General features: G+C 71.4%; 49 protein-coding genes and 1 tRNA gene (2 of these 50 only partly in view). 23 read left to right on the top strand and 27 right to left on the bottom strand.

Features of this window, described 5'->3' with window-relative positions; genetic code table 11:
- Window positions 1–1,424: the 3' portion of an amidase family protein gene (locus tag AC2H4J_RS17435; protein ID WP_487466150.1), read on the top strand. It extends 22 nt beyond the left edge of the window; the window shows 1,424 of its 1,446 coding nt (coding positions 23–1,446); its start codon lies off the left edge, out of view; it ends in the stop codon at window positions 1,422–1,424.
- A 196-nt stretch (window positions 1,425–1,620) separates the two neighbouring features.
- On the opposite strand, the gene AC2H4J_RS17430 is transcribed toward AC2H4J_RS17435, so the two are convergent.
- A complete protein-coding gene (locus AC2H4J_RS17430) occupies window positions 1,621–2,466 on the bottom strand; it encodes a PaaX family transcriptional regulator (RefSeq protein WP_487466149.1) in 846 nt (281 codons plus the stop codon).
- 173 nt (window positions 2,467–2,639) lie between these two features.
- Between AC2H4J_RS17430 and AC2H4J_RS17425 the strand changes: the two genes are divergently transcribed.
- From AC2H4J_RS17425 to AC2H4J_RS17405, 5 genes are all read left to right on the top strand, one after another.
- Complete coding sequence (locus AC2H4J_RS17425; protein WP_487466148.1) at window positions 2,640–3,869, top strand: ABC transporter substrate-binding protein; 1,230 nt, start codon at window positions 2,640–2,642, stop codon at window positions 3,867–3,869.
- A gap of 78 nt (window positions 3,870–3,947) precedes the next feature.
- Window positions 3,948–4,835, top strand: a complete 888-nt coding sequence (locus tag AC2H4J_RS17420; RefSeq protein WP_487466147.1) for a branched-chain amino acid ABC transporter permease — start codon at window positions 3,948–3,950, stop codon at window positions 4,833–4,835.
- Window positions 4,832–5,866 (top strand): branched-chain amino acid ABC transporter permease, encoded by a 1,035-nt coding sequence (locus AC2H4J_RS17415; protein WP_487466146.1) that lies wholly within the window; start codon window positions 4,832–4,834, stop codon window positions 5,864–5,866. Before AC2H4J_RS17420 ends, AC2H4J_RS17415 begins: the two co-directional genes overlap by 4 nt.
- Window positions 5,863–6,651, top strand: coding sequence for an ABC transporter ATP-binding protein (locus tag AC2H4J_RS17410; protein ID WP_487466145.1), 789 nt, complete (start codon window positions 5,863–5,865; stop codon window positions 6,649–6,651). The genes AC2H4J_RS17415 and AC2H4J_RS17410 overlap by 4 nt, the downstream gene beginning before the upstream one ends.
- The gene (locus AC2H4J_RS17405) at window positions 6,652–7,353 is read left to right on the top strand and encodes an ABC transporter ATP-binding protein (protein ID WP_487466144.1); all 702 of its coding nucleotides are present in this window, start codon (window positions 6,652–6,654) and stop codon (window positions 7,351–7,353) included.
- A gap of 3 nt (window positions 7,354–7,356) precedes the next feature.
- Here the strand turns inward: AC2H4J_RS17405 and AC2H4J_RS17400 are convergent, their stop codons facing one another.
- Window positions 7,357–7,992: a GNAT family N-acetyltransferase gene (locus AC2H4J_RS17400; RefSeq protein WP_487466143.1), complete on the bottom strand. Its 636-nt coding sequence runs from the start codon at window positions 7,990–7,992 to the stop codon at window positions 7,357–7,359.
- A 184-nt stretch (window positions 7,993–8,176) separates the two neighbouring features.
- Here AC2H4J_RS17400 and boxC point away from each other — a divergent pair, with 184 nt between their 5' ends.
- From boxC to AC2H4J_RS17370, 6 genes are all read left to right on the top strand, one after another.
- Window positions 8,177–9,904: a 2,3-epoxybenzoyl-CoA dihydrolase gene (boxC, locus tag AC2H4J_RS17395; protein WP_487466142.1), complete on the top strand. Its 1,728-nt coding sequence runs from the start codon at window positions 8,177–8,179 to the stop codon at window positions 9,902–9,904.
- 2 nt (window positions 9,905–9,906) lie between these two features.
- Window positions 9,907–11,388: a benzoyl-CoA 2,3-epoxidase subunit BoxB gene (gene boxB, locus AC2H4J_RS17390; protein WP_487466141.1), complete on the top strand. Its 1,482-nt coding sequence runs from the start codon at window positions 9,907–9,909 to the stop codon at window positions 11,386–11,388.
- A 71-nt stretch (window positions 11,389–11,459) separates the two neighbouring features.
- Window positions 11,460–13,154: a benzoate-CoA ligase family protein gene (locus AC2H4J_RS17385; protein WP_487466140.1), complete on the top strand. Its 1,695-nt coding sequence runs from the start codon at window positions 11,460–11,462 to the stop codon at window positions 13,152–13,154.
- Complete coding sequence (locus tag AC2H4J_RS17380) at window positions 13,151–14,215, top strand: NAD(P)/FAD-dependent oxidoreductase (RefSeq protein WP_487466139.1); 1,065 nt, start codon at window positions 13,151–13,153, stop codon at window positions 14,213–14,215. The genes AC2H4J_RS17385 and AC2H4J_RS17380 overlap by 4 nt, the downstream gene beginning before the upstream one ends.
- 22 nt (window positions 14,216–14,237) lie before the next feature.
- Window positions 14,238–14,567 carry a ferredoxin gene (gene fdxA / locus AC2H4J_RS17375; RefSeq protein ID WP_487466138.1) on the top strand — a complete coding sequence of 110 codons (330 nt, stop codon included), beginning with the start codon at window positions 14,238–14,240 and terminating at the stop codon, window positions 14,565–14,567.
- Complete coding sequence (locus AC2H4J_RS17370) at window positions 14,567–15,085, top strand: gamma carbonic anhydrase family protein (RefSeq protein WP_487466137.1); 519 nt, start codon at window positions 14,567–14,569, stop codon at window positions 15,083–15,085. Before fdxA ends, AC2H4J_RS17370 begins: the two co-directional genes overlap by 1 nt.
- 10 nt (window positions 15,086–15,095) lie before the next feature.
- Here AC2H4J_RS17370 and AC2H4J_RS17365 read toward each other — a convergent pair whose 3' ends face one another.
- The 8 genes from AC2H4J_RS17365 to AC2H4J_RS17330 form a co-directional block, all read right to left on the bottom strand.
- Entirely contained in the window at window positions 15,096–15,821 is a 726-nt protein-coding gene (locus AC2H4J_RS17365; RefSeq protein WP_487466136.1) for an SDR family NAD(P)-dependent oxidoreductase, read from the bottom strand.
- Window positions 15,822–16,012: 191 nt separating this feature from the next.
- The gene (locus tag AC2H4J_RS17360; RefSeq protein ID WP_487466135.1) at window positions 16,013–16,648 is read right to left on the bottom strand and encodes an N-acetyltransferase family protein; all 636 of its coding nucleotides are present in this window, start codon (window positions 16,646–16,648) and stop codon (window positions 16,013–16,015) included.
- A gap of 94 nt (window positions 16,649–16,742) precedes the next feature.
- Window positions 16,743–17,492 (bottom strand): ABC transporter ATP-binding protein, encoded by a 750-nt coding sequence (locus tag AC2H4J_RS17355; protein ID WP_487466134.1) that lies wholly within the window; start codon window positions 17,490–17,492, stop codon window positions 16,743–16,745.
- Window positions 17,489–18,412: an ABC transporter ATP-binding protein gene (locus AC2H4J_RS17350; protein WP_487466133.1), complete on the bottom strand. Its 924-nt coding sequence runs from the start codon at window positions 18,410–18,412 to the stop codon at window positions 17,489–17,491. The genes AC2H4J_RS17355 and AC2H4J_RS17350 overlap by 4 nt, the downstream gene beginning before the upstream one ends.
- Before the next feature lie 5 nt (window positions 18,413–18,417).
- The gene (locus tag AC2H4J_RS17345; protein WP_487466132.1) at window positions 18,418–20,655 is read right to left on the bottom strand and encodes a branched-chain amino acid ABC transporter permease; all 2,238 of its coding nucleotides are present in this window, start codon (window positions 20,653–20,655) and stop codon (window positions 18,418–18,420) included.
- Window positions 20,652–21,602: a branched-chain amino acid ABC transporter permease gene (locus AC2H4J_RS17340; RefSeq protein ID WP_487466131.1), complete on the bottom strand. Its 951-nt coding sequence runs from the start codon at window positions 21,600–21,602 to the stop codon at window positions 20,652–20,654. The genes AC2H4J_RS17345 and AC2H4J_RS17340 overlap by 4 nt, the downstream gene beginning before the upstream one ends.
- 163 nt (window positions 21,603–21,765) lie before the next feature.
- Window positions 21,766–22,965 carry a branched-chain amino acid ABC transporter substrate-binding protein gene (locus tag AC2H4J_RS17335; protein ID WP_487466130.1) on the bottom strand — a complete coding sequence of 400 codons (1,200 nt, stop codon included), beginning with the start codon at window positions 22,963–22,965 and terminating at the stop codon, window positions 21,766–21,768.
- A gap of 224 nt (window positions 22,966–23,189) precedes the next feature.
- Complete coding sequence (locus AC2H4J_RS17330; protein ID WP_487466129.1) at window positions 23,190–23,795, bottom strand: ANTAR domain-containing response regulator; 606 nt, start codon at window positions 23,793–23,795, stop codon at window positions 23,190–23,192.
- 76 nt (window positions 23,796–23,871) lie between these two features.
- Between AC2H4J_RS17330 and AC2H4J_RS17325 the strand changes: the two genes are divergently transcribed.
- Window positions 23,872–23,945, top strand: a tRNA-Leu gene (locus AC2H4J_RS17325).
- 122 nt (window positions 23,946–24,067) lie between these two features.
- On the opposite strand, the gene AC2H4J_RS17320 is transcribed toward AC2H4J_RS17325, so the two are convergent.
- The gene (locus AC2H4J_RS17320; RefSeq protein ID WP_487466128.1) at window positions 24,068–24,280 is read right to left on the bottom strand and encodes a hypothetical protein; all 213 of its coding nucleotides are present in this window, start codon (window positions 24,278–24,280) and stop codon (window positions 24,068–24,070) included.
- 612 nt (window positions 24,281–24,892) lie between these two features.
- Here AC2H4J_RS17320 and AC2H4J_RS17315 point away from each other — a divergent pair.
- Both AC2H4J_RS17315 and AC2H4J_RS17310 read left to right on the top strand, forming a co-directional pair.
- A complete protein-coding gene (locus AC2H4J_RS17315; protein WP_487466127.1) occupies window positions 24,893–26,491 on the top strand; it encodes an aminotransferase class V-fold PLP-dependent enzyme in 1,599 nt (532 codons plus the stop codon).
- A 40-nt stretch (window positions 26,492–26,531) separates the two neighbouring features.
- Complete coding sequence (locus AC2H4J_RS17310; RefSeq protein ID WP_487466126.1) at window positions 26,532–26,999, top strand: nucleoside deaminase; 468 nt, start codon at window positions 26,532–26,534, stop codon at window positions 26,997–26,999.
- 84 nt (window positions 27,000–27,083) lie between these two features.
- On the opposite strand, the gene AC2H4J_RS17305 is transcribed toward AC2H4J_RS17310, so the two are convergent.
- Together AC2H4J_RS17305 and AC2H4J_RS17300 are read right to left on the bottom strand one after the other, a co-directional pair.
- Complete coding sequence (locus AC2H4J_RS17305; protein WP_487466125.1) at window positions 27,084–27,986, bottom strand: polysaccharide deacetylase family protein; 903 nt, start codon at window positions 27,984–27,986, stop codon at window positions 27,084–27,086.
- On the bottom strand, window positions 27,983–29,491 hold the full coding sequence (locus AC2H4J_RS17300) for a purine-cytosine permease family protein (RefSeq protein ID WP_487466124.1): 1,509 nt from the start codon (window positions 29,489–29,491) through the stop codon (window positions 27,983–27,985). Before AC2H4J_RS17300 ends, AC2H4J_RS17305 begins: the two co-directional genes overlap by 4 nt.
- A 113-nt stretch (window positions 29,492–29,604) precedes the next feature.
- Between AC2H4J_RS17300 and AC2H4J_RS17295 the strand changes: the two genes are divergently transcribed.
- Window positions 29,605–31,107, top strand: a complete 1,503-nt coding sequence (locus AC2H4J_RS17295) for a PucR family transcriptional regulator (RefSeq protein WP_487466123.1) — start codon at window positions 29,605–29,607, stop codon at window positions 31,105–31,107.
- A 20-nt stretch (window positions 31,108–31,127) separates the two neighbouring features.
- On the opposite strand, the gene AC2H4J_RS17290 is transcribed toward AC2H4J_RS17295, so the two are convergent.
- Window positions 31,128–31,934, bottom strand: coding sequence for an IclR family transcriptional regulator (locus AC2H4J_RS17290; protein WP_487466122.1), 807 nt, complete (start codon window positions 31,932–31,934; stop codon window positions 31,128–31,130).
- A 75-nt stretch (window positions 31,935–32,009) separates the two neighbouring features.
- Window positions 32,010–33,239, bottom strand: a complete 1,230-nt coding sequence (locus tag AC2H4J_RS17285; RefSeq protein ID WP_487466121.1) for a M24 family metallopeptidase — start codon at window positions 33,237–33,239, stop codon at window positions 32,010–32,012.
- Between the two features lie 302 nt (window positions 33,240–33,541).
- Here AC2H4J_RS17285 and glyA point away from each other — a divergent pair, with 302 nt between their 5' ends.
- The 6 genes from glyA to AC2H4J_RS17255 are packed head-to-tail and all read left to right on the top strand — an operon-like array spanning window position 33,542 to window position 41,241.
- Window positions 33,542–34,828, top strand: a complete 1,287-nt coding sequence (glyA, locus tag AC2H4J_RS17280) for a serine hydroxymethyltransferase (protein WP_487466120.1) — start codon at window positions 33,542–33,544, stop codon at window positions 34,826–34,828.
- Entirely contained in the window at window positions 34,825–36,057 is a 1,233-nt protein-coding gene (locus AC2H4J_RS17275; protein WP_487466119.1) for a sarcosine oxidase subunit beta family protein, read from the top strand. Before glyA ends, AC2H4J_RS17275 begins: the two co-directional genes overlap by 4 nt.
- Before the next feature lie 25 nt (window positions 36,058–36,082).
- Window positions 36,083–36,388, top strand: a complete 306-nt coding sequence (locus AC2H4J_RS17270; protein WP_487466118.1) for a sarcosine oxidase subunit delta — start codon at window positions 36,083–36,085, stop codon at window positions 36,386–36,388.
- Window positions 36,385–39,258 carry a sarcosine oxidase subunit alpha family protein gene (locus AC2H4J_RS17265; protein WP_487466117.1) on the top strand — a complete coding sequence of 958 codons (2,874 nt, stop codon included), beginning with the start codon at window positions 36,385–36,387 and terminating at the stop codon, window positions 39,256–39,258. Before AC2H4J_RS17270 ends, AC2H4J_RS17265 begins: the two co-directional genes overlap by 4 nt.
- A complete protein-coding gene (locus AC2H4J_RS17260; protein ID WP_487466116.1) occupies window positions 39,251–39,865 on the top strand; it encodes a sarcosine oxidase subunit gamma in 615 nt (204 codons plus the stop codon). Before AC2H4J_RS17265 ends, AC2H4J_RS17260 begins: the two co-directional genes overlap by 8 nt.
- On the top strand, window positions 39,865–41,241 hold the full coding sequence (locus AC2H4J_RS17255) for an L-serine ammonia-lyase (RefSeq protein ID WP_487466115.1): 1,377 nt from the start codon (window positions 39,865–39,867) through the stop codon (window positions 41,239–41,241). The genes AC2H4J_RS17260 and AC2H4J_RS17255 overlap by 1 nt, the downstream gene beginning before the upstream one ends.
- 9 nt (window positions 41,242–41,250) lie before the next feature.
- Here the strand turns inward: AC2H4J_RS17255 and AC2H4J_RS17250 are convergent, their stop codons facing one another.
- The 12 genes from AC2H4J_RS17250 to AC2H4J_RS17195 all read right to left on the bottom strand — a co-directional run bounded on the left by AC2H4J_RS17250 (window position 41,251) and on the right by AC2H4J_RS17195 (window position 57,206).
- A complete protein-coding gene (locus AC2H4J_RS17250) occupies window positions 41,251–42,126 on the bottom strand; it encodes an acyl-CoA thioesterase (RefSeq protein ID WP_487466114.1) in 876 nt (291 codons plus the stop codon).
- Window positions 42,123–43,541, bottom strand: a complete 1,419-nt coding sequence (gene pyk / locus AC2H4J_RS17245; RefSeq protein ID WP_487466113.1) for a pyruvate kinase — start codon at window positions 43,539–43,541, stop codon at window positions 42,123–42,125. Before pyk ends, AC2H4J_RS17250 begins: the two co-directional genes overlap by 4 nt.
- A gap of 86 nt (window positions 43,542–43,627) precedes the next feature.
- Entirely contained in the window at window positions 43,628–45,130 is a 1,503-nt protein-coding gene (locus AC2H4J_RS17240; RefSeq protein ID WP_487466112.1) for a glutamate synthase subunit beta, read from the bottom strand.
- A 53-nt stretch (window positions 45,131–45,183) separates the two neighbouring features.
- Window positions 45,184–49,815: a glutamate synthase large subunit gene (gene gltB / locus AC2H4J_RS17235; RefSeq protein ID WP_487466111.1), complete on the bottom strand. Its 4,632-nt coding sequence runs from the start codon at window positions 49,813–49,815 to the stop codon at window positions 45,184–45,186.
- A 409-nt stretch (window positions 49,816–50,224) separates the two neighbouring features.
- The gene (gene lgt, locus AC2H4J_RS17230) at window positions 50,225–51,124 is read right to left on the bottom strand and encodes a prolipoprotein diacylglyceryl transferase (RefSeq protein ID WP_487466110.1); all 900 of its coding nucleotides are present in this window, start codon (window positions 51,122–51,124) and stop codon (window positions 50,225–50,227) included.
- Window positions 51,121–51,909 carry a tryptophan synthase subunit alpha gene (trpA, locus tag AC2H4J_RS17225; RefSeq protein WP_487466109.1) on the bottom strand — a complete coding sequence of 263 codons (789 nt, stop codon included), beginning with the start codon at window positions 51,907–51,909 and terminating at the stop codon, window positions 51,121–51,123. The genes lgt and trpA overlap by 4 nt, the downstream gene beginning before the upstream one ends.
- A complete protein-coding gene (gene trpB, locus AC2H4J_RS17220) occupies window positions 51,906–53,255 on the bottom strand; it encodes a tryptophan synthase subunit beta (protein ID WP_487466108.1) in 1,350 nt (449 codons plus the stop codon). The genes trpA and trpB overlap by 4 nt, the downstream gene beginning before the upstream one ends.
- An 85-nt stretch (window positions 53,256–53,340) precedes the next feature.
- Entirely contained in the window at window positions 53,341–54,150 is an 810-nt protein-coding gene (trpC, locus tag AC2H4J_RS17215; protein WP_487466107.1) for an indole-3-glycerol phosphate synthase TrpC, read from the bottom strand.
- Window positions 54,151–54,281: 131 nt separating this feature from the next.
- Window positions 54,282–54,893: a Trp biosynthesis-associated membrane protein gene (locus AC2H4J_RS17210; protein ID WP_487466106.1), complete on the bottom strand. Its 612-nt coding sequence runs from the start codon at window positions 54,891–54,893 to the stop codon at window positions 54,282–54,284.
- On the bottom strand, window positions 54,886–55,245 hold the full coding sequence (gene hisI, locus AC2H4J_RS17205; protein WP_487466105.1) for a phosphoribosyl-AMP cyclohydrolase: 360 nt from the start codon (window positions 55,243–55,245) through the stop codon (window positions 54,886–54,888). The genes AC2H4J_RS17210 and hisI overlap by 8 nt, the downstream gene beginning before the upstream one ends.
- A 49-nt stretch (window positions 55,246–55,294) precedes the next feature.
- A complete protein-coding gene (gene fabG / locus AC2H4J_RS17200; protein ID WP_487466104.1) occupies window positions 55,295–56,035 on the bottom strand; it encodes a 3-oxoacyl-ACP reductase FabG in 741 nt (246 codons plus the stop codon).
- Window positions 56,036–56,057: 22 nt separating this feature from the next.
- Entirely contained in the window at window positions 56,058–57,206 is a 1,149-nt protein-coding gene (locus tag AC2H4J_RS17195; RefSeq protein ID WP_487466103.1) for an acyl-CoA dehydrogenase family protein, read from the bottom strand.
- Window positions 57,207–57,272: 66 nt separating this feature from the next.
- Here AC2H4J_RS17195 and AC2H4J_RS17190 point away from each other — a divergent pair, with 66 nt between their 5' ends.
- Window positions 57,273–57,671: the 5' portion of an acetate--CoA ligase gene (locus AC2H4J_RS17190; RefSeq protein ID WP_487466102.1), read on the top strand. 1,299 nt of this gene lie beyond the right edge of the window; the window shows 399 of its 1,698 coding nt (coding positions 1–399); the start codon lies at window positions 57,273–57,275; the stop codon falls past the right edge of the window.

The raw sequence follows: 57,671 nt of genomic DNA, 5'->3' as shown, positions 1-57,671 counted from the left end.
GCACCGGGTCCGACGAGTTGTGGCGCTGGTCCGCCACACAGCTGGCTCATGGAATCAGCACCGGCCAGGTATCGGCGCGCGAGGTGGTGCAGAGCTGCCTGGACCGCATCGACGGGGTCAATCCCGCGCTCAACGCCCTCATCGAGGTGCGCCCGGAGGAAGCCCTCGAGGCGGCCGCGGAAGCCGACCGGCAGACCGCCTCCGGTGCCGAGCCGGGCCCGCTGCACGGCGTCCCGGTGGCCATCAAGGTCAACTCCGATCAGGTGGGCTACGCGACGACCAACGGCGTCGTCGCCTTCAAGGACAACATCGCGACCACCGACAGCCCCCACGTGGCGAACCTGCGCCGGTCCGGCGCCATCCTGCTGGGGCGCAGCAATACGCCGGCGTTCTCCTACCGCTGGTTCGCCGACAACGATCTGCACGGACGAACGCTGAGCCCCTGGAACACGGCGCGCACACCCGGCGGGTCCAGCGGCGGGGCGAGCTCGGCGGTCGCGGCCGGCATGGTGCCGATCGCCCACGGGAACGACATCGGTGGATCCGTGCGGTACCCCGCCTACGCCTGCGGCCTCGTCGGACTTCGCCCGACCGTCGGCCGGGTGGCCGGGACCTACGGCCCCCAGGACCTCGATCCGGCGCTGTCGGTGCAGTCCATGCTCGTCCAGGGGCCGCTCGCCCGCTCGGTCGCCGACACCCGACTGGCCCTCCGCGGCATGACCGGCGCCGATCCTCGCGACCCGTTCCACGTGCCCGGGTCGCCCGGGGTGTCGGCTGCCGACCGTCCGCGCCGGGTCGCGCTGGTCCGTGACCACGGTGTCGCCACTCCGACGGCGGCCGTCAACGAGGCGCTGGACCAGTCGGCTGGCTGGCTGACTGACGCCGGCTACGTCGTCGAGGAGGTCGAGCTGCCCCTGCTGGCCGAGGCGTATCGGCTCTGGTACCTGCTGTGCATGGAGGAGTTCCGCCAGATCATGCCGCTGGTCGACGAGATCGGTGACAGCGGCATGAAGCAGGCGGCAGCCAACTACTACGCGGTTTCCGCGGAATGGTGGGGTGAGCAGCCCAGCCTCACCGACTACATGAACGGATACGCCCGTCGCGGCTCGTTGATCCGCATGCTCGGCGAGTTCATGGAGCGGTACTCCACGGTGCTTCTACCCGTGTCCGCAGAGCAGGCGTTCGAGCAGGATGCGGACATCGCCAGCGTCGACAGCATGCGGCGGGTGATGGCGGCCCAGGCGTCGATGATGGCCATCCCCGTCCTCGGGTTCCCGGCCCTGTCCGTGCCGACCGGGGTGACCGACGGCCTACCGGCCGGGGTGCAGCTGCTCGGTCGCCGCTTCGGCGAGGACGGCATCCTCGACGCTGCCGAGGTGATCGAGGCCCGCGCGGGCACCATCACCCCCATCGACCCTCGCTGACCGCCCCGGGGGTCACCGCCCTGCCGCGGTGACCCCCGGCCGCCCGGGGCGCCCTCCCGCCCGGTGTGCGACCACGGGCGCAGCAGCGGGCATCGACGGGCGCACGGTAGAAGGGACGCACCACGGGGACGGTGGCAGAGCACGTGTTTCTGGTGCGCGCCCCAGCCACGGAACGTCTCGGCGTGACCGCCCGCGCTCAGTCCTCTCGGGTGAGGTCGGCCCAGGCCTGCTGGGCACGCGGCGCCCAGCTCGCGTGCCGCTCGCGGAAGACCTCGGCCGCCCGGTTGCCCGTCCAGCGGGGTGGTAGCAGCTCGCGGGGCAGGCCCGGGTCCAGCAGCGGGAATCGCCGCCACTCCTGGACCAATCGCACCTGCGCGATCAGCGCCTGCCGATCGGTGCGAGGTCGTCGACGACTGACCAGATCGAGGAAGGCCTCGTAACGAGCCTCGACCTCGTCGAGCTCCCAGGCCGCCCGCGCGAGTGAGCGCTCGTCACCGATCTGCCCTCCGTCGGCCACGAAGGACCAGCTGCCCCCGAGCAGGTCCAGGTCCTCGACGACCTTCCTGGCCTGGAGCTCGCGGTCCGCCCGCGGTGTCACCCAGAATCCGGGCGCGGGCGAGCCCAGACCGGCCCAGCCGAGGCGGGTGCGCAGCCGCTGGCGCAGCGCCCGGTTGTTCTCCGGGACGGAGACGGTGAGCAGCAGCCAGCGACCGTCCCAGGGCTTCTCCTCGGCGGCGAAGGAGTAGATCCGCGCGGTGCCTTCGCGCAGCAGCTCCGTGCCGGCCGCTGTCAGCGACCACCGCGTCTCCCTGCCGACCCGGCTCGGCTCGATCCAGCCGGAGTCCGCCGTCCGCATGATCGCCTGACGGGCGGCCTTCTCGGCCACGTCCAGGTCGGCGAGCAGCTCGAGGAGCGTGGCGGTCCAGACAGGACGACCGCTGGGCAGCACGAACTCGCCCAGGACTGTCAACAGCAGGCTGCGGGCGCTGGCCGCACCCAACTCCTGCCGGCGCGTGACGAACGGCCCCTCGACGGCTTCCACGCCGCACATCGTGACATCCCGCCACAAGCCCACATGCGCAGCGTGAAGCCGGGTCCACCCCCGGCGGAGCCAGGTCACAGTCGTGCAACAGATCCTGTGGCGCTTGACACATGTCGTGGAGTTCTACAAGCTCCTCCGGCAAGAGACGGGCTGATGTAGCACGTCCTGAGTCGATGGAGACTGTCTTGTCGCTGCTGGAACCGTTCCGCCGCCGTCTGCCGCTCACGCTCACCGCCGGGGCGCTGGCGGTATCGCTGGCCGCCTGCGGAGGAGGCAGCCTCGGGGAGACGAGCTCCGCCGACGGTGGGGGCAAGAGCGGCGGCACGTTCCACGTCGGACTGGTCGTTCCCCAGGCGGGGGTCTACACGCCGCTCGGCAAGGACATGCAGAACGGCTGGAACCTCTGGCTCGACGAGCACGAAGGCAAGATGGGCCACTACACCGTCGACACCGTCACCGCCGACGAGGGCGAAGGGCCGGACACCGGCGTGCCGGCCGTCCAGCGCCTGCTCACCGAGGGCACGGTCGACGCACTCGTGGGGATCGTCAACTCCGCGACCGCCCTCGGCGTGGCGAAGCAGGTCACCGAGGCGGAGACGCCGCTGCTGATCGCCAACGCCGGCGCCGGACCCATCACGAAGGACGCCGGCAGCCCGTACGTGTGGCGGACGTCGTTCACGAACGCCCAGATCGCCGCGGCTATGGGTGAGCACCTCGCGAAGGAGGGTGTCGGCCCGGTCTACGTCATGGCACCGGACTACGCGGCCGGACAAGAGGTCGTGGCCGGCTTCACCAAGGCGTTCCAGGCCGGCGGTGGACAGCTCGCCGGGCAGACCCTGACGCCGTTCGGCACGACGCAGGACTTCCAGCCCTTCCTCTCGGGCGCGCAGGCATCGGGCGCGAAGGCCGTCTTCGCGTTCTACGCCGGCGGCGAGGCCGTCAGCTTCGTCAAGCAGTACTCCGACTTCGGCCTCAAGGACACGCTTCCGCTCTACGGGTCGGGCTTCCTGACCGAAGGCGGAGTACTCGCCGCGCAGGGGGCTGCCGCGGTGGGTGTCCAGACGTCGCTGCACTACTCGACCGAGATCGACAACAAGGCGAACAAGGACTTCGTGGCGGCCTACCAGAAGGCCTACAAGGCACTGCCTACCGTGTACGCCGTGCAGGCGTACGACGCCGCGAACGTGCTCAACCGCGCGCTGCAGAAGGCCGGGGACGTGAGCGGCAAGGCGCTCACCGACGCTCTCGGCGGCCTCGGCGAGGTCGACGACAGCCCGCGCGGGCCGTGGAAGTTCAACGGCCAGACGCCCGAGCAGACGATCTACCTGCGCAAGGTGACCGACAAGAGCGGAACCCTGGTCAACAGCGTCGTCACCGACCTCGGCGTCCACGCCCAGCCCTAGTCCTGTAGCAGTCGCGACCGCGGCCGGGGCGTTCCGCCCCGGCCGCGGTTCCCGGCTTCTCCGGAGAGGAGATCCTCGATGGCCCCCTGGTTCGACACGAACCTGGTCAGCATCCTCAACGGGTTCGCCATCGGCTCGTTGCTGTTCATCCTCGCCGTCGGGCTGTCCATTGTCTTCGGGATGATGGACGTGCTGAACCTGGCCCACGGCGCATTCTTCCTGGCGGGCTCCTACCTGGCGGTCACCTTCGTCGCCGGTGCGTCCTGGGCCAGCTTTCTGACGGCGCTGGGCGTCGCCGCCCTCGTCGGCCTGCTGGCCGGCGGCGCGCTGTCGGGCATGACCGAGCCGCTGGCCCGACGGCCGATCCTCGACCAGGCGTTGCTCACCCTCGGCATCTCGCTCATCGTGGCCGAGGGGCTGTCGATCCTGTACGGCAACGACGTGCGGTCGGTGTCGCCGCCGCCCGGGCTGACCGGCAGCGTCTCCGTCGTCGGCAACGCCTATCCGGTCTACCGGCTCCTGCTCATCGCCGTCGGGCTGCTGCTCGCCCTGGCCGTCTGGCTGGTGGTCGAGAAGACGTCGGTGGGCGCGCTCGTGCGGGCCAGCGTCGCCGACCGCGACATGGTCTCGGCCCTCGGCATCGACAACCGCAAGGTCAAGTTCGCCGTCCTGGGCATCGGCTCGATGCTGGCCACCGTCGCCGGGGTGCTCGGCGCACCGGTCTACGGGGCCCGGCCCGGCCTGGACAAGACCATCCTCATCCTCGCGCTGGTCGTCGTCGTCATCGGCGGCCTCGGCTCCGTACGCGGGGCCCTGATCGGTGCGCTGCTGATCGGCCAGGTCGAATCGCTCGGCCGGGCGCTGGTTCCCGAGATCGCCTCCTTCATCCTGTTCGGCACGCTGGCCGTCGTCCTCGTCGTCCGCCCGCGCGGGCTCTTCGGCTCCCGGAAGGCGGCGCACCCGTGACCGTTCCCGTCCACGCCCCCGATTCCCGCTCGGCCGCCGGCGCGCAGGTCGACGGTCCGCGGCCGGCCGGCCGCGGGTCCACCAGGCCGCTGCGGGTAGTGCCCGTCGTGGTGGTGCTGGCGGCCTTGGCCGCGGTGCCCCTGTTCGTCGCGCCGGTCGGCACCAGCACGCTGTCGCGGATCCTGATCTTCGCGCTGTTCGCCGTGAGCCTCGACCTGCTGGTCGGCATCACCGGGCTGCCCTCCCTCGGGCACGCCGCCTACTTCGGGGTCGGCGCCTACGCGGCCGGTCTGGTCGCCAGCCACTGGACCGCGGAGGGCGTGGTACCGGTGCTCGTCGCGGCCGCCGTGGGCGCGATCGCCGCGGGCGCCACCGGTTGGCTGGCGGTGCGCAGCGGCGGGGTGTACTTCCTGATGCTCACCCTCGCCATCGGCGAGTTGGTGCACCAGCTGGCGCAGTCGCTGTCCTCGGTGACCGGCGGATCCAACGGCCTCTACGGGATTCCCACCGTGCGGGTCGCCGGTGCGGCACTGACGCTTCCGGGCTACGTCTACTGGTTCGTCCTGGCCGTCGCCGCGCTGGGCTATCTCGGTGTGCACCTCATCGCCTCCTCCCCGTTCGGCGGGGTGCTGCGCGGCATCCGGGACAACGAGCCGCGCATGCGGTCGCTGGGCTACTCCCCCTTCCGCTACAAGTTCGGCGCGTTCGTGCTGGCCGGCGGCTTCGCCGGTCTGGCGGGCGGGCTGTTCGCCGCGCAGGTGCGCCTGGTGACGCCGAGCGAGGCGGGCTTCACCACCAGCGCGCTGGTCCTGCTCGCCGTGATCCTCGGCGGGGCCGGCTCGCTGTGGGGCCCGGTGCTGGGCGCGGCCGTCGTCGTGCTGGTGCGTGACGCGCTCGGGCCCGACCTGGACGGCCACGGCCCGCTGCTGCTCGGCATCGTCTTCGTCCTGGCCGTGTACCTGCTGCCGCGCGGCTTCGCCGGTCTCCCTGAGCTGGTCCGCCGCCGCCCGTCCCCGGAAGGAACCCGATGAGCGCCCTGCTGTCCCTGCGCGGTGTCAGCCGGCAGTTCGGGGCGCTGAAGGCGGTCGACGACGTCACCCTCGACGTCCCGGCCGGCGCACGGCACGCCCTGATCGGTCCGAACGGCGCAGGCAAGAGCACGCTGTTCAAGCTGATCACCGGCTCCATGCCCGTCTCCAGCGGGACCGTCGCCCTCGGCGGCTCGGACGTCACGCGCCTGCGGGAACACCAACGTGCCCGCCGCGGGATCAGTCAGACACTCCAGCACTCCAGTCTGTTCCTGAGCCAGACCGTGCAGCAGAACGTGCTCCTGGCCGCGCAGCGCCGGTTTCCGGCGGGGCACTCACTCGTGCCGCGACGACAGCGGGCCGCCCACGAGCGCGCCCGCGCCCTGCTCGCCGACGTCGGTCTCGACTCCCGGGCGGACACCGCGGTCGCCGCGCTGTCGCACGGAGAGCGCCGACAGCTCGAGGTGGCCGTCGCTCTCGCATGCGAGCCCGATCTGCTGCTACTCGACGAGCCGGCGGCGGGCATGTCCCCCGCCGAGAGTGCCCGCTTGGTCGGCCTGCTCCGCTCGCTGCCCGAGACCGTCACCGTGGTCATCGTGGAGCACGACCTCGACGTCGTGTTCGCGCTGGCATCGTCGGTGACGGTGCTGCATCTCGGTCGCGTGCTGCTGACCGGCACCCCCGACGAGGTCCGGGCGAGCGCCGCGGTTCAGGAGGCCTACCTGGGCACCGGCCGCGGCGATCTGTTCCTCGACGCACCCGACCCGGCCGACATGGAGGTGAGCTGAGTGCTCGAGGTCCGAGGACTGGAGTCCGGCTACAAGCGCAGCACCGTTCTGCAGGGCGTCGACCTCGACCTGGAGGCGGGCCGCGTGCTCGGGCTGCTCGGCCGCAACGGCGTCGGCAAGTCGACGTTGATCAACACACTCATGGGTCTCGTCGCGCCCTCCGCGGGATCCATCCGGGTGGATGGCGGGGACCTGGCCGGCCGCCGTCCCGACGTCGTCGCGCGCGCAGGCGTGGCGCTGGTGCCACAGGGTCGCCGGGTGTGGGCGCCGCTCACCGTCACCGAGCACCTCGACCTGGCCGCCCGCCGAGGCCGCGGCCGCGGCCCGTGGGACATCCCGCGGGTCCTCGACCTGCTCCCCCGGCTGGGCGAGCGACGCCGGCACGAGGCGGGCCAGCTCTCGGGCGGCGAGCAGCAGATGCTCGCCATCGCCCGGGCACTGCTGACCAATCCTCGCCTGGTGCTCATGGACGAGCCCTCGGACGGCCTCGCGCCGGCCATCGTCGACATGATCGGCGAGGTGATCGTCCGGATGAAGGCCGAAGGCGTGACCCTCGTGGTGGTCGAGCAGGACCTGCACCTCGCGTTCGCCGTGTCCGACGACATCGCGGTCATGGACAAGGGACGGGTGGTCCACCGTTCCCCGACCCAGGAGTTCCGCCGCGACAGCTCCGTGGCGCACGCCCTGCTCGGCGTCGCCTGACGCTCAGAACCGGTGCTGCTCCGCGTCGACGTAGCCGCCGCTCTCCTCGTGGCCGGGGCCCAGATCTGCACCGGGCGGCGTCTCGGTCCTCGGCCTGGCCGCCGCGCGGTCGCGCTCGGCGTCGTACCGGGCTCGCCGGCCGTCGTCCGGCGCGTCGGGCCGGGCTGCTCCAGGCCGGCCGTCCTGATGCTGGCCGATGTCCCGTGACCGGTCGCCGACCTGCTTGCGCAACCGCCCGTCGTCGGTCCCGGCGAAACCATGGGACAGGAACCAGCGGGTGACGGCGTCCCGGTCGGGATGCGTGTCACGGACCACATTGACGACGTAGTTCAACCCCCGGGCCGCCGCCTCGTCCTCGAGATGGGCCAGCGCGAAACTGCCCGCGCCGGTGCCACGGGCCGGCTCCTCCACGGCCAGCAGGATCTCCGCGTCGCCCCAGACGTCGTCGAGCCAGCCGTAGCCGACCACCCGATCGCCGTCCTGGACCCGCCACCAGTCACTGGGCAGCCCCGCGCCCGTCTGCCGCGGGAGACCAGGGAAGACGTCCGCGCCGACCGTGGCGAACACCCGCGCACGGTCGTCGTCCCATCGGGGATCGTCGTCCTTCACCCAGCGGAGTTTCGTCTGCACGTGCTGCATGCCGGCTCCTGTCGTCGCGTCGCGCTCAGCCCGCCACTGCCCCGCACCCTAACGGCTCCGCACGTCGGCCACCGCTCGACCGAGATCTACACTTGCGATACAACTTGCGCATTACGGTGTAGCACGTCAGAATAGCTACGGCCGGCCTCGGACCCCCCGCGCCGGCAATCCCCGAGGAGAACTGATGACCACCCTCGAACAGCGTGCGACCGGAGCGGCGGAGGAGCAGGCGGCCACGCCGCAGACCGCCCCCGTCGAGGTCTCGTTCGACACCTCGCCCGAGCAGTACAAGCACTGGACACTGTCGGTCGACGGCGAGGTGGCGACCCTGACCCTGGACGTGGCGGAGGACGGCGGCATCGTCCCCGGCTACGAGCTGAAGATGAACAGCTACGACCTGGGCGTCGACATCGAGCTCCACGACGCGGTCCAGCGGATCCGCTTCGAGCACCCCGAGGCCAAGGCCGTCGTGGTGACCAGCGGCAAGGACCGCATGTTCTGCGCCGGGGCCAACATCAAGATGCTCGCGGGCTCCGCGCACAGCTGGAAGGTGAACTTCTGCAAGTTCACCAACGAGACCCGCAACGGCATCGAGGACGCGACCGACAACTCCGGCCTGCCGTTCATCGCGGCGGTCAACGGCACCGCGGCCGGCGGCGGCTACGAGCTCGCGCTCGCCTGTGACCAGATCGTGCTGATCGACGACAACTCCTCCGCGGTATCGCTCCCCGAGGTGCCCCTGCTGGGCGTGCTGCCCGGCACCGGTGGCCTGACCCGCGTCGTCGACAAGCGGGGCGTGCGCCGCGACCTCGCCGACATCTTCTCCACCACCGCAGAGGGCATCCGCGGCGATCGCGCGGTGCAGTGGCGGCTCGTGGACGCCGTCGCGAAGGCCAGCGACTTCGCCGACGAGATCGCCCGCCGCGCAGGCGAGGCCGCCGCGACGTCGAGCCGACCGGGCCCCGGCGCGGAAGGGGTCGCCCTGAACCCGCTGAACCGCGCCGTCGACGGCGACACCACCAGCTACGAGCACGTGCGCGTGGTGCTCGACCGGCAGTCCAGCACCGCGACCATCACCGTGCTCGGCCCCACGGCGGTGCCGGCGAGCGTCGAGGAGCTGCACCAGCAGGGCGACCGGGCCTGGTTCCTGGCGATGACGCGCCAGCTCGACGACGTCATCCTCCGGCTGCGCACCAACGAGCTGATGATCGGCACCTGGCTGCTGCGCACCGAGGGCGACGTGGAGACGGCGGCCGCCTACGACGAGTTCCTGCTGGCCCACCGGGACGAGTGGCTGGTGAACGAGACGATCGGCTTCTACAAGCGCACCGTGAAGCGCCTGGACACCACCAGTCGCAGCCTGTTCGCGCTGATCGAGCCGGGCAGCTGCTTCGTCGGTGCACTGGCCGAGATCGCCTTCGCGGCCGACCGCTCGTTCATGCTCGAGGGGCAGTTCGAGGAGGATGACGACCCCAAGCCGGCGGCTGTCATCCGGCTCGACGAGTTCAACCTGGGGCTGCTGCCGATGGGCAACGACCTCAGCCGGCTCCAGGTTCGCTTCCTCGGCAGCGACGAGGAACTGGCCGCGGCGCAGGCCGCGGTCGGCCGGGACCTGAGCGCAGCCGACGCGCTGCAGCTCGGGCTGGTCACCAGCACCCCCGACGACATCGACTGGGAGGACGAGGTCCGCCTCGTCGTCGAGGAGCGCAAGAGCTTCTCCCCCGACGCGCTGACCGGCATGGAGGCCAACCTCCGCTTCGCCGGGCAGGAGACGCCCGAGACGAAGGTCTTCGGCCGGCTCACCGCATGGCAGAACTGGATCTTCCAGCGGCCCAACGCCGCTGGCCCCGAAGGAGCACTGCGCCGCTACGGCACCGGGCAGCGGGCCGACTACGACAGGAAGCGGGTCTGACCATGACCACCACCGAAAGCACCCCGGAGACCGGCACCGTCACCGGCGAGGCCCCGAAGCCCACCGGCCCGCTGTCGAAGATCGACTACAGCGAGAAGATCCCGAACAACGTCAATCTGGCCAGCGACCGGAAGCTGCAGCGGGCCCTGGAGGGCTGGCAGCCGAAGTTCCTCGACTGGTGGAAGAACCTCGGCCCGTCGATCCCGACGCACGACGTCTACCTGCGCACCGCCATCGCGGTCGGCCGCGACGGCTGGGCGCACTTCGACCGGGTGCCCATGGAGGAGTACCGCTGGGGCATCTTCCTCGCCGAGCGCGACCCCGACCGCAAGGTCAACTTCGGCGACAAGTTGGGCGAGCCGGCGTGGCAGGAGGTCCCGGGTGAGCACCGGTCGGACCTGCGCCGGCTGATCGTCGTGCAGGGCGACACCGAGCCCGCCTCGGTCGAGCAGCAGCGCCACCTCGGCATGACCGCGCCGTCGCTCTACGACATGCGCAACCTGTTCCAGGTCAACGTCGAGGAGGGCCGCCACCTCTGGGCGATGGTCTACCTGCTGCAGGCCTACTTCGGGAAGGACGGCCGCGAGGAGGCGGAGCAGCTGCTCAAGCGCAACTCCGGTGACTTCGACTCCCCGCGCATCCTCGGCGCGTTCAACGAGGAGACCACCGACTGGCTGTCGTTCTTCATGTTCACCTACTTCACCGACCGGGACGGCAAGTACCAGCTCGGCACGCTGAAGGAGAGCGGCTTCGACCCGCTGGCGCGCACCTGCGAGTTCATGCTCAAGGAAGAGGCGCACCACATGTTCGTCGGGACGACGGGCGTGCAGCGCACCGTCCAGCGGACCGCGGAACTGATGAAGGAGCACGGCACCGACGACATCTGGAAGTACGGCGGCATCCCGCTGTCGGTGATCCAGAAGTACCTGAACTTCCAGTTCTCCGTGTCGATGGACCTGTTCGGGTCCGAGACGTCGTCGAACGTGGCGAGCTACTACACCGCCGGCCTGAAGGGCCGCTGGATGGAGACCCGCCGCAAGGACGACCACCAGCTGCACGACCTGACGATGGACGTGCCGATCATCGAGAACGGTGCCATGAGCACCAAGACCGTCCCGATGCTCACCGCCCTGAACCTGGACCTGCGCAACGAGTACGTCGCCGACTGCGCCAACGGTGTCAATCGCTGGAACCAGGAACTGGAGGACGCGGGGCTGGAGGAGCGGCTGTTCCTCCCGCACCAGGGCTTCAACCGCAAGGTGGGCTCCTTCGCCGGTCACCACGTCACGCCCACCGGCGAGATCGTCGAAGACGCCACCTGGGAGCGCACCGTCGGCGACTACCTGCCGACCCGCGACGACCGGGCGCAGGTCGCCGAACTGATGGTGCCCCACTACGAGGCGGGTGACTTCGCCGGCTGGATCTCCCCGCCGTCGGTCGGCATCAACTCACTGCCGGTCGAGTACGACTACGTCCGCTTCTGACCTACCTGGAGTCGTCGGGTGGCGCTTCTCGTCACCCGACGACTCCATGTCCGAGCGAAGGGGCCAGCAGCGTGGCCATCATCGACACCGCTTCCGCGGGGTCCACAGCCCTACCGGCGCACCCCGGGCCGGACATCTTCAACGCCGCCGAGTGGCTGGTCACCCGGCACGCGCACGCGACTCCGGACCGCCGGGCGATCACGGCGATCGATCTCGACGGCAGCGTGCGCACCTTCAGCTACGGGGAGCTGGAGCAGGAGGTACGTCGCTTCGCCGCCGCACTGGTGGCCTCGGGCGTCCGACCCGAGGAACGCCTGCTCCTCTGCATGGGTGACACCCCGGAGCTGTTGACGGCATTCCTCGCCGGGCTGTGGATCGGGGCCGTGCCCGTGCCGGTGAGCACCATGCTCAAGCCCAAGGACATCGCCGACCTGGCGCGGGACAGCCGTGCGCGCCTCGTCGCGCTCAGTTCGGAGTTCGCCGAGTTGGCCCCGGCGCTCAGCGGGCGGCTCGGCCTGACCGACGTCGTCGTCTTCAGCGGGGCAGCCCCCCTCGCTGCGCTGCCCGACGTGCCGGGCGTACGGGTCCGGGACTGGGATGCGTTCGTCACCGCCGGCTCGGACCGACTCGACGAGGTGGCCGACTCCTACCCCACGGTGGCCGACTCCCCCGCGTTCTGGCTCTACACCTCGGGCACGACCGGGACGCCCAAGGGTGCGATGCACCGGCACGGCTCCCTGCGGGACACCGCCGAGACCTACGCCCAGGACGTGCTGGCCATCGGGCCGGACGACATCACGTTCTCGGTGGCGAAGTTCTTCTTCGCCTACGGGCTCGGCAACACGCTGACCTTCCCCTTCTCGGTCGGCGCCAGCACGATCCTGGACCGCTCCCGGCCGAGTCCGGCGTCGACCCTGCGCGTGCTCCGGGAGCACCGGCCCACACTGTTCTTCGGCGGGCCCACCTACTACTCGGCGCTGCTCACGGCGGGGCTGCCGCACGACGCCTTCGCGTCCGTCCGCGAGTGCGTCTCGGCCGGCGAGGCCTTTCCCGCGGCACTGTTCGAGCGCTTCACGACGACGTTCGACGTCGAGATGCTCGACGGCATCGGCTCCACCGAGATGCTGCACATCTTCATCAGCGGTCGCCCGGGCCGGACCCGCGCCGGCGCGACCGGGGAACTCGTCGCCGGATACGACGCGAAGGTGCTCGACGACGACGGCAACCCGGTGCCCGATGGCACACCCGGGAACCTCTTCGTCAAGGGGAGCTCGGCGGCCACGGGCTACTGGTCGCGGATGGCCACGACCCGTGCCGTCTTCCAGGGCGAGTGGGTACGCACGGGCGACACCTATGTCCGGGGCACGGACGGCTTCTTCGCCTCGATGGGCCGCACCGACGACATCATCAAGGCCGGCGGCATCTGGGTCTCCCCCACGGAGGTCGAGGAGCGCCTGCGCCAGCACCCGGCGGTCAACCAGGTGGTGGTCGTCTCGCTGCCCGACGCCGACGGTCTGGACAAGCCGGTCGCCTGCGTCGTGCTGGCCGGGGGCGGCGCGGCCTCGCCCGAGGATCTCGTCCTGTTCTGCCGGGAGGGGCTCGCCGCGTTCAAGCGCCCTCGACACGTCCTGGTGTTCGACGAGCTACCGCAGACTGCCACCGGCAAGCTACAGCGCTTCCGGGTCCGGGAGCTCGCCATCGAACGGTTGCACGGCCACACCCGCGCGGACAAGGTCGGCGCGAACCCCGCTGGAGGACAGGCATGACCGTCACCGAAACCGTGCTGCCCGAGGCGCCGGCCGGCCACCGGACGGTCGAGGTCGACCTGCTGGTGGTCGGCGGCGGTCCGGCGGGCCTCTATGCCGCCTACTACGCCGGGTTCCGCGGGCTGCGGACGGCGATCGTGGACAGCCTCCCCGAACCCGGCGGCCAGGTGACGGCGCTCTACCCGGAGAAGATGGTCTACGACGTGGCCGGCTTCCCCGGGATCAAGGGCCGGGACCTGGTCGCGGGGCTGGTCGAGCAGGCCGCCCGCTTCGAGCCGACCTACCTGCTCGGGGAGCGGGCCGAGCACCTCACCAACGAGGCGGGTCATCGACCACGGGCCGGCGAGCGGCTCGTCGTCACGACCGACCAGGGCACGCGGGTCACCACCGGTGCCGTCGTCATCACCGGCGGGATCGGCACCTTCACCCCGCGACCGCTGCCCGGCGGCGCGGAGTGGGAGGGACGCGGTCTCACGTACGTGGTCAAGGAGCTCGCGGCCCATGCCGGCCAGGACGTGGTCATCGTGGGCGGCGGCGACAGCGCCGTCGACTGGGCGCTCGCGCTCGACGGCCTGGCATCCTCGGTCACGCTGGTGCACCGGCGCAAGCACTTCCGCGCACACGCGGCCAGCGTCGCGGACATGGAGAAGAGCGCCACCGTCGTGGTCACCGACGCGCAGGTCGACTCCCTCGAGGGAGACGACCGGCTGCACACGGTGCACGTCAAGCACAAGGACGGCACGGTGACGCCGTACAAGGCGCAGTCGGTCATCGCCGCGCTGGGGTTCACGGCCGACATCGGGCCGCTCGAGACCTGGGGAATCGAGATCGTCGACCGCAAGATCATGGTCGACACCGCCATGCGGACGTCGGTCCCGGGCGTCTACTCGGCCGGCGACATCACCGAGTACCCGGGCAAGGTGCGGTTGATCGCCGTAGGTTTCGGGGAGTCGGCGACCGCGGTGAACAATGCAGCGACCTACCTCGATCCCGACCAGCCGCTGTTCCCAGGCCACAGCAGCGACGACCCCGCCGGCATCGGCGCGGCCGCCGTCCACTGAGCCCGACTCGAGGAGACGACCCGTGCCCTACGTCATCGGTGCCGAGTGCATCGACACGACCGACATGTCCTGCGTCGAGGAGTGTCCCGTCGACTGCATCTACGAGGGCGACCGCAAGCTGTACATCAACCCCAAGGAATGCATCGACTGCGGTGCCTGCGAGCCCGTCTGCCCCGTGGAGGCCATCGCCCAGGACCGGCGGGTCAGCGAGGCCAACGAGCCGCACATCGCCGACAACCGGCGGTTCTTCATCGAACCGCTGCCCGGCCGGGACTCGGCCCTGGGCAGTCCGGGCGGCGCCTCCAAGGTCGGGCGCATCGGCGTGGACACCGAACTGGTGGCCGACGCCTGATGGCGGTGTGGGCGCTCGACGGGATCGCCCCGGAGATCCACCCCGCAGCCTGGGTGCACCCTGAGGCCACGGTGATCGGCCGTGTCCGGATCGGCCCGGAGGCCAGCATCTGGCCGCAGGCCGTGCTGCGTGGCGACTACGGGGAGATCCGCATCGGGTCCCGCACGTCGATCCAGGACGGCACCGTGCTCCACACCACGGAGGAGTGGCCGACGGTCATCGGCGACGACTGCGTGGTCGGGCACCTCGCGCATCTGGAGGGCTGCACGATCGGTAACCGCTGCCTCATCGGTTCGAACTCCGTCGTGCTCAACCGGGCCGTCGTCGGTGACGGGTCCCTGATCGGCGCCGGCGCGCTCGTCGCGGAGGACACCATCGTCCCGCCGGACCACCGCGCGCTCGGCGTCCCTGCGCGGCTGCGGCCAGGGGCGGGCATCGCCGAGCACATGGACTACGCGGTGCGGGTGTACGTCGAGAACGCGGCCCGCTACCGCACGGGACTCGTCCGCGTCGGCTGACTCTTCCGGCTCAGCGCAGGCCGCCGGTGGCCTCCACCACCGTGCCGGTCATCCAGCGCGACCCCCGGGAGAGCAGGAAGGTGATCACCGAGGCCACGTCGTCGGGGTCACCCAGTCCGCCCAGGGCAGGAGCTTTGGACATCGCCTCGATGGCAGCCTCGGACGTCGTCTCCCGCAACTGCGGGGTATCGGTGGCGCCCGGGCGGACGGCGTTCACCCGGATCCCCTTGCGGCCGAGTTCCTTGGCCGCGACCCGGACCGCCGCCTCGGCGGCCGCCTTGGCCATGACGTAGGACAGCTGACGAGCAGGGGCCAGCTCCGCGGCCGCGGACGAGACGACCACGACGGCACTCCCCTCGGGCAGCCGTCGGCCGGCCTCCTGCAGCGTGAGCGCCACCGATCGGGCGTTGAGGGCCCAGGAGTCGTCGAGCTCCGCCACCGTCAGATCGTCCAGGCGGGTGTAGGTCCACGCGCCGACGCAGTTCACCACGCCGATGAGCTCGTCCCCCGCCGCGTCGAAGGCCGCGACGACGTCCTCGGGTCGCCGCACGTCGCAACGGACGGTGCGCGCCCTGCCGCCGATGTCGGCGCACAACCAGTCGGCGCGCTCGGCGCCGGTGTGGTGCGTGAAGACCACCGACGTCCCACGCGCGGCGAGCCGGCGGACGACGGCGCGCCCGATGCCGCTGCTGCCACCGAAGACCAACACCGTGCCTTGTCGCATCACATGGGACATGCTACTGGACCTCGCGATCCCGCGGGCATACCAGTAGCAGATCGTCGCATGGCCGCCCTGTCGCTCCCGGTGTGGGCGACCGCCCGGAACCGCGGAGCCGGCTCGGGGCGTGCGCGGTTGCCCCGGGGCCGGACGGCGCGCCGACGCGTCCACCTGCGGTGCCCGTGGGCCAGGTCATGTACGTGTGCCGATCAGGCGTCGGCGGCGGACCTGAGCGTCGGCAGGACGCGGGGACGGCGCATCGTCCCGTCCCGGCGGGGGGCCGGCACCGGAACGCCACCCCGGTGCCACGCGGCCAGCGTCCGCGTGAGCGAATGCACCGGGACGATGCGCCGCGTCGTCAGGGGCGCGAATCCCATGCGCGCGAAGAACCGCTGCCGCTCGGCCTCGTGCCCGCCGACGGCGACGACGACGTGGTCGGCGCCCGTCTCCCGCGCGAACCCCGCCGCGGCCTCGAGGAGCAGCACACCCGTGCCGCAGCGCCGGTGCTCGCGGTGGACGACGAACGTGTGCACGGTGACCTGCGGGTTGCCCAGCACGACAGAAAGCGGGTCCAACCCCAGGACGGCGAGACCGACGGCCACCTCGGGCGAGTCGCCGGGGCCCGGCGCGGTCGATCCGGGGAGGACCGCGAGCACCACGCGGTGCACGTCGTCCTCGAGGAGACGCCGGAAGCCGGAGGCGGCACGCAGCCGGGTGGAGCCGCTGAGGACGTCTTCAGCGTGCGCGTCGGCCCGGTGCTGGCGCACGAGGGACAGCACCGCGGCCAGGTCGCCCGGCCGTGCCGTGCGCGTGACGACGCGAGAACGAGAACCGGTTCCTGACACGGGACCCTCCCCCTGGCGGTGGGGTCGAGAGTGCACCCGTGAGCAGCCCCGATCACGGTGGCGCGCCGGAGCCGCACGCACAGTTACCGCAGCGTCAGCTCGCGAGCTCCTCACCGAGGTAGGCGGCGCGGATGCGGTCGTCGGCGAGCAGTTCGCGGCCAGTGCCGGAGAGCACGACCTCGCCGGTCTCCAGGACGTATCCGCGGTCGGCCAGCTGGAGCGCCTGACGCGCGTTCTGCTCCACCAGCAGGATCGACACGCCGTCGGCGTTGATGCCGCGGACGATCTCGAAGATCTGCTCGACGATCAGCGGCGCCAGCCCCATCGAGGGCTCGTCGAGCAGCAGCATGCGCGGCTTGCCCATCAGGGCCCGCGCGATCGCCAGCATCTGCTGCTCGCCGCCCGACAGAGTCCCGCCCTGCTGCCCGTACCGCTCCTTGAGCCGCGGGAACAGATCGAGGACGTGCGCCAGCAGATCCTGGTCCGGCGTCCGGAAGCGGAACGCGCCCATCACCAGGTTCTCCTCGACCGTCATCCGCGGGAAGACGTGCCGTCCCTCCGGGACGTGGCAGATGCCGAGCTCGATGAGGTGATGCGGCGGGATGCCGTCGATCCGCTGACCGTCGTAGGTGATGGAGCCCGCCGCAGGGCGGAGCATGCCGGAGACGGTCTTCTGGGTGGTCGTCTTCCCTGCGCCGTTGGCGCCCAGCAGGGCGACGATCTCCCGCTCGCGCACGGTGAAGGAGATGCCCTTGATCGCGGTGATGGCTCCGTAGCGCACCTGGAGGTCGACGACGTCCAGCAGCGTGCCGCCCAGCGCGCGACCAGCGGTGTGCTCGCTCATTCCTGCTCCCCCTCCGCGATGCCCAGCGGATTGCCGCTGAGGTCGATGCGGTGCAGCTCGGGCTGGTCGTGCGTCTCCAGCTCCTGCTCGGCCTCTTCCTCGGAGGTGCCGAGGTAGGCCGCGACGACGGCCGGGTCGCGCTGGATCTGCTCCGGCGTCCCCTCGGCGATCCGCTGACCGAAGTTCAGGACGACGATCCGGTCGGCCACCGACATCACCAGCTTCATGTCGTGCTCGATGAGCAGGACGCTGACGCCGTCGGCGTTGACCTGGCGGATCAGCGCGGCCAGCTCACGCTTCTCCACCGGGTTGGTGCCCGCAGCCGGCTCGTCGAGCAGGATCACGCCCGGGCCGGTACCCAGGGCACGGGCGATCTCCAGCCGGCGCTGCTCGCCGTAGGGCAGCGACCCGGCCAGCTCGTTCGCCCGGTGCGCCAGGCCCACGCGGTGCAGGAGCGCGTAGGCGGTCTCGGTGGACTCGCGCTCCTCCCTGCGCTGCCACGGCAGACCGAGCATCGCCGAGACGGGGCCCGACCTCTGCCGGGTCTCGATGCCCACCTTGACGTTCTCCAGCGCGGTGAGGGCGGGGAAGAGCCGGATGTTCTGGAACGTCCGGGCCACGCCGAGGTGGTTCACCACGTGGGTCTTCTTGCCGAGCACGCTGACCTGCTCGTCGCCGCTGCGGGCGGACACCAGGATCTCGCCCTCCTGCGGCGTGTAGACGCCGGTCAGCGAGTTGAACAGCGACGTCTTCCCCGCCCCGTTGGGGCCGATGACGGCGAGGATCTCGCCGCGCCGCATCTGCAGGGAGACGCAGTTGAGGCTCGTCACGCCGCCGAAGCGCAGCGTGATGTCGCGGACGTCGAACACCAGGTCGCCGGCGTCCGCCGCCGGACGGACCGCGGTCGCGGACTCGCTCATCCCGCTCACACCCCTTCGCCGGCCGGAATTGCCTGGAGGCCCGGCTCGACGCTCGTATCGTGCCCGGCGATCCCGGACAGCTCGGCCTTGCGCCGGCGCGCCGGGATCAGCCCCTGCGGACGGAAGATCATCATGATGACCAGCACGGCGCCGATCCACATGACGCGGTCCTCGCTCGGCACCTGGTCGCGGAGGAAGTCGGGCAGCCAGGTCAGCGCCGCGGCGCCCGCGATCGCGCCGGTCAGCGAGCCCATCCCGCCGAACACCACGTAGGCCACGATCAGGATCGAGTTGTTGAGGATGAAGTTCTGCGGGTTGAAGTAGCCGATGTCGCTGGCGAAGAACACACCCGCGAGCCCCGACGTCGACGCCCCGATGGCGAACGCGAGCAGCTTGACCCGCGTGGTGTTCACGCCGGTGGCCTGTGCCGCCACCTCGTCCTCGCGGACCGCAGCCCACGCGCGCCCGAGCCGGGAGTCCTCCAGCCGGTAGAACAGGAACACGAGCAGGGCGACCAGCACGAGCAGCAGGTACCAGTACTGCAACTGGTTGCCGCCCCACTCGATCCGGAAGAAGCCCAGGTTGATCACCGGGTGCGGCACCGCCGAGGCGACACCACGGGGGCCGTTGGTGAAGTTGCCCGGGTTGTTCACCGCGATGATGCGGATGATCTCGCCGAAGCCGAGGGTCACGATTGCCAGGTAGTCACCCCGCAGTCGCAGGGTCGGCGCTCCCAGCAGCACACCGGCGATCAGGCAGATGACGACGGCGAACGGGATGGCCCACAACGGCGAGAAGGTCAGCCACGACGGCGGCTTCACCGGCAGCGATCCGGTGAAGTACGCGGTCGTGTACGAGCCGATCGCGTAGAAGGCGATGTAGCCGAGGTCCAGCAGGCCGGCCCAGCCGATGACGACGTTGAGCCCGATGGCCAGCAGGACGTAGACGCCGATGTCGGTGACCAGCGCCTGCTGCCAGAACGTCGTGGCCGTCGGCGGGTAGAACAGCGCCAGCCCGACGCCGAACAGCGCGATGCTGAGGGTGGTGGTCGACGCGCCCATGCCGTGCAGGCGGCCGGCCACCTTGGAGCCGGTCGCCCCGCCCACCATCTCGCTCCGGCCGCGGACCGGCGCCCGCCGGGCGGCGATGAAGCCACCCGAGCCGATGCTGAACAGCGCGATGGACAGCAGCCAGCCGCCGGTGCCCAGGTCGCGCCAGGGGCCGGCGCCGGCACCGGCCTCGAACGCCGTCTTGCTGATGTCGTGCAGCGTGATGACGGTCAGCAGGATCGCGACGAGGGCCACCACGGCGGCCGCGTAGCCCAGCGCGCGGCGTCCGGTCCAGACCGCGGCCGCGCCGAAGGCCAGGACGACGACGAAGAGCACGTACCCCAGCCACCCGAGATAGGCCATGGTGAGAGCCGAGGCCGAGGTACCGCTGAACAGCGAGCTGGTGTCGACCAGCGTCGCGTTGTTCCGCTGCGGAGCGAACCAGGTGGCGCTCACCAGGGCCAGGATTCCGAGCACGAGTCCCATCGCCACGAGCGGGAGGCCGGGACGGTAGGCCATGACCCGCTCGACGAACTCGCGGGTGGCCGCTGTCTCGGCCCGCGACCGGGCGGCCAGGACTCCGGCCCCGGCGAGCACCAGGTAGCCGATGAACGCCGTCGAGGCGCCGAAGGAGTGGTCGATCCCGCCACCGGCGCTGACCGCCGCCGAATGGGCGACCAGCGCGATCACGCCGACGACGACCGCGACGCCGGCGGAGACCCAGCCGAGCCACCGCAGCGTGCGGGCGATCGCCACGAAGATGCCGGCGATGAGCACGAAGATCGAGACCCACCACAGCCAGCCGAAGAAGATCGTGGCTACGGGGGCGAGCCCGGGGGTGTCGCCGACCGCGCTGGCCAGACCGCCGAACTTGCCGTTGTTGCCCAGCGGGTCGTACCACCGCATGAGGAAGAAGGACGCCAGGAGGATGAGCACGCCGACGACCAGCGGCCGGATGCCCGGGCGCCGGGCGTAGCGCGCGACGGTCTCCCGGTAGGTGATCCCCAGGAAGACGGCGGCACCCAGCAACAGGAACCAGACGATCCGCACGTTGAGGACCTGGTGGCGGAAGGTCAGGCCGTAGTCGTCCTTGGAGCCCTGCTGCGGCCCGACCATCAACGCGAGGACGACGGCGCCGACGAAGCAGGCGACCGCCCGGCCGACCCACTCGGGAACAGTGCGCCGCTGGTTCATGCCGCACGCCCCAGGCGCTCGCCGAGGATGCCCGTCGGCCGGAACACGAGAATCAGGATGAGGATCACGAAGGCCACGACGTCCGTCCATTGCTGGCCGATCCAGGCGTGGCCGCCGGACCACGGTGCGGTGGGGATGAGGTTCTCGGCGACGCCGAGCAGCAGGCCGCCGATCATGGCGCCGCGGATGTTGCCGATACCGCCGAGCACCGCGGCGGCGAATGCCTTGATGCCCGGGATGAAGCCCATCGTGTTGGTGAACACGAACGCCGAGCCGAAGAGGAAGCCGGCCGCACCGGCGAGTGCCCCACCGATGATGAAGGTGCGCGAGATGGTCCGGTCGATGTCGACGCCCATGAGCGCGGCCGTCGGTGCGTCCTCGGCCGTGGCACGGATCCCGCGCCCCAGCTTGGTGCCCGACACCAGCCGGTCGAGGAAGATCATCAGCAGCACGGCGGCGACGATGATGACGACCTGCAGCAGCTTGACCTGCGCCCCGAACACGGTGAACAAGGTGGAGTTCTTGTTCAGGTAGTCGGGGAACTGGTTGTTGCCGAGCCGGTTGAACAGCTTGCCGAACAGCTGCGAGAGGAAGAACGAGGCGCCGATGGCGCTGATGAGGAACGCGAGTTTGGGCGCCCCTCGTCGTCGCAGCGGGCGATAGGCCACGCGCTCGAGGGCGTAGGCGACCACTGCGCCGCTCAGCGCGCCGACCGAGAGCCCGAGCAGGACGACCAGCACCTGCTCCACCCCGGAGATGTTCTTGCCGTCACCGACGACGGCGTGCACCACGAGGAAGCTGCCGAACGCGCCCGACATGAACACCTCGCTGTGGGCGAAGTTGATCAGCTGCAGGACGCCGTAGACCAGCGTGTAGCCGAGCGCGATGAGGGCGTACATCGACCCCCGGGTGAGCCCGAGCATCAGATAGTTCAGGAAGTCGGTCAAGGAACGTGCGCCTCTCGCGTCCAGCGGGCGGGCCAGCGTCCTCCCGCGGTGTCCGCGAGAGGCAGTTCGTGATGATGACAGGCCGGAGGGGCGGTCCGGGTCTCTGCGGACCCGCCCCGCCCCTCCGGTGTCAGTACACGACGTGCGTGCTACCGGATGGTGATCAGCCCTGGTCCTTGATGTTGCCGAGCAGGACGATCTTGCCGCCCTTCTGCTGGAACAGGTTGACCGTCTGGGCGCTCGCGTCGACCTCACCGGTCTTGTCGAACTTCACCTGGGTGGTGATGCCCTTGTAGTCCAGACCGTCCACGGCCTTCTCGACCGACTCGCGGGTCGGGGTGCCGTCCTTGGCCGCGGTCTTGATCGCCTGGATCATGGCGTTGGCCGCGTCGTAGGCCTCCGGCGAGTACGTCGACGGGTCGGTGTTGAACTTCTTCTTGTAGGCCGCGGTGAAGTCCTTCGCCGCGGGAGCGACGGTGGCGTCCGAACAGCCGCAGGTGAAGTACCAGCCGTCACCGGCCGGGCCGGCACCGTCGGTGAACACCGAGGACTTGCCACCGTTGCCGGTGTACTTGTCACCGGTGAAGCCCGCCGCCTGCAGCGCCTGGGCGACCAGACCGGCCTGGGCGTCGTAACCGCCGTAGAACACGGCCTGCGCACCCGAGGCGGCGACCTGCGTCGCCGTCGACCCGTAGTCGGTGGTCTTGGCGTCGACACCGATCCGCTGCACGGTGACGCCGCCCTTCTCGAGCCCGCGCTGCAGCTCGTCGGCGACACCCTTGCCGTAGTCGGACAGGTCGTCGATCACGACGACCTTCTTGTAGCCCTTCTTGACGAACAGGTCGGCGGCCTGCGAGCCCTCGACGTTGTCCGAAGGAACGATCCGGTGGAACGTCGGGAAGCCCTGCTGGGACAGCGTGGGGTTGGTGGCCGACGGGGAGATGAAGGACAGACCGGCGTCGCCGTAGGTGGCGCCGATGGCCTTCGTGGCGCCGGAGAACGACGGTCCGACCACACCGAGGACGGCGTCGTCCTGCAGGACCTGAGCGGCGGCCGTGGGCGCCTGCTCGGGCGAGCCCTGGTCGTCGGCCTTCACGAGCTCGAGCTTGAAGCCGAGGTCGCCCTTGGCGTTGGCCTGCTCGATCGCCAGGTCGACGCCGTTGACCTCGTTGATGCCGAGCTGGGCGTTGTCGCCGGACAGCGGACCCTGGAAGGCGATCTTGTAGGTCTGACCGCCGCCGCTGCCACCGAGGCCGCTGCTGCCGGAGCCCTTGTTGCTGTCGTTGGAACACGCCGTCAGGGCCAGCGCACTCGCCAGCGCCAGCGGAAGGACCCACCGGGTGGCGGGTCGGTTAATGCGCATCAACTGCGTCCTCCTGCTTCCATCGCGGCCTGTGGGGGGCCGGCCGCGAAGTGCGTTCTGATTAGGCCGTGGGGAAACGTAGGCAGGCCGACGCGGCGGTGTCTACGCGTGAACACCAACAAGACGGTCCGTGATGAAAACGTGACCACGCACACGTTCGACCGGTGACACGCAGGGGTGAACGGCTCGCGAACCGTCACCCGAGCAGGGCTATCCGGGACCGATCAGTTCTCGACCGCCGGCGCGCTCTCGCTGGCTTCCGGCGCCAGGATGGACTCGGCGAGCGCCTTCATCGAGGTGCGCTGATTCATCGCCGTCCGCTGGATCCACCGGAACGCCTCGGCCTCGGTGATGCCCTGCTCCTCCATCAGCCGGCCCTTCGCCTTCTCGATGACCTTGCGGGTCTCGAGACGCTCCTCCAGGGTGCGGACCTCACCGTCGAGCGCGGCCATCTCCGAGAAGCGAGCTCGCGCCACCTCGATGGCGGGCACCAGATCGTTCTTGCTGAACGGCTTCACCAGGTACGCCATCGCGCCGGCGTCCCGCGCCCGCTCGACGAGCTCCCGCTGGCTGAACGCCGTCAGCACGATGACGGGGGCGATCCGCTCCCCCGCGATCTGCTCGGCCGCCGACAACCCGTCCAACACCGGCATCTGGATGTCGAGGATCACCAGATCGGGAGACAGTTCCTTGGCCCGGTCCACGGCCTGCTGACCGTCACCGACCTCGGCGACGACCGAGTACCCCTCCTCCTCGAGCATTTCCTTGAGGTCGAGGCGGATGAGCGCCTCGTCCTCGGCGATGAGGACACGGATCGTCTCGGAGCTCACGGGCGCGAGCCTATCGACGTCAGAGGTCCCCCACCTCCCCGCTAGGCTTCCCGGGCAGCCGCCGGGTGACCGGCACGCCCCCGTACCCCAATCGGCAGAGGGAGCGGATTCAAAACCCGCGCAGTGTGCGTTCGAGTCGCACCGGGGGCACCGTGCACATCGTCGTCCTCCGGACGACACCGCGACCAGCGACCGTTCCCGACCTCCGCTGAGCCCTCCACTCGCTCGTCGTGGGGACCCTCCGGGCCCCACTCCTCACGACGACGGCGCGCTCAGGCGTTGACCGTGTCACCGCCGACCGTCAGGTCGTCGCCGGGCTCCACGGGCCAGACCTCGAGGCCCGGCGCCTGTCGCAGCGCGTCGACCAGTTCCTGCGGGCCGCCGACGAGCGTCGAGTCGACGTCGATCTCGGTGCCCAGGCACCAGGACCGGTCCGCCGGCCAGAGCAGGCTCGGGGACTGCGGGAGGAACCACTCCTCGGTCACCTGGTGGCCGAGGAGTGGTTGCGGCGCGCAGCGGACCGCGGAACACCAGGTGGTTCCGTCCGGGCAGCTCCAGCATGGGTCCGCGGACGATCTCCGGTGGCAGCCCGGTCGGGGCGTGGGGCTCCGGTCCCGGGGCGCCGTCACCGGTGGCCGACAGGAGCCACCAGCCACCCGGGTGCAGCCATCCCCAGCCCTCCCACAGCGCGTGGCAGCACTCCGCGTCGGCCGTCGTGAAACCGGCCAGGACGTCGAGCACCGGGGCGAACGACTCCGCGGGCAGGTTCCCGATGCTCGGTTCGTTGCCCGGCCAGTCCGTGGCGATGCTGTTCCACTGCATCAGCGCGTGCGCGATCCGCCCCGTCCGGTGGCAGACCTCCGCCCACGGCACGGCCTGCCCCTCGTCGTCGGACGCCGGGTGGAGGATCCGCGCGTAGGCGGAGTAGCCGTCCGGGACGACGCAGTGCACCCGGCCACCGAAACCGTGCAGCCGCGGCGCGATCCAGCTGCCGTCGGCGATGTCCGACGCGTGCACGAGCCCCTCGAACGCCACGGGCCCATCATCGGGGTGTGCTCCCCTCCGGGGCACGGCCGTCGCGCGGATACGGTGACGCCGTGACCGAGCCCGTTCCGCACATGACCCCCGAGCAGTTCCGGCAGCACGGCCACGAGGTCGTGGACTGGATCGCCGACTACTGGAGCCGGATCGGGTCGCTGCCGGTGCGCTCGCAGGTCGCGCCGGGCGAGGTTCGGGAGTCGCTCCCTGCGGCGGCGCCCGAGCAGGGCCAGCCGTTCTCGGCCGTGCTCGCCGACCTCGACCGCGTCGTGCTGCCCGGCATCACGCACTGGCAGCACCCCGGCTTCTTCGGGTACTTCCCGGCCAACACGTCTGGTCCCTCGGTGCTCGGCGACCTCGTCTCCGCCGGGCTCGGCGTGCAGGGCATGTCCTGGGTCACCAGCCCCGCGGCCACCGAGCTCGAGCAGCAGGTCATGGACTGGCTCGCCGATCTGCTGGATCTGCCCGCGTCCTTCCGCTCCACCGGCTCCGGCGGCGGCGTCGTCCAGGACTCGAGCTCCGGCGCCAACCTCGTCGCCCTGCTCGCCGCGCTGCACCGATCGTCCACCGGAGCGACGGTCCGGCACGGGGTCGACCCGGAGCGCGCCACGGTCTACGTCTCGTCGGAGACGCACTCGTCGATGGAGAAGGCCGTCCGCATCGCCGGCCTCGGCACGGACGCCGTCCGCATCGTGGAGGTCGACGGCGATCTCGCCATGCGGCCGGGTGCCCTGGCCGCCCGGCTCGAGCGGGACGTCGCCCGCGGCTACACGCCGGTCCTCGTCTGCGCGACGGTCGGGACCACGTCCACGACGGCGATCGACCCGCTGGCGGAGCTCGGTCCGATCTGCCAGAAGTACGGCGTCTGGCTGCACGTCGACGCCGCGTACGCCGGGGTCAGCGGCGTCGTCCCGGAGCTCCGGGAGCTCCAGGCCGGCGTGGAATGGGCCGACAGCTACACCACCGACGCGCACAAGTGGCTGCTCACCGGCTTCGACGCGACCCTGTTCTGGGTCGCCGACCGCGCCGCGCTGACCGGCGCGCTGTCGATCCTCCCGGAGTACCTGCGCAACGCCGCAACCGATGCCGGTGCCGTCGTCGACTTCCGCGACTGGCAGGTGCCGCTCGGCCGGCGCTTCCGCGCCCTCAAGCTGTGGTTCGTGCTCCGCTGGTACGGGGCCGAGGGCCTGCGCGCGCACATCCGTTCGCACGTGGCGCTGGCACAGGAGCTCGCCGGGTGGGCCGACGCCGACGAACGGTTCGACGTCGTCACGCCGCACCCGTTCTCGCTGGTCTGCCTGCGCCCGCGCTGGGCCGACGACGTGGACGCCGACGTCGCCACCATGACGCTGCTGGAGCGGCTCAACGACGGCGGCGAGGTCTTCCTGACCCACACCACCGTCCGGGGGCAGGTGGTGCTGCGCGTGGCCGTGGGCGCGCCGGCCACCACCCGCGCGCACGTCGAGCGGGTCTGGACGCTACTGCGCGAGGGCCACGACTGGCTCGCCACCGACTTCGCGGCGGCGGCGGCCGAGCGGGCGGCCGCCCGCCAGGCCGAGCGAGAGGCAGCCGAGCGCCCGGCCGAGCGCCCCGCGGACGAGCCGGCGGCGGCCTCCGAGCCGGAGGAGTTCCCGGAACCCGCGGCCGCGGACGCATGATGTGCCCGGCCGCCGACCTGACGACGTGGAGGACACAGCGATGACCGGAACCGCAGCCGGCGACGACCGTCGCTTCCTCGGGCTCGCGATCGAGCAGGCCCGGCTGGGGTGGACCGAGGGCGGCGTCCCGATCGGCGCGGCCCTCGTGCACGACGGGGAGGTGCTCGCCGTCGGGCGCAACCGCCGCGTGCAGATGGGCAGCGCCATCCGGCACGGCGAGACCGACTGCATCGAACGGGCCGGCCGCCTGCCCGCCTCGGTCTACCGGCGGAGCGTCCTCTACACGACGCTGTCGCCCTGCTACATGTGCGCGGGGACGGCATTGCTCTACGAGATCCCGCGCATCGTCATCGGCGAGAACCGCAGCTTCCAGGCGTCCGAGGAGCTGCTTCGTTCGCACGGGGTCCGGCTCGACGTCCTCGACGACCCCGACTGCATCGAGCTCATGCAGAGAATGCTCACCGAGCGTCCGGAGCTCTGGGCCGAGGACATCGGCGAGGAGGCCTGACCGCCGGCGCCCCGACGTCCGCACGGCGAAGGCGCCCGGTCCGCCTCTCGGTGGGCCGGGCGCCTTCGCGTCCAGGGTGTGGCGTCAGTGCGCGATCGATGACACCGGCGACAGCGCCGGCTTGTCGAAGTAACCCGGCGGGCACTCCACCCGGTTGATCGCACGGACCTCGTCGATCGTCGCCGCGGCATGCGCGGCGATCTCGCCGAGCGTGGTCACCCACATGCCGTCCAGCCGCCGCACGTCCTCGATCAGCCGCTCCAGGGCGGCCGCCCGCGACGGGCGGCCGGAGATGAACGGGTGATTGGTGAGGACGAAACAACCGCCTTCGGCATGGTGGGCCTGGGCCTCGAGCAGCCACATCTCGTGCACCTTGGCGGGACTCTCGATGACACCGCTGCCCGTCCAGCCGGGGTAGAAGGCGTACTGCTCCCAGTCGTCGAGGCCCCAGTCCACCGGGATCTCGACGATGCTGCCCCGGCCGCTCTCGCCGTGGAACCGGTAGGGCACGTCGCCGTCGAGGAGGCTGGAGTCGTAGGAGAAGCCGCGCTCGATGAGCAGGTCGGCCGAGTGCCAGTTCAGCTCCCACCAGGGAGCGCGGTAGCCCACCGGCCGCACGCCCAGCCGGTCGAGGGCCTCCAGGCCGCGGTCGATGTACTCGGCCTCTGCCGCCGCGGAGATGCCCTGCATCGGCTCGTGCAGGTAGCCGTGGTGGGCGATCTCGTGCCCCGCGTCGCGGATCTGCCGCACCATGTCCGGATAGGTGTCGGCGGTGAAGCCGGGCACGAAGAACGTCGCCGTCACCCCCTGCCGCTCGAGCAGCCGCAGCAGCCGCGGCACCCCCGCCCGGGCCCCGTAGGCCTGATGGGTCATCAGCGACATCCGTGCCGACGCCCCCGGGTCGTGGGCGAGGACGCACGACTCGGCGTCGACGTCGAAGGTGAAGGCGGCCGCCGCGCGGTGCCCCCCGGGCCAGGCGGCACTCATGCGATGACCTCGGGTGCCTCGGCGTCCCGCCGGTCCGGCGCCGAGGCGCCGCCCCGCACGGAACCGGAGAGCGTCGCCGTGTCGTACTTCGCCGCGACGATCGGACCGAGGACCGCGTACACCGCCGCGGCCGTCAGGCCGCCGGCCAGCCAGCTGAGGTCGACCCCACCCATGCCGATCGCGATCGGACCCTGGAAGAACGGGATCAGGCCGTACATGAACAGCCAGGTCGCGAAGATGCCGACGAAGAAGGCCACGTAGCCGGCCCAGTTGACGTCGGGCAGCCGCCGCGTGCCCACCGGGTCGAACAGCCGGTCCACCCGCGGGCGGCCCTTCTCGATCCGGTAGTAGTGCACCAGCATGATGCCGCCCCACGTCGCGATCCAGGCGACCAGGCCGACGAGCCAGGTGTCCAGCGTCGAGGCGAAGTTCCCCTCGAAGATGAAGAAGATGACGACCAGCATCGCCAGCGCACCGACCACGACACTCAGCTTGCGTCGCGACAACTTCACGTCCAGCGCCTGGGTGGCGACCGAGAAGGTGTAGAGGTTGAGGATGTTGGTCGCGATGGGGCCGTGCAGGACGAGCAGGAGTACCGGGATGGCGAGTGCGCCGTAGTTCTCCACGATCAGCTGGCCGGGGTCCACGGAGCCGTTCTTCGTCGCCAGCGTCGCGCCCAGCACACCGAGCCAGACGACCGGCAGGAACTGGCCGAGGGTGCTGGCGAGGTAGAGCTTGCGCCGGGGCATCGAGGTGCTGACGAAGCGCGAGTAGTCGGCGGCGTAGGTGAACCAGGTGATCCCCCAGCCGATGCCGATGGCGGTCATGATCCCGGTCATCGCGGCCCACCGGGGCGCACCGGTGAGGACGGCGCCCTCGGGACCGGCGTAGGACCAGTTGATGTCCAGGAAGAACCAGGCAGTGATCGACATGAGCGCGAGGACGGCGATGGTCGGCGGGACCGTCCAGCGCTCGAAGGCCGCGATGGCCCGGTAACCCAGCCACGAGATCACGATCTGGATCACCATGAGGAAGGCCGCGACCGCGACCTTGGCGCCGTAGTTGTGTCCCGCCGGATCGACGAACCCCAGCTTGCCGAACAGGGCCATCACCAGGTCGAGCACGATCCAGGTGTTGACCGCGCACCAGCCGATCGAGAGAGCCGCCTGGATGAGCGAGGGCAGGTAGTTGCCTCGCCGTCCGAAAGCCGCCCGGGCCAGCACCATGCCGGTGACGCCGGTCTGCTGACCCATCAGGACGAACAGGCCGAAGACGGCCATCCCGACCAGGTTGCCGAGGATGAGGACGATCAGCGTGTCCCGCAGGCCCAGGCCCAGGTTCACGCCCAGCGCGCCCAGCACCCAGTTGATCGGCGCGATGTTGGCACCGCACCAGATCCAGAACTGTCCGGACACCTTGGTCGTGCGGGAACTCTCGGGAATGGGTTGGAGCTGGTCCTCGACGTCGTGGATGGACGCCGGCTCGGAATCGGTCGTGGCTGACATGGGGGCCTCCGTAGGACGGACGTGCTCGGGGTCGCCACATCGTGGGTGTTGTGCATCACAGTGGACAAGAGGCATTCTGTCGCGCATGTCGGACAGTTTCCGGACATTTCGTCATGCAGTTCACGCTTGAGGGCATCCTCCGTCACCCCAGCCTCAGCCGGGGTGAGCCGTCGGTATGCGCCGGGCACTCCGGATTGCAGCGCAGGGTGCGGTGGGTGCACTCGAGCGAGGTCATGGAGATCGCCTCGCTGCTGCGCGGCGGGGAGCTGCTGCTGACGGGTGGGGAGATGCTGGCCGGCGCCGCCGCCCCGGATCAGCGCCGCTACGTCCGCGAACTGGCCGAGCGGAACGTGGCCGCGGTGGCCATCGAGACCGGCCCGGGGCTGCCCGCCGTCCCCGCCGCGCTGCGGGAGGAGGCCGACGCGCTCGGCTTCCCCGTGATCGAGCTGCGCCGCCGCATCCCCTTCGTCGACGTCGCCGAGGCGGTGAACGCCGAACTGGTGGACGAGTCGGTGACCCGATTGCGGTTCGGCGGTGAGCTCGCCCACGCCCTGTCCGGCATCCTCGCGCGTGGCGGTGACGTCCAGTCGCTGCTGCAGCTGCTGGTGGAGCGCACCGGCGTCCCGGTGGCTCTCTTCACCAGCGCCGGCCGACTGATCGCCGGGTTCCAGGACGGCTCGGCAGCCGCACCGGACGACACCTCGACTCCCGCCGGTGGCACGACGGCCCGGATCAACGTCCGCGGGGCACATGCGGCGAGCCTCGTGTTCTACCCCCGGCCGGACACCGACCCGGATCTGCTCGCCGTCGTCAGCGAGTGGGCGAGCGAGGCGGTGGGCCTGGCGCTGCTGCGCAGCCAGCCGCTGTCGACGCGCGACTTCGCGGCCAGCGAGCTGGCGCGGCTGGCCTGCCGGCTGCCGCTGGAGCAGGCGCGGCTGATCCAGCTGGGGCAGCTCATCGGCTTCGACCCCCGCGACCCGGTCGTCGGCCTGGCCCTCACCACGTCGGCGAGCAGCGCGGGCCTGCCCGGCATCGACGGACTGCTCCGGCGGTACGGCCGGATCGCGATGGACGCCTCGGACACCGACGTGCGCGTCGTCCTGTCCCTTCCCGACCGGCGAGCGGCCCCGGTGAACCGGAACGCGCTGCTCGACGAGCTCAGGGAGTGGGCGCGCGACCTCGACGCGGTGGTCGTCGCGGTGGGTCCGGTGATGCCGGACCTGGAGTCGATCTCGACGTCGATGGAGCTCGCCGTGTCCTCGCTGCGGCAGCGTTCGGCGTTCGGGCCGGGCTGCGTCCTGGACACGACGACGACCGCAGTGGAGACCCTGCTCGACACCGACGAGCTGCGCCGTCCGCGCGAGCAGTTCGTCCGGGGCCAGTTGGCGATGCTTCTCTCGCTGCGCCCGAACGAGGGCGAGACCCTGATGCACACCCTCGAGGTGTATCTCGACTCGGGCTGCAACAAGACGCGCACCGCGGAGGTGCTGCACGTGCAGCGGCAGTCCCTGTACGCACGGCTGGAGCGCGCCTTCAGCATGGTGGGCGGCGACCCGACCGGCACCGACCGGGGGCTGCCCCTGCACCTGGCGCTGCGGCTACGCCACGGGATCTGACCGACGGCGTCAAGGCGCCCCTAGCCGCCGCCGAGCCGCGAACCGACGTCGCGGGCAGCCGCGGTGACCGCCTCCCGGATCAGGCCGAGCTGTTCGGTCGAGATCCGGAACCGCGGCGCGGACACCAGCACCGCCGCGACCGGCTCGCCCCGGTGATCGAACACCGGAGCCGCCACGCCCACCTCCTCCAGCGAGGTCTCGCCGTAGTTGACCGCGTAGCCCCGCTCGGCGATCTCCCGCAGGCGCACCAGATAGGCGTCGAGCGCCGCCTCGGTCAGCCCGGGGTGGTCGATCACCCCCTTGACCAGCAGCGAGCGCACGGTGAAGGGATCGAGCTGGGCCAGGAAGACCTGCACCGAGGAGCTGGCCGCCGTGTTGTACCGCGTGCCCAGCGGGGTCGTGTGCTTCACCTGGTGGGAGCTCGGCACCTGCTCGACGCACACCGCCTCGCCGCCGTCCCACACCATCAGCGCGGCAGTCTCCCCGGTCAGGCGGCTGAGACCCTGCAGCACGGGATAGGCGACGCGCCGCACGTCGAGGTCGGCCAGCAGCGGGCCGGCGAGCGCGATCACGCCGAGGCCGAGCCGGAACCGCCGGGTCGTGGGGTCGCGCTCGACCAGGTTCTCGAGCTCGAGGGTGGCCAGGATGCGCGAGACCGTGCTCTTGTGCAGGCCGATCGCGGCCGCGATCTCCGAGACCCCCTGCACCGGCTCGTCGACGGTGAAGGCACGCAGGACGGCCAGGCCGTTCTGCAGCACGGAGATCCCGCGCGTCTCGCCCCCGTCCGGGACGTCGTCGGGCTGGATCAGGCTCTCGGAGGTGGTCATCGGACTCCGTGGATCGTGGTGGAAGTGCCGACGATGCCACGCCGCGGGCGGCCGCGGCGTGGCATCGCCGATCGCTCAGACGCCGAGGATGTTGTGCTCGGGCCCGAACGGGAACTTGGTGATGTTCTCCGCCCCGTTCTCGTGCACGACGAGGATGTCGTGCTCCCGGTAGCCGCCGGCACCCGGCTGCCCCTCCGGCACCATGATCATCGGCTCCATGGACACGACCATGCCCGGCTCGAGCACCGTGTCGATGTCCTCCCGCAGCTCGAGGCCGGCCTCCCGGCCGTAGTAGTGGCACAGCACGCCGAACGAGTGGCCGTAGCCGAACGTGCGGTTGGGCAGCAGGCCGTGGGAGATGTAGATCTCGTTGAGCGTGTGCGCGATCTCCGAGCACTTGATCCCCGGCTTGATGAGCTCGAGGCCGGCCCGGTGCACCGCCACGTTGATCTCCCACAGTTCGAGGGAGCGCTTGTCCGGCTCGCCGTAGAACAGCGTCCGCTCCAGGGCGGTGTAGTACCCGGACGTCATCGGGAAGCAGTTGAGGCTGAGGATGTCGCCCCGCTGAACCTTCCGCGTGGTCGGCCAGTTGTGCGCGCCGTCGGTGTTGATGCCGGACTGGAACCACACCCAGGTGTCGCGGATGTCGGTGTGCGGAAAGGTCCGTGCGATCTCCCGGACCATCGCGTCGGTGCCGGCGAGCGCCACCTCGAACTCGGGCACGCCCTCGGTGATCGCGGCCCGGATGGCCTCACCGCCCAGGTCGCCGATCCGGGCGCCGTGGGTGATCACCTCGATCTCCTCCGCGGACTTGACCATGCGCTGGCGCATCGCCGCCTTCGAGATGTCGGAGAGGACGGCGTCCGGGAAGGCGGCGGCGAACTTCTGCCGCATCTCGGTGGGGAGCGTGTCGTCCTCGACACCGATGCGGCTGGGCTTCACGCCGCGCTGCGCCAGGCTTTCCCGGATCACCCAGATGTAGTTGTCGCGGTGCCAGTCGGTGTAGACGACGTTGTCACCGTACGTCCGCCGCCACGGCATGCCCGCATCGATGTTCGCCGAGACGGTGTACTGGTCGTCGGCGGTCACGACATAGGCGTAGGGGCGGCCGAAGGACGTGTACAGGAAGTCCGAGTAGTACTTCACGTTGTGGTACGAGGTGAGCAGGGCGACGTCCACGCCCTCCTCGGCCATGACCTTCCGGAGCGAGGAGAGGCGGCGCTCCATCTCTTCCGCGGAGAAGGTCTGCTTCTCCTTCTTCCCGTTGTGGATGACCTTGAGACGCTCGAGCTCGGTGACGGACATCGTGGTTCTCCTGTTCCCTGACGGTCGGTGCACGGGTGCCGGGATGCGACGCGACGCGCGCCCCGGGCCGGGAGTCGACGGAGCGGCGTCCCGAGGGGCTGACGTGAGCCCATCTGCGTTGCATTCTGAGCAACGTAGTTGCGAAGCTAGGAGTGGCGTACGCCACTGTCAAGCCTGTCCCAGGCTTCGATTCTGCGATGAGCAGACATCTGAGCGAGGCGCTTGACGGGGCGCACGCCCACCCCTACGTTGCTGGACACGCAACAGCGTTGCGACTCTCGACCGCCAGAGAAGGGACGGCCGTGGCCGACATCCTCGACCTCGAGCTCAGCGTGCTCGACCCCGACGTGCATGCCGCGGTGACCGCTGAACTGCGTCGCCAGCAGTCCACCCTGGAGATGATCGCGTCGGAGAACTTCGCGCCGGCCGCCGTCATGGAGGCCCAGGGCTCCGTGCTCACGAACAAGTACGCGGAGGGCTACCCGGGACGGCGCTACTACGGCGGCTGCGAGCACGTCGACGTCATCGAGCAGCTCGCGATCGACCGGGTGAAGGCCCTGTTCGGCGCAGAGGCGGCCAACGTGCAGCCGCACTCGGGGGCCCAGGCCAACGCGGCCGCCATGTTCGCCCTGCTGGACCCCGGCGACACGATCCTCGGTCTCGACCTCGCCCACGGTGGGCACCTGACGCACGGCATGCGGATCAACTTCTCCGGCAAGCTCTACGACGTCGTCCCCTACCACGTGCGCAAGTCCGACCTCCGGGTCGACATGGAGGAGGTCGAACGACTGGCCCGGGAACACCGTCCCCGGATGATCGTGGCCGGCTGGTCGGCATATCCGCGGCAGCTCGACTTCGCCGAGTTCCGCCGCATCGCCGATCTCGTCGGCGCCTACCTCATGGTCGACATGGCGCACTTCGCCGGTCTGGTCGCCGCGGGCCTTCACCCGAGCCCGGTCCCCCACGCCCACGTCGTCACGACGACCACCCACAAGACCCTCGGCGGCCCGCGGGGCGGGGTCATCCTCAGCACCGCCGAACTCGCGAAGAAGATCAACAGCGCGGTCTTCCCCGGCCAGCAGGGCGGACCCCTCGAGCACGTCATCGCCGCGAAGGCCGTCGCCTTCAAGGTCGCCGCGAGCGACGAGTTCCGCGACCGTCAGCACCGGACCCTGGCCGGCGCACAAGCCCTCGCCGAACGCCTTCTGGCCGACGACGTCCGCGACGCGGGGATCTCGGTGCTCACCGGCGGCACCGACGTGCACCTCGTCCTCGTCGACCTGCGCGACTCCGAGCTCGACGGCCAGCAGGCCGAGGACCGGCTGCACCAGGTCGGCATCACCGTGAACCGCAACGCGGTGCCCTTCGACCCCCGGCCACCGATGGTGTCCTCCGGGCTGCGCATCGGCACCCCGGCCCTGGCCACCCGAGGCTTCGGCGCGGGCGAGTTCCGCGAGGTCGCCGACATCATCGCCGCCGCGCTGACCCGGGAGCTCACCGGCGAGCTCGCCGACGAGCTGCGCGGGCGGGTCGAGACCCTCGCCGCCAAGTTCCCCCTGTACGCGCACCTGGACGGAGCCGCCCGATGACCGTGCACACCGACCCGCGGCACCTGCCCGAGCACCCGAACTGGCTCTGGCGCAATCCCGACCCCAAGCCGTCCTACGACGCGATCGTGGTCGGCGGCGGGGGGCACGGCATCGCCACCGCGTACTACCTGGCGAAGAACCACGGTCTCACCAACGTCGCCGTCCTCGAGAAGGGGTGGCTGGCCGGCGGCAACATGGCCCGCAACACCACGATCATCCGCTCCAACTACCTGTGGGACGAGAGCGCGGCGATCTACGAGTTCGCCCTGCAGCTGTGGGAGCAGCTGCCGGCCGAGCTCGACTACGACTTCCTGTTCAGCCAGCGGGGGGTGCTCAACCTGGCGCACACGCTCCAGGACGTCCGCGAGGCGACCCGGCGGGTCAACGCCAACCGGCTCAACGGGGTGGACGCCGAATGGCTGACCACCGACGAGGTCGCAAAGATCTGCCCGATCCTCAACGTCTCCGCAGACATCCGTTACCCGGTGCTCGGCGCGACGTTCCAGCCCCGAGCCGGGATCGCCAAGCACGACCACGTCGCCTGGGCGTTCGCGCGGGCCGCCGACGCCCTGGGCGTCGACTTCATCCAGAACTGCGAGGTCACCGGCTTCCTGAAGGACGGCGACCGCGTGGTCGGGGTGGAGACCACCCGCGGGCCGATCTCGGCCGGCGTCGTCGGCCTGAACGCGGCCGGGCACAGCAGCGTGCTGGCCGAGCGGGCCGGCTTCCGGCTGCCCGTGCAGTCGCACCCGCTCCAGGCCCTGGTCTCCGAGCTCTACGAGCCGGTGCACCCGACCGTCGTGATGTCCAACCACGTGCACGTCTACGTCTCGCAGGCGCACAAGGGCGAGCTCGTCATGGGCGCGGGGGTCGACTCCTACAACGGCTACGGCCAGCGCGGCTCCTTCCACGTCATCGAGCACCAGATGGCCGCCGCGGTCGAGCTGTTCCCGATCTTCGCCCGCGCGCACGTGCTGCGGACCTGGGGCGGCATCGTCGACGTCTCCCCCGACGCGTCGCCGATCATCGGCCCGACCCCCGTGGAGAACCTCTACGTCAACTGCGGCTGGGGCACCGGCGGCTTCAAGGCGACCCCGTCGGCCGGCTGGACCATGGCCCACACCATGGCGACCGGGCAGCCGCATGCGCTGAACGCGCCCTTCGGGCTGGACCGGTTCACCAGCGGCGCGCTGATCGACGAGCACGGCGCCGCCGCCGTGGCCCACTGACCCGGAAGCCCGAGAGGAGCCCAGCGTGCTGCTGCTGACCTGTCCCTGGTGCGGACCCAGGGACGAGACGGAGTACCACTACGGCGGCCAGGCCCACGTCGCCTACCCCGCCACGCCCGCCGACCTGAGCGACCCGGAGTGGGCGGAGTACCTCTTCTTCCGCGACAACCCAAAGGGTTCCTTCGCGGAGCGCTGGGTGCACAGCACCGGCTGCCGCCGGTGGTTCAACGCCGTCCGCGACACCGTCACCTACGAGGTGCTGGCCACCTACAAGCCCACCGAGCCCCGACCCGCCGCTCCGGCGGGCTCCCCCCCGGAGACCTCGCGATGACCCAGAGCTCACGGCTGCCGACCGGCGGCCCGATCGACCGCGACACCGTGTTGCGCTTCACCGTCGACGGCGTCGAACTGACCGGCCACCCGGGTGACACCGTCGCCTCCGCGCTGCTGGCCAACGGCCGGATCGAGGTCGCGCCGTCGATCTACCGCGGCCGTCCCCGCGGCATCGTCGCCGCCGGCGTGGAGGAGCCCAACGCCCTGCTGCAGGTGGGCGGCGACGTGTCCGAGTCGATGCTGACCGCCACCACGGTGTCCCTGGTCGACGGGCTTCGCGCCGAGACGCTGTCGGGACTCGGCCGGCTCGACCCCACGCCGGACGACGCCATGTACGACAAGAAGTACGTGCACACCGACGTGCTGGTGATCGGCGGCGGGCCGGCCGGTCTCGCCGCGGCCTCGGTCGCCGCCCGCTCGGGCGCCCGCGTGGTGCTCGTCGACGAGCAGACGGAACTCGGCGGCTCCCTGCTGTCGGGGCGTGGCGAGACCGTCGACGGCGTGGCCGCGCCGGACTGGGTCGCGGGCGTCGCTGCCGACCTGGCGGCCGCGCCGGAGGTCGTCGTCCTGTCGCGGACCACCGCCTTCGGCAGCTACGACGACAACTACGTCGTCGCCGTGCAGAACCGCACCGACCACCTGCCCGGACCCGCCCCGAAGGGGGTGTCCCGCCAGCGCGTGTGGCACATCCGGGCGCGCCAGGTCGTGCTCGCCACGGGCGCCCACGAGCGCCCGCTGGTGTTCGCCGGCAACGACCGTCCCGGCGTCGTGCTGGCCTCGGCGGTGCGCAGCTACCTCAACCGGTACGGGGTGGCGACCGGCAGCCGCGTCGTGGTCGCCACGACCAACGACAGCGCGTACGACACCGCCGCCGATCTGCTCGCCGCCGGGATCGACGTGGCGGCCGTCGTCGACGCACGGCCTCAGCTCTCGGCGCGGGCGGAACTGCTGTCCGGCGTCCGCGTGCTGCCCGGCAGCGCCGTGGTCGAGACGCTCGGCGAGCAGCGGCTGACCGACGTCCTGGTCAGCGCCCTGGACGAGGACGGACTCCTCACCGGCGACGCCGAGCGCATCGACGCCGACCTGCTGGCCGTTTCCGGCGGGTGGAGTCCGGTCGTGCACCTGCACAGCCAGCGGCAGGGCCGGCTCCGCTGGGACGACGCCCTGGCTGCCTTCGTCCCGGAGGGCCGGGTGCGCGACCAGCAGGTGGTCGGCTCGGCACGAGGCAGCGTCACGCTCGCCGACTGCCTGAGCGAGGGCACCGAGGCCGGCGCCGCCGCGGCCACGGCCGCCGGTTTCCCGGTCGAGGCGGTCGCCCCCGTGGGCGTCGGCTCGTCGACGGCGGCGCCGACCCGGCAGCTGTGGGTCGTCCCGGGCCGGACCGGCGGGCCCGCGGAGTGGACCGAGCACTTCGTCGACCTGCAGCGGGACCAGACCGTCGCCGACGTCTGGCGGGCCACCGACGCCGGCATGCGCAGCGTCGAGCACGTGAAGCGCTACACGTCGATCAGCACGGCCCACGACCAGGGCAAGACGTCGGCGGTCAACGCCATCGGCGTCATCGCCGCCGCCCTCGGGGACGCCTCGGTCGGCGAGATCGGGACGACGACCGCCCGGGCGCCGTACACCCCGGTGCCCTTCGCCGCGCTCGCCGGCCGCCAGCGCGGCGACCTCTTCGACCCGGAACGGACGACCCCCGCCCATCCGTGGCACGTGGCCCACGGGGCAGCGTTCGAGTTCGTCGGCCAGTGGCTGCGGCCCTGGTACTACGCGCAGCCGGGCGAGGACATGGAGGCGGCCGTGGCCCGGGAGTGCCGGGCGGCCCGCAACGGCGTGGCGATGATGGACGCCTCGACCCTCGGCAAGATCGAGGTGCAGGGCGCCGATGCCGGTGAGTTCCTCAACCGGATGTACACCAACGCCTTCAAGAAGCTCCCCGTGGGCTCGGTGCGGTACGGGGTGATGTGCCGGCCGGACGGCATGGTGTTCGACGACGGCGTCACCCTCCGCCTGGCGGAGGACCGCTACTTCATGACCACGACCACCGGTGGGGCGGCCGGCGTCCTGGACTGGCTGGAGGAGTGGCTGCAGACCGAGTGGCCCGAGCTCGACGTCGTCTGCACCTCGGTCACCGAGCAGTGGACGACGGTGGCCGTGGTGGGCCCGCGGTCCCGCGAGGTCGTCGCCCGGCTCGCCCCGGAGCTGGACGTCTCCAACGAGGCGTTCCCCTTCATCACCTTCCGGGAGACCACACTCGCCTCGGGGATCCCGGCCCGCGTCTGCCGGATCTCCTTCTCGGGGGAGCTCGCCTACGAGATCAACGTGTCCGGCTGGTACGGGCTGGCGCTGTGGGAGCAGGTGCACGCCGCCGGGGCCGACCTGGACATCACCCCCTACGGCACCGAGACGATGCACGTGCTGCGCGCCGAGAAGGCCTACCCGATCGTGGGGCAGGACACCGACGGCACGGTCACCCCGCAGGACCTCGGCATGGCGTGGGTGGTGTCCACGAAGAAGGACTTCGTCGGCCGGCGTTCCTTCGACCGGGCCGACACCGCCCGGCCCGGCCGCAAGCACATGGTGGCCCTCTTCTCGGAGGACGGGACGACCCGGCTCCCCGAGGGCACCCAGGTCGTCGACCGCGACGTGCCGGTCACCCCGTCCGAAGGACCGGTCCCGATGCTCGGTCACGTGACGTCCAGCTACTCCAGCGAGGCGCTCCAGCAGCCGTTCGCGCTGGCGTTGATCGCCGACGGGCGCAACCGGATCGGCCAGAGCCTGCTCGCGCCGGTGGGCGACGAACTCGTCCCCGTCACCGTTGCCGACCCCGTCGTCTACGACCCCGAAGGGACCAAGCGTGATGGCTGACCTGACCAGCCTGCGGCGGAGCCCGCTGCAGCACCTGCACGACCGGTTCGACGCCGAGAGCGTCGGCGGTGACCGTAGCGTCGCCCTCCGGGAACTGCCGTTCCTCACCATGGTCGCGATCCGGGTCGCACCGGGGTCGCGGGCCTTCGACCAGGTCGGCGAGCGGTTGGGGGCAGCCCTCCCACAGGCGTGCGGCGGGGTGTCGTCGTCCGGATGGTGCAGCGCGCTGTGGCTGGGGCCGGACGAGTGGCTGGTGGTCTGCGAGCCCGGCGCCGGGGACGACGGCGACGCGCTGGTGACCGCACTGCGGGACGCCCTGGACGGCGACCCGGGGTCGGTGATCGACGTGTCGGCCAACCGGACCACCCTGGAACTGTCCGGGCCGGCCGCCCGCGAGACGCTCGACAAGAGCTGTCCCGCCGACCTGCACCCGCGGGCGTTCGGGCCCGGCACCGCCGTCACCACGACTCTCGGGCCGGTGCCCGTCCTGCTCTGGCAGACCGGGGAGACGAGCTACCGGGTCCTCCCCCGGTCCTCGTTCGCCGACTACACCGCCCGCTGGCTGCTCGACGCCACCCTCGAGTTCGCCGGACCCGAGGTGCCCTGATGGCGCTGTCGGCGTTCGATCTGTACTCCGTCGGCATCGGCCCCTCCTCCTCGCACACGGTGGGGCCGATGCGCGCGGCCAAGATGTTCGTCGACGGCCTGGCACGCGAGGGCCGGCTGCCCGGAACCGCCCGGGTCCAGGCGGAACTGTTCGGCTCCCTGGGTGCGACGGGGCACGGCCACGGCTCGGCGAAGGCGGTCGTGCTGGGTCTGGAGGGCGAGGAGCCGGCCACGGTCGACACCGAGTCCGCCGACGACCGCGTCGCCGCGATCCGCGCGGAGGGCCGGCTGCGGCTGGGCGGCAGCCACCCGGTCGCCTTCGACGCCGACGGCGACGTGGTGCTCCACCGTCGCAGGTCGCTGCCCGCCCATCCCAACGGGATGGTGTTCCGGGCACTGGACGCCGAAGGCACGACGCTGACCGAGCGCACCTACTACTCCGTGGGCGGTGGTTTCGTCGTCGACGAGGCGGCCAGCGGCGCCGACCGGGTGGTGCTGGACGACACCCCCCTCCCGTTCCCCTTCACCACCGGGGCAGAACTGCTGGCGCACTGCGCCCGGGAGGGCATGTCGATCAGTGACGTCATGCTCGCCAACGAGCAGGCATGGCGGACCGAGGCCGAGGTCCGCGCCGGGATGCTGCACCTGTGGTCGGTCATGCAGGACTGCGTCGAGCGTGGCTGCCACCGGCAGGAGCCCGTTCTGCCCGGCGGCCTGAAGGTGCCGCGCCGCGCCCCCGGGCTGTTCCGCGAGCTGACCGGTGACGCCGACTCCGTCGACCCCCTGCGGGTGCTCGACTGGGTCAACCTCTTCGCCCTCGCGGTCAACGAGGAGAACGCCTCCGGCGGGCGCATCGTCACCGCGCCCACCAACGGCGCGGCCGGCATCGTGCCCGCGGTCCTGCACTACTACGCGCGGTTCGTGCCCGGCGCCGACGACGACGGCGTCGTCCGGTTCCTGCTCACCGCGGCCGCGATCGGCATCCTGTTCAAGGAGAACGCATCCATCTCCGGCGCGGAGGTCGGCTGCCAGGGCGAGGTGGGGTCGGCCTGCTCGATGGCCGCCGGCGCGCTGTGCGAGGTGCTGGGCGGCACCCCGGCGCAGGTGGAGAACGCCGCCGAGGTCGGCATCGAGCACAACCTGGGCCTGACCTGCGACCCCATCGGCGGCCTCGTGCAGATCCCGTGCATCGAGCGCAACGCCATCGCGAGCGTCAAGGCCATCAACGCCGCCCGGCTGGCCCTGTCGGGCAACGGCAGCCACAAGGTGAGCCTGGACAAGGCGATCAAGACCATGCGCGAGACCGGCCGGGACATGAAGGTCAAGTACAAGGAGACGTCCCGCGGTGGTCTGGCGGTCAACGTCATCGAGTGCTGATCAGGCGCGTCAGTCCTCCAGGGACCGGATGAGCCCCTCCTGGGCGACGGTCGCGACGTGCGTTCCGTCGGCGCTCCAGATCTGGCCGAAGCACAGCGCACGGCCCGAGGCGGCGGCCGGGCTGTCGGTCTCGTAGAGGAACCACTCGTCCGCGCGCACCGGCCGGTGGAACCACACCGAGTGGTCGAGGCTCGCCCCGATGAAGTCCTGCCAGCCGCCGCCGAGCCGGGCGAACCCGGCCGACAGGAGCGTGAGGTCGCTGACGAACGTGAGCGCCGCCGCCTGCACGGCCGCGTCCTCGCCCAGCCGGCCGGCCACCCGGAACCAGCCCCACGACTTGGTGTCGGGATAGGTCTTCGGAGGTGCGACGAACGGGTCGGCCAGGAAACGCTGCTCCACGACCTGCCCCATGGCGCTCATCCACGCCGCCCGGTCACCGTGCGCCGCGACCAGATCCGCCGTGCCCAGCAGGTTCTCGGGGCCCGGCACGTCGGGCATCGGCAAGGAGTGCTCGGCCACCGGCGTCTCCCCCGCGTGGAAGTCCGCGGTCAGCGAGAAGATGGCGACCTCCTCGCCCTTGCGGTCCTGCCACGCGACCACGCGGCGGGTCGTGAACGACCGCCCGTCGCGGATCCGGTCGACGGCGTAGCGGATCTCCTCGGTGGGATCGCCGGGCCGCAGGAAGTAGGAGTGCAGCGAGTGCACGGGCCGCGCGGCGTCGACCGTCAGCCCGGCCGCCATCAGCGCCTGGCCGGCCACCTGGCCGCCGAAGATGCGCTGCCGCTCGGTGCTCGGCGTCTGCCCGACGAACACGTCGGGCTTGCGCTCCTCGAGCGCCAGCACCGCCAGCAGCGCCGCGGCCTGGCTGCCCGGCGGTCGGCTCACGAGTCGGTGCCCACTTCGTGCACGCGGATCAGGTTGGTCGACCCCACCGTGTTCGGCGGGCTGCCGGCCACGACCACGACCCGGTCGCCGACCTTGAGCCGGCCGATCGACAGCAGCGAGAAGTCGACCTGGGCGACCATGTCGTCGGTGTGCTCGACCGTGGGGACCAGGAAGGTCTCCACACCCCAGGACAGCGCCAACTGACTGCGCACGCGCGCATCGATGGTGAAGGCCAGCAGCGGCTGCCGGGGGTGCAGGGCGGCCAGCCGCCGGGTGGTCTCGCCGGTCTGGGTGAACGTGGCCAGCGCCTTGACGTCCAGCGCCTCGCCGACGTCCTTGGCGGCCCGCACGATCGCGCCGGAGCGCGAGCGGGACCGGCGGACGACGTCCGGCACGGAGATCGTCGTGTCGCTCTCGACCGTGTCGATGATCCGCTCCATGGTGCGGACGGCGCCGATCGGGTGGGCGCCCACCGAGGTCTCGCCGGAGAGCATGACCGCGTCGGCGCCGTCGAGGACGGCGTTCGCGACGTCGGAGGCCTCGGCGCGCGTCGGCCGCGAGTTGGTGATCATCGACTCGAGCATCTGGGTGGCCACGATGACCGGCTTGTTGCGCTCGCGGGCGGCCTGGATCGCGCGCTTCTGCACGAGCGGGACCTCCTCGAGGGGCAGCTCCACCCCGAGGTCACCGCGGGCCACCATGATCGCGTCGAACGCCTCGACGATCGCCTCGAGGTTCTCGACCGCCTCGGGCTTCTCCAGCTTGGCGATGACGGGGACGGAGATGTCCTCCTGCCGCATGATGTCGCGGACGAGCTCCACGTCGTGGGCGGACCGGACGAACGACAGCGCGATGAAGTCGACGCCCAGCCGCAGCGCGAAGCGCAGGTCCTCCTCGTCCTTGTCCGAGAGCGGCGGGACGCTGACGGCGACACCGGGCAGCGACAGCCCCTTGTTGTTCGAGACCGGGCCGCCCTCGACCACCAGGCAGAAGACGTCGGGGCCGTCGACCCGCACCACGGTGAGCGCGAGCTTGCCGTCGTCCACGAGCAGCCGGTCACCGACGACGACGTCGTCGGCGAGGTCCTTGTAGGTGGTGGAGACGCGGTCGGCGGTGCCCTCGACGTCGGCGACGGTGATGCAGACCTGCGTGCCGGTGGGCCACTCCACCGGGCCGTCGGCGAAGGTGCCGAGCCGGATCTTGGGCCCCTGGAGGTCGGCCAGGACGGCGACGGCGTGGCCGGTGTTGTCCGATGCCTGCCGCACCCGCTGGTAGGCGGTCGCGTGGTGCTCGTGCGCCCCGTGGCTGAAGTTCAGCCGGGCCACGTCCATCCCGGACTCGACGAGGGCGGTGATCTGCTCCAGGGAACTGGTCGCGGGCCCGAGGGTGCAGACGATCTTGGCGCGGCGGGACATGGACCCAACGCTAGTGGGGTGGCACCGATCTCACCGCAGCGACCCGGCGCCGGCCACGCAATTCGTCGTGGCCGGCACCGAATTCGTTAGCGCAGTGCGACCGCCGTCGGCGTGACCGGCCGGGGCAGGTCGGAGCCGCCGGTCAGATAGGAGTCCGCCGCCGCGGCTGCGGCCCGCCCCTCCGCGATCGCCCACACGATCAGCGACTGACCGCGGCCCATGTCGCCGGCGACGAACACGCCCGGCACCGTGGACATGAACGAGGCGTCGCGCGCCACGTTGCCGCGCTCGTCGACCTCGACGCCCAGGGCGTCGATCAAGCCCTCGCGCTGCGCGCCGGTGAAGCCCATGGCGAGGAACACCAGATCGGCCGGCAGCTCGCGCTCGGTGCCCTCCACCTTCTGGAACCGGCCGTCGACCCGCTCGACCTCGTGGAGGAGCAGCGCGCGGACGTTGCCGCGGGCGGGGCCCTCCTCATGACCCAGGAAGCGCTCGGTGTTGACCGAGTACAGCCGCTCGCCACCCTCCTCGTGCGCGCTGGAGACCCGCATGATCATCGGGTAGGTCGGCCACGGGTTGATGTCGTGGGCCCGGCGGTCCGGCGGGGCCGGCATGATCTCCAGCTGGGTCACCGACACAGCGCCCTGGCGGTGCGCCGTGCCCAGGCAGTCGGCGCCGGTGTCACCCCCGCCGATGATCACCACGTGCTTGCCGGCGGCGTCGATCGGCGGGTCGTCGAGCTCGCCGAGCGCCTGCCGGTTGCCGTAGGGCAGGTACTCCATGGCCAGATGGATGCCGGCCAGCTCGCGCCCCGGGGCGGGCAGGTCACGGCCGACCGTGGCCCCGCCGGCGAGGACGACGGCGTCGAAGTCCGCCCGCAACTGCTCGGCCGACAGGTCGTGCTCCCCCGGCCCACCGACCTCGACGCCGGTGACGAACCGGGTGCCCTCGGCGCGCATCTGGTCCAGCCGCCGGTCGAGCACGGCCTTCTCCATCTTGAACTCCGGGATGCCGTAGCGGAGCAGGCCGCCGACGCGGTCGGCGCGCTCGTACACGGTGACGTCGTGCCCGGCTCGGGTGAGCTGCTGGGCGGCGGCGAGTCCCGCCGGCCCGGAGCCGATGACGGCGACCTTCCGGCCGGACCGCTGCGCCGGGGTCTGGGGCTGCACCCAGCCCTCCTCGAAGGCCCGGTCGATGATCTCCCACTCGATCTGCTTGATCGTGACCGGCGACTCCCGCAGGTTCAGCACGCAGGAGCCCTCGCACGGAGCGGGGCACAGCTTCCCGGTGAACTCGGGGAAGTTGTTGGTCGAGTGCAGCCGCTCGATGGCGTCGTGCCAGTCGTCGCGCCGGGCGAGGTCGTTCCACTCCGGGATCAGGTTCGCCACCGGGCAGGCGTGGTGGCAGAAGGGGATGCCGCAGTCCATGCACCGGGCCGCCTGCTTGCGCACCTCGGCGGTCGGGAAGAGCGGGTCCTCACCGTTCTGCCGCGCGACGTAGACGTCCTTCCAGTCCCGGATCCGCACCTCGACCGGCCGCCGCGGCGGCAGCGCCCGGTCGAACTTCAGGAATCCCGTCGAGTCAGCCACGAGCCGCCTCCTTTCGCGCGAGTTGCGTGAGACATCCGGTTGCGTAGCGCGTCTCAGCCACGAGCCGCCTCCATCACTGCCACATCGACATCGGTGCCGTTCGCCTCGGCCATCCGCTGCGCGTCCATCGCCCGGCGGTAGTCGCGCGGCATGATCACGCTGAACTGCTCCGACCAACGGCCCCAGTCGGCCAGCAGCGCGTGCGCCACCGGCGACTCGGTGTCCTCGGCGTACCGGACCAGCACGTCGCGCAGCCACTGGGCGGACTCGCCGTCGAGCGGGTCCACGTCGACCATCTCGGGATTCACCCGGTGCCGCGCGAGGTCGAGCACGTAGGCGATGCCGCCGGACATGCCCGCGGCGATGTTCCGGCCGGTCGGCCCGAGGATCACCGCGCGCCCGCCGGTCATGTACTCCAGCGCGTGGTCGCCCACGCCCTCGACGATCGCGAGCGCACCGGAGTTGCGGACGCAGAACCGCTCCCCCACCCGGCCCCGGAGGAAGATCTCCCCGCCGGTGGCGCCGTAGCCGATCACGTTGCCCGCGATCACGTTGTCCTCGGCGGCGAACGGCGCCTCCCGCGACGGGCGGACGACGATCCGGCCGCCGGACAGGCCCTTGCCGACGTAGTCGTTGGCATCGCCGAACAGCCGCATCGTGATGCCGCGCGGGAGGAAGGCGCCGAACGACTGGCCGGCCGACCCGCCGAAGGTGAGGTCGATCGTGCCGTCGGGCAGGCCCTCACCGCCGAAGCGGCGGGTGACCATGGAGCCCAGCATCGTGCCCACGGTGCGGTTGACGTTGCGCACCGGCAGCTCGAGGCTGACCGGCCGCGCGTCGAGGAGCGCGCCCTCGCAGAGCTGGATCAGCGTCTGGTCCAGCGCGATGTCCAGGCCGTGGTCCTGGCCCTTGATCCGGTGCAGCGGCGCCCCCTCGGGCAGCTCCGGCACGACCAGCATCGGGGAGAGGTCCAGCCCCTGCGCCTTCCAGTGCCCGACCGCCCTGCGGGTGTCGAGCAGCTCGGCGTGGCCGATGGCCTCGTCGATCGACCGGAAGCCCAGCTCGGCCAGGTACTGCCGCACCTGCTCGGCCAGGAACTCGAAGAAGGTGACGACGAACTCCGGCTGCCCGGTGAACCGCTTGCGCAGCTCCGGGTTCTGGGTCGCGACGCCGACCGGGCAGGTGTCGAGGTGGCAGACGCGCATCATCACGCAGCCCGACACCACCAGCGGCGCCGTGGCGAACCCGAATTCCTCGGCCCCCAGCAGCGCGGCGACGATCACGTCGCGGCCGGTCTTCATCTGCCCGTCGACCTGCACGGTGATGCGGTCGCGCAGCCCGTTGGCCAGCAGGGTCTGCTGGGTCTCGGCGAGACCCAGCTCCCACGGCGAACCGGCGTGCTTCAGCGAGGTAAGGGGCGCGGCGCCCGTGCCACCGTCGTGGCCGGAGATGAGGACGACGTCCGCATGCGCCTTGCTGACACCCGCCGCGACCGTGCCGACGCCGACCTCGGAGACGAGCTTGACGTGCACCCGCGCCTCGTTGTTCGCGTTCTTGAGGTCGTGGATGAGCTGCTTGAGGTCCTCGATCGAGTAGATGTCGTGGTGCGGCGGCGGGCTGATCAGCCCGACACCCGGCGTCGAGTGCCGCGTGCGCGCCACCCAGGGGTACACCTTGGTGCCCGGCAGCTGGCCGCCCTCGCCGGGCTTGGCGCCCTGCGCCATCTTGATCTGGATGTCGTCGGCGTTGACCAGGTACTCGCTGGTGACGCCGAACCGGCCCGAGGCGACCTGCTTGATCGCCGAGCGGCGCAGGTCGCCGTTCGGGTCGGGCAGGAAGCGGTCGGGGTCCTCGCCCCCCTCGCCGGTGTTCGACTTGCCGCCGAGCCGGTTCATGGCGATCGCGAGCGTCTGGTGCGCCTCGGCCGAGATGGAGCCGTAGCTCATCGCGCCGGTGGAGAACCGCTTGACGATCTCGCTGACCGGCTCGACCTCCTCGAGGGGCACCGGAGGCCGCTCACCGGTCTTGATCGTGAAGAGCCCGCGCAGGGTCGCGGCCTCCTCCGAGAGCGTGTCGACCGTCTGCGTGTACTTCTCGAACACGTCGTACTGGCGCGACCGCGTGGCGTGCTGCAGCAGGAACACCGTCTCGGGGTTGAACAGGTGCACCTCGCCCTCGCGGCGCCACTGGTACTCGCCACCGGTCTCCAGCCGGCGGTGCGCCCGCTCGGTCGGGTTCTCCGGGTAGGCGCGGCGGTGGCGCATGGCCACCTCCTCGGCGAGGACGTCGATGCCCACGCCGCCCAGGGGCGCGGACGTGCCGGTGAAGTACTCGTCGACCAGCTCCTGCGAGAGCCCGACGGCCTCGAAGATCTGCGCCATCGTGTAGGAGCCGACGGTGCTGATGCCCATCTTGCTCATCACCTTGAGCACGCCCTTGCCGAGCGCCTTGACCATGTTGCGCACGGCCTGGCCGGGCTCCACGCCGGTCAGCTCGCCGTCGCGGATGAGGTCCTCGATCGACTCGAAGGCCAGGTACGGGTTGACCGCGGCGGCGCCGTAGCCGAGCAGCAGGGCGACGTGGTGCACCTCGCGGCAGTCGCCGGACTCGACGACCAGGCCGACCTCCATGCGCGTCTTCTCGCGCACCAGGTGGTGGTGCACGGCGGCGGTCATGAGCAGCGACGGGATCGGCGCGCGCTGCTCGTCGCAGTCGCGGTCGGACAGCACGATGAGGCGGGCGCCGGCGGCGATGGCCTTGGAGACCTTCGTGCGCAGCTGCTCGATCGCCTCGGCGAGCGCCTTCCCACCGCCGTTGACGTCGAAGTGGCCGGTGATCCGCACGGCGGCGTAGCCGGGCAGGTCGCCGTCGTCGTCGATGTGCAGGATCTTGGCGAGCTCGTCGTTGTCGATGACCGGGAACGGCAGGTACACCTGTCGACAGGACGCCGGGGTGGCCTGCAGCAGGTTCTGCTCCGGTCCGAAGGTGCGTCCCAGGCTCGTCACCAGTTCCTCGCGGATGGCGTCCAGCGGCGGGTTGGTCACCTGCGCGAAGAGCTGCCCGAAGTAGTCGTAGAGCAGCCGGGAGCGGTCCGACAGCGCCGCCACCGGGGTGTCGGTGCCCATCGAGCCGATCGGCTCGGCCCCGAACGACGCCATCGGCGTCACCAGGACGCGCAGCTCCTCCTCGGTGTAGCCGAACAGCTGCTGCCGGCGGACGACCGATTCGTGGCTGGGCCGCGACCGCCGGCGCTCGGGCAGCTGCGGCAGATGCACGAGACCGGCGTGCAGCCAGTCGTCGTACGGCTGCTCGGCGGCCAGCGCGCCCTTGACCTCCTCGTCGGAGACGATCCTCCCGGAGGCGGTGTCGACCAGGAACATCCGGCCGGGCTGCAGCCGGCCCTTCGCCACGATGTCGGCGGCCGGGACGTCGAGGACGCCGACCTCGCTGGCGAGGATCACCAGGTCGTCCTTGGTCTGCCACCAGCGGCCGGGACGCAGGCCGTTGCGGTCGAGGACGGCGCCGATCAGCGTGCCGTCGGTGAAGCAGACGGCGGCGGGACCGTCCCACGGCTCCATGATCGAGGCGTGGAACCGGTAGAAGGCCCGGCGGGCCGGGTCCATCTCGTCGTGGTTCTCCCACGCCTCCGGGATCATCATCAGGACGGCGTGCGGCAGCGAGCGGCCGGACAGGTGCAACAGCTCGAGCACCTCGTCGAAGGTGGCCGAGTCGCTGAAGTCGCTGGCCGTCACCGGGAAGATGCGGTCCAGGCCGAGCTCGGACGCCGGGCCCGCCGGGCCGTCGAACAGCTCGGTGGCCAGCTTGGCCTCCCGCGCCCGCATGCGGTTGCGGTTGCCCTTGATCGTGTTGATCTCGCCGTTGTGCGCGATGAAGCGGAACGGGTGGGCCAGCGGCCAGCTGGGGAACGTGTTGGTGGAGAACCGGCTGTGCACCAGGGCGATCGCCGACTCGTAGCGCTCGTCGCGCAGGTCGGGGAAGAACAGCGGCAGCTGGTCGGTGGTCAGCATGCCCTTGTAGGTGATCGTCCGCGACGACAGCGAGGCGATGTAGAGGGAACTGCCGGCCTCGACCGCGGCCCGCTCGGCGCGCTTGCGCAGCACGAACGAGCGCCGCTCGAGGCGGGTGACGCCGTTGCACTCGACGTTCCCGCCGAACGCCGTCTCGTCCGCCCGCGCCCCCATGGTCTCGGCGACGAAGAGCTGGCCGAAGTACGGCATCACCGCGCGGGCGGTGGGTCCGAGGTCGGCGCCGTCCGGGTCGACCGGGACGTCGCGCCAGCCGAGGACGGTGAGCCCCTCCTCCGCGGCGAGGTGGGCGACGTCCTCGATGCGGGCGGCCCGCTCGGCGTCGTCCGTCGGCAGGAAGGCGATGCCCACGGAGTACTCGCCCATCGGCGGCAGGTCGAAGTCGACGCTGGCGCGCAGCAGGGCGTCGGGGATCTGGGTCAGGATGCCCGCGCCGTCGCCGGAGTTCGGCTCCGAGCCGGCCGCTCCGCGGTGGTCGAGGTTGTGCAGGGCGGTGAGGCCCTGGGCCACGATCGCGCGGGACCGCCTTCCTCGGGCGTCGGCCACGAAGGCGACGCCACAGGCGTCCTTGTCGTTCGCCGGGTCGTAGAGGCCGGTCTTCGCCGGGACGGCGGAGAAGGGCACTCCCGAAGAAGGCACGGCCGTCGCGGGAGCAGGGGAAGACGCAGCGGCGGGGGCGGTGAGGTCGGACATGTCACTCCCGTCGTCGGCAGCCGTCCGCACCCCGTGCGAGGTGCCGGACGGGGGCTGAGGGCCCGGGCCGGTGGAAAGGCGGCGATACAGGGCGGCACTGCGGAGAGCCTGGCTGCCAGGGGAACGTACGTCCTGGCCTGGCGCAGGTTCGAGCCCACCGGGGGATGACCGCTGGGCTGTCGTCCGCGGGGCGACGCTGGCCCGGTTCCGACGGTGGGGACCCGGCCAGGATCGCCGGCGGGTCTGCTGCGAAGCGTACACAGCCGTCACCCCGCTCTCAGCGGGAGAAAACTCACGTCCGGCGAGTCGGCAGGATCACGGCGGTGCCTGGCAGGCCCGTGCCCGGGGGAACGGGTCAGGCGGGATCCGCGGGCCGGTGATCGTCCTCACCCACCGCAACCGGATCGGTGTCCGGTGCCGCGCCCCGGTGGATCACCTCGCGCGACCGGCCCCGCATGAGCACGAAATAGGCCAGCGCGCCGAGGCCGACGATGATCGCGGTGAACACGTTGAGCCGGACGCCGAAGAAGTGCTCGGCCGGGTCGGTGCGCAGCAGCTCCACCCACAGCCGCCCGAGGCAGTAGCTGGCCACGTACAGCGCGAAGGCCCGCCCGTGACCGAGCCGGAACCGGCGGTCGGCCCAGATGACGAAGGCGGCGGCGGCGAGATTCCACAGCAGCTCGTAGAGGAACGTGGGGTGGAAGTAACCCAGCACGATGGGGTGGCCGTCGGCGCCGACCGCGGCCCGGCCGCCGTCCCATTCGTAGATCTTCAGCCGCCAGGGCAGGTCGGTCGGACCGCCGTAGAGCTCGTTGTTGAACCAGTTGCCCAACCGGCCGATGGCCTGCGCGACCAATAGCCCCGGCGCCAGGGCGTCGGCGAAGGCCGGCAGCGGGATGCCCCGGCGGCGGCAGGCGATCCAGGCGCCGACGCCGCCGAGGGCGATGGCACCCCAGATGCCCAGGCCGCCCTCCCAGATGGCGAAGGCCCGGAGCGGGTCACCGCCCGCGCCGAAGTAGGCGCGGGGGCTCGAGACCACGTGGTAGAGCCGGCCGCCGACGATGCCGAACGGCACCGCCCAGACGGCGATGTCGAGGACGTCCCCGGCCGCGCCGCCGCGGGCGACCCAGCGCTTCTCGGTCAGCAGGATGGCGGCGATGATGCCGGCGACGATGCAGAGCGCGTACGCACGGATCGGCAGCGGCCCCAGGTCCCAGACGCCCTGTGTCGGGCTGGGGATGGTGGCGAGGATCATGCCCGTACTCCCGCGGCCAGGTCCTCGGACAAGGCTCGGACTCCCTTCGTCCCCCGCTGCTCCAGCAACTCCCGCACGTAGGCGGACCCGACGATCACGCCGTCGGCGAACGATGCGACCTCGGCCGCCTGTTCGCCGTCCGACACGCCGAGGCCGACGCACACCGCCAGCCCGGGTGCGGCCGCTCGCGTGCGCGCGACCAGTGCCTCCGCAGCGTGGCCGACCGTGGCACGGGTGCCCGTGACCCCCATCGTGGAGGCGGCGTACACGAAACCGCGACAGGCGGCGGTGGTCGAGGCCAGCCGCGCGTCGGCCGAGGACGGCGCCACGAGGAAGACACGGTCCAGGTCGGCCGCCTCGGCGGCGGCGATCCAGGCCGCGGCCTCGTCGGGGATGAGGTCGGGGGTGATGGCCCCCGCTCCCCCGGCGGCGGCCAGGTCGGTGGCGAACCGCTCGACTCCGTAGCGCTCGATCGGGTTCCAGTAGCTCATCACCACCGGCACGGCGCCGGCGGCGGCCACCGCCGTGACGGCCCGCAGGACGTCCCGCATGCCGACCCCGGCCCGGACGGCGACGTCGACGGCCTGTTGGATCACCGGCCCGTCCATGCCCGGGTCGCTGTAGGGGACGCCGATCTCGACGATGTCGGCCCCGCCGTCGACCGCCGCGGTCATCGCGGCGATCGAGCCGTCGACGTCCGGGTAGCCGACCGGCAGGTAGGCGATCAGCGCCGCCCGCCCCTCGGCCTTGGCCGCCGCGATGCGGTCGGCGAGCTGACTGCTCATGCCTCGTCCCCGGCGTCGGGCCCGGCGACGGCGTCGCCACGGGTGACGGCTCCCTCGGTGGGCTGCTGGTCGGTGTCGAGCCCGGGACCGGGGTCGACCTCCTCGCGGTCGCCGAGGCCGAACCAGCGCGAGGCGGTCTCGACGTCCTTGTCGCCGCGGCCGGACAGGTTCACCAGCAGGAGCGCGTCGGGACCCAGCTCCTTGCCCAGCACGAGCGCGCCGGCCAGCGCGTGCGCCGACTCGATCGCCGGGATGATCCCCTCGGTGCGGCAGAGCAGAGCGAACGCCTCCATCGCCTCGGCATCGGTGACCGCGCGGTACTCGGCGCGCCCGACGTCGTGCAGGTAGGAGTGCTCCGGCCCGACACCCGGGTAGTCGAGCCCGGCGCTGATCGAGTGCGACTCGATGGTCTGGCCGTTCTCGTCCTGCAGCAGGTAGGAGCGGGCGCCGTGCAGCACGCCGGGCGAGCCGCCGGTGATCGTCGCGGCGTGGCGGCCGGTGTCGACGCCGTCGCCACCGGCCTCGAGGCCGATCAGCCGCACGCCCTCGTCCGGCACGAACGCGGTGAAGATGCCGATCGCGTTCGACCCGCCGCCGACGCACGCGAGGACCGCGTCGGGCAGCCGGCCCTCCCGCTCGAGCAGCTGGGCGCGGGCCTCGTCGCCGATGACGCGCTGGAAGTCGCGCACCATCGCGGGGAACGGGTGGGGCCCGGCGACCGTCCCGAACACGTAGTTCGTCGTCTCCACGTTGGTGACCCAGTCGCGGAAGGCCTCGTTGATGGCGTCCTTCAGGGTGCGCGAACCGGTGGTCACCGGGATGACCTCGGCGCCGAGCAGCCGCATCCGGGCGACGTTGAGCGCCTGGCGCCGGGTGTCCTCCTCGCCCATGTACACCGTGCAGGACAGCCCCATGAGCGCCGCGGCGGTCGCCGTCGCGACCCCGTGCTGGCCGGCGCCGGTCTCGGCGATGACGCGGGTCTTGCCGATCCGCTTGGTGAGCAACGCCTGCCCGAGCACATTGTTGATCTTGTGCGAGCCGGTGTGGTTGAGGTCCTCGCGCTTGAGCAGGACTCGCGCCCCGCCGGCGTGCTCGGCGAAACGCTGGACCTCGGTGATCGGGCTGGGCCGGCCGGTGTAGTCGCGCTGCAGCCGGTCGAACTCGGCGATGAACGCGGGGTCGACCCGCATGGCCTCGTAGGCCTCGGTCAGCTCGTCGAGCGCGGCGACCAAGGCCTCCGGCACGAATCGGCCGCCGAAGACGCCGAAGTGGCCAGTGGCGTCGGGCCAGCCCGGCCGCGCCGGCAGGAGGTGTTCTCCGGGCTGCGGTGGGGTGGTCGTCGTCATGTCCCTATTGTCTCGCGCGGCGGTGGCCCTCCTGCAGGGGCCCGCCGCGAGCCTGCGAGCGGTGGGGGGGCAGGAGGGTCCTTTCTCAGCGGGTCGTGCGCGGGGTGGCGGGGTGCGAGCCGGCGGTGACCAGGTCGGCGACCGCCTGCCGGGCGTCGCCCGCGGTGACCAGGCCCTCGCCGACCAACACCGCGTCGGCGCCGGCCGCCGCGTAGCTGATCAGGTCGTGCGGCCCACGGACCCCGGACTCGGCCACCTTGACCACGCCGGAGGGCAGGCCGGGCGCGATCTTCTCGAAAGTCGAGCGGTCGACGTCGAGCGTGGTGAGGTCGCGGGCGTTCACCCCGATGACCGAGGCCCCGGCGTCCATCGCCCGGTCGGCCTCGCGCTCGGTGTGCACCTCGACCAGCGCCGTCATGCCGAGGGACTCGACCCGCTCCAGCAGGCCGACCAGGGCGTTCTGCTCGAGGGCGGCCACGATGAGCAGGACGACGTCCGCCCCGTGCGCCCGGGCCTCGTGCACCTGGTAGCTGCTGACGACGAAGTCCTTGCACAGGATCGGCACGTCGACGACCGCCCGGACGGCGTCCAGATCGGCCTGCGAGCCGCCGAACCGGCGCCGCTCGGTCAGCACGCTGATGACCCGGGCGCCGCCGGCTGCGTACTGCGCGGCCAGCTCTGCCGGGTCGGGGATCGCGGCCAGGTCGCCCTTCGAGGGGCTGCGGCGCTTCACCTCGGCGATCACGCCGACGCCCGGCGCGCGCAGCGCGGCGAGGGCGTTCAGGGCGGGGCGGGCGTCGAGCGCCGCGGCCTTCACCTCGGCCAGCGGATGCTGGGCCTCACGGACGGCGAGGTCCTCGCGGACGCCGGCCACGATCTCGTCGAGCACCGTCATGAGTGATCGCCCACGAGCTCCGTTGCCTGTCGCACGTCCGTCCCCTCGCCGGTCGGATGGGTTGACCCACTCTAGATGCGGCCTTCCGGGGCCCGTCCGGGGGGCAGGATCAACGGGCCGCGGGGGTTCCGCTACGGGCTCGGGTCCTGGGTCGGATCATCGCCGCGGTCGAGCGCCTTCCAGGCCGCCTGCGCCCGGTCCTCGTCGGTCTCCGGACGTCGGGCTGTGGCGGGTGCGGCGGCCCCGGCGCGCTCGTAGCGACGTCCCATGGCCGGCCATGTGCTCCCCCGCAGGACGGCCACCAGCCCGGCGCCGATGCCGAGCAGGCCGGCCACCAGGGCGAGGACCGGCCAGGCGGCGGCGACGTGCACGGTCACCTGCCCCGCCGTGCGGCCGATACCGGGCAGCTGGGCCGAGGCGTCGGAGAGCCCGCCGGCCAGCACGCGGCCCCCCGACCAGGCCAGCACCCCGCCCGCGGCCGCCATGAGCAACCCGACGACCGCCCGCCCGGGCCCGCGGACGGCGAGCAGGGCGACCGCCGCCGCCAGGAGGACGAGCCCCGCGGCCGGCACCAGCGGGGCCGCGTCGGCGCCGCTGAGCACGCCGCTCACCGGGGGCAGGGGCGCCTCGCGCTCGGCGGTGACCCGTGCCCAGCCCTGCCCGCCGGCGATCAGGGCCAGCGCCCCGGCACCGACGGCGCCGAGAACGGCGGCGCCCAGCTCGCGGCGCGCCGCCTCAGCCATGCGGGTCGACCGGCAGCTCGCGGTAGAAGCAGCTGCGCTCACCGGTGTGGCAGGCGGCGCCCTCCTGGTCGACGAGCACGAGCAGCGCGTCGCCGTCGCAGTCCACCCGCACGCCACGCACCCACTGCCGGTTGCCGGAGGTCTCGCCCTTCACCCAGTACTCGCCCCGGCTGCGCGACCAGTAGGTGGCCCGCCCGGTCGTGAGGGTGCGGTGCAGGGCCTCGTCGTCCATCCAGGCGAGCATCAGCACCTCGCCGGTGTCGTGCTGCTGGACGACGGCGGCGACGAGTCCGGCGGCGTCACGGCGCAAGAGCGCGGCGACCCCGGGATCGAGCGGCAGAGCGGCGGACATGACGCCCAGTGTTCCGCACGCCCCGTTGAGCGGTCCGACAACGGCCCACTCACATGAGGCGACCGCCCGTGACCTCCAGGACGGTGCCCGTCATGTAGCTGGACAGGTCCGACGCCAAGAACAGCGCGACACCGGCCACCTCCTCCGGCTCGCCCGCCCGGCCCATCGGGATCTCGGTCATCTTGTGGTCCCAGGCCTTCTGCGGCATCGCTTCGGTCATGGCCGTGCGGATCAGCCCCGGCTGGACGGCATTGACCCGCACGCCGTGGTGCGCCAGCTCCTTGGCCGCGGCCTTCGACAGGCCCACGATTCCTGCCTTCGCGGCCGAGTAGTTCGTCTGCCCGACCATGCCGACCTTGCCGGAGATGGAAGACATGTTCACGATCGACCCGGACTTCCGTTCCCTCATCATCGCGCCGGCGAGCCGGGTGCCGTTCCAACAGCCTTTGAGGTGGATGTCGATCACCTCGTCGAACTGCTCCTCCGTCATGGTCCGCATCGTCGCGTCACGGGTCACGCCGGCGTTGTTGACCATCACGTCGAGCCGGCCGAACGACGCGACTGCCAGGTCGAGCAGCACCTGCACCTGGTCGGCCCGCCGTACGTCGCAGACGGCGGCAACGGCGGCGGCGGAACCGCCCAACGACGCGACGGCCGCATCGAGCCGCTTCTCATCCAGGTCACCGAGCACGACGCGCGCGCCCTGCTCGGTGAACGTCCGGGCCATGGCCAGTCCCAGGCCCTGGGCGCCTCCGGTGATGACGGCAACGCGGTCCTGCAAGAGGGTCATGTCGGTCCGTTTCGGTGGTTGGTCAGTGCCAGATGGAGTGCCGGGAGATCCACTGGCCGGCGATCACGGTGCGCTGGATCTCGTTGGTGCCCTCGCCGAGGATCATCAGCGGCGCGTCGCGGAAGTAGCGCTCGACGTCGTACTCCTTGGAGTACCCGTAGCCGCCGTGCACCCGCATGGCATCCAGGGCCACCTGCATGGCCGTCTCGGAAGCGAAGAGCTTGGCCATACCGGCCTCCAGGTCGGCGCGGACGCCGCGGTCGAGCCGTTCGGCCGCGTCGGCCGTGAGCAGCCTCGCCGCCTGCACCTTGGTGGCCATGTCGGCGATGAGGTTGCCGACGGACTGGTGCTGCCAGATCGGCTTGCCGAACGACTCCCGCTCCTGGGCGTAGCGGGTCGCATCCGCCAGGGCCGCCTGGGCGACCCCGACCGCCCGCGAGGCCACTTGGATCCGGCCGACCTCCAGCCCGCGCATCATCTGCTGCCAGCCCCGGCCGGGCTCGCCTCCGAGCACCGCCCCGGCCGGCACCCGCATCGCGTCGAAGGCCAGTTCGCAAGCCTCGATCCCGCGGTAACCGAGCTTGGGGATCTTCGCCGAGATCGTGAGCCCGTCACCCGGTTCGACCAGTAGGACGCTCATGCCGCTGTGCGCCGGCTCGGCATCGCGGTCGGTCCGGCACAGCAGGCCGATCAGACCGGAGTGCTGCGCGTTGGAGATCCACGTCTTCCTGCCCGTGATCTCGAAGTCGTCACCGACCCGTGGCGCGTACGTGCGCATCGCCTGCAGGTCGCTGCCGCCACCGGGCTCGGTCAGGGCCATGGTGGCCCGGAGGACGCCCTCGGCCATGCGCGGCAGGTAGGTCTGCCGCTGGTCGTCGGTCCCGTACGTCGCGAGCAGATAGGAGATGACCGAGTGGCCGCCGATCGCGCCGGCGAGACTCATCCACCCGCGCGCGAGCTCCTCGGTGACCCGGGCGAAGCAGGCCGTGCTGACCCCGCTCCCGCCGTGCTCCTCGGGAACCAGGAGGCCGAAGAACCCAAGCTCCTTCATCTGCTCGAGGAGGTCCTCGGGGTAGCGATCGGGTTCCTCGAACTCTCGGACCCGTGGCCTGACCTGCTCGTCGACGAACTCCGCGACGACGGAGACGAGCTCCTGCTCATGCCCGGCCAACGTGCCCACTGTGAACTCCCGTCGACAGCTGTGGACTGATCGATCGACCGATTGTAGGTTGCGGCCATGAAGGACATGTACCCCTCGTACGCCTCCGTGCCGGAGGGTTGGCTGGTGCCCCCGGAAGGGCAGCCCGAATACCTCGAGCGGCCCGAGTCGGCCGTCGGGGACACCCTGAACCTCACCGAGGCGCTGGTCGACCGGCACGTGCGCGAGGGGCGGGGGGACCGTGTCGCCATCCACCTCGCCGACCACGGCAGCCGGTACACCTATGCCGACCTCAGCCGGGAGAGCGCCCAACTGGCCCACGCACTGCAGGGGCTCGGCGTCGGCTCCGGTGACCGGGTCGCCGTCCGCTCTCCCAACCGGCCCCAGGCGCTGATCGCGTTCCTCGCCGCCTGGCGTCTGGGTGCCATCTCGGTTCTCACCCCCGCCGCCGCCCGGCGCGACGAGCTGCGCTTCTTC

Source organism: Blastococcus sp. OS1-29, from assembly GCF_057628075.1.
Note: the sequence above shows the minus strand (reverse complement) of the source record. Positions and strands in the feature narration are given on the sequence as shown.

Bases quoted from the DNA above. Each gene is read 5' to 3' on its own strand.
- AC2H4J_RS17420 (WP_487466147.1), top strand. From the start codon at position 3,948: ATGGCCCCCTGGTTCGACACGAACCTGGTCAGCATCCTCAACGGGTTC.
- trpB (WP_487466108.1), bottom strand. From the start codon at position 53,255: ATGACGACGACCACCCCACCGCAGCCCGGAGAACACCTCCTGCCGGCG.
- pyk (WP_487466113.1), bottom strand. From the start codon at position 43,541: ATGTCCCGCCGCGCCAAGATCGTCTGCACCCTCGGGCCCGCGACCAGT.
- AC2H4J_RS17400 (WP_487466143.1), bottom strand. From the start codon at position 7,992: ATGCAGCACGTGCAGACGAAACTCCGCTGGGTGAAGGACGACGATCCC.
- AC2H4J_RS17300 (WP_487466124.1), bottom strand. From the start codon at position 29,491: ATGTCAGCCACGACCGATTCCGAGCCGGCGTCCATCCACGACGTCGAG.
- AC2H4J_RS17275 (WP_487466119.1), top strand. From the start codon at position 34,825: ATGACCGTGCACACCGACCCGCGGCACCTGCCCGAGCACCCGAACTGG.
- AC2H4J_RS17365 (WP_487466136.1), bottom strand. From the start codon at position 15,821: ATGTCCCATGTGATGCGACAAGGCACGGTGTTGGTCTTCGGTGGCAGC.
- fabG (WP_487466104.1), bottom strand. From the start codon at position 56,035: ATGACCCTCTTGCAGGACCGCGTTGCCGTCATCACCGGAGGCGCCCAG.
- AC2H4J_RS17210 (WP_487466106.1), bottom strand. From the start codon at position 54,893: ATGGCTGAGGCGGCGCGCCGCGAGCTGGGCGCCGCCGTTCTCGGCGCC.
- AC2H4J_RS17335 (WP_487466130.1), bottom strand. From the start codon at position 22,965: ATGCGCATTAACCGACCCGCCACCCGGTGGGTCCTTCCGCTGGCGCTG.
- AC2H4J_RS17285 (WP_487466121.1), bottom strand. From the start codon at position 33,239: ATGTCCGTCACCGAGCTCGAGCGTCTCAAGGTCATCCACAACGGGAAG.
- boxC (WP_487466142.1), top strand. From the start codon at position 8,177: ATGACCACCCTCGAACAGCGTGCGACCGGAGCGGCGGAGGAGCAGGCG.
- boxB (WP_487466141.1), top strand. From the start codon at position 9,907: ATGACCACCACCGAAAGCACCCCGGAGACCGGCACCGTCACCGGCGAG.
- lgt (WP_487466110.1), bottom strand. From the start codon at position 51,124: ATGATCCTCGCCACCATCCCCAGCCCGACACAGGGCGTCTGGGACCTG.
- AC2H4J_RS17255 (WP_487466115.1), top strand. From the start codon at position 39,865: ATGGCGCTGTCGGCGTTCGATCTGTACTCCGTCGGCATCGGCCCCTCC.
- AC2H4J_RS17410 (WP_487466145.1), top strand. From the start codon at position 5,863: ATGAGCGCCCTGCTGTCCCTGCGCGGTGTCAGCCGGCAGTTCGGGGCG.
- hisI (WP_487466105.1), bottom strand. From the start codon at position 55,245: ATGTCCGCCGCTCTGCCGCTCGATCCCGGGGTCGCCGCGCTCTTGCGC.
- AC2H4J_RS17265 (WP_487466117.1), top strand. From the start codon at position 36,385: ATGACCCAGAGCTCACGGCTGCCGACCGGCGGCCCGATCGACCGCGAC.
- AC2H4J_RS17350 (WP_487466133.1), bottom strand. From the start codon at position 18,412: ATGAGCGAGTCCGCGACCGCGGTCCGTCCGGCGGCGGACGCCGGCGAC.
- trpA (WP_487466109.1), bottom strand. From the start codon at position 51,909: ATGAGCAGTCAGCTCGCCGACCGCATCGCGGCGGCCAAGGCCGAGGGG.
- AC2H4J_RS17290 (WP_487466122.1), bottom strand. From the start codon at position 31,934: ATGACCACCTCCGAGAGCCTGATCCAGCCCGACGACGTCCCGGACGGG.
- AC2H4J_RS17355 (WP_487466134.1), bottom strand. From the start codon at position 17,492: ATGAGCGAGCACACCGCTGGTCGCGCGCTGGGCGGCACGCTGCTGGAC.
- AC2H4J_RS17425 (WP_487466148.1), top strand. From the start codon at position 2,640: ATGGAGACTGTCTTGTCGCTGCTGGAACCGTTCCGCCGCCGTCTGCCG.
- AC2H4J_RS17370 (WP_487466137.1), top strand. From the start codon at position 14,567: ATGGCGGTGTGGGCGCTCGACGGGATCGCCCCGGAGATCCACCCCGCA.
- trpC (WP_487466107.1), bottom strand. From the start codon at position 54,150: ATGACGGTGCTCGACGAGATCGTGGCCGGCGTCCGCGAGGACCTCGCC.
- AC2H4J_RS17305 (WP_487466125.1), bottom strand. From the start codon at position 27,986: ATGAGTGCCGCCTGGCCCGGGGGGCACCGCGCGGCGGCCGCCTTCACC.
- AC2H4J_RS17345 (WP_487466132.1), bottom strand. From the start codon at position 20,655: ATGAACCAGCGGCGCACTGTTCCCGAGTGGGTCGGCCGGGCGGTCGCC.
- AC2H4J_RS17295 (WP_487466123.1), top strand. From the start codon at position 29,605: ATGCAGTTCACGCTTGAGGGCATCCTCCGTCACCCCAGCCTCAGCCGG.
- AC2H4J_RS17380 (WP_487466139.1), top strand. From the start codon at position 13,151: ATGACCGTCACCGAAACCGTGCTGCCCGAGGCGCCGGCCGGCCACCGG.
- AC2H4J_RS17260 (WP_487466116.1), top strand. From the start codon at position 39,251: ATGGCTGACCTGACCAGCCTGCGGCGGAGCCCGCTGCAGCACCTGCAC.
- AC2H4J_RS17310 (WP_487466126.1), top strand. From the start codon at position 26,532: ATGACCGGAACCGCAGCCGGCGACGACCGTCGCTTCCTCGGGCTCGCG.